This is a genomic window from Burkholderia sp. Bp8998, from assembly GCF_003854235.1.
Classification (GTDB): domain Bacteria; phylum Pseudomonadota; class Gammaproteobacteria; order Burkholderiales; family Burkholderiaceae; genus Burkholderia.
Map to the genome: position 1 here is coordinate 1 of NZ_QTQF01000009.1, position 56,629 is coordinate 56,629.

At 67.5% G+C, this 56,629-nt stretch carries 51 protein-coding genes, 2 pseudogenes and 1 riboswitch (1 of these 54 cut by a window edge); of the genes and pseudogenes, 14 read left to right on the forward strand and 39 right to left on the reverse strand.

The features are described 5' to 3' along the window. The 3 genes and pseudogenes from glyA to DIE06_RS11805 form a co-directional block, all read right to left on the reverse strand. A pseudogene (gene glyA, locus DIE06_RS11795) lies at positions 1 to 155 on the reverse strand (serine hydroxymethyltransferase); the annotation flags it as partial. Positions 156 to 474: 319 nt separating this feature from the next. After that, positions 475 to 1,254 carry an SDR family NAD(P)-dependent oxidoreductase gene (locus DIE06_RS11800; protein ID WP_124661572.1) on the reverse strand — a complete coding sequence of 260 codons (780 nt, stop codon included), beginning with the start codon at positions 1,252 to 1,254 and terminating at the stop codon, positions 475 to 477. 33 nt (positions 1,255 to 1,287) lie between these two features. After that, the gene (locus DIE06_RS11805; RefSeq protein WP_124661573.1) at positions 1,288 to 2,535 is read right to left on the reverse strand and encodes a D-arabinono-1,4-lactone oxidase; all 1,248 of its coding nucleotides are present in this window, start codon (positions 2,533 to 2,535) and stop codon (positions 1,288 to 1,290) included. A gap of 249 nt (positions 2,536 to 2,784) precedes the next feature. Between DIE06_RS11805 and DIE06_RS11810 the strand changes: the two genes are divergently transcribed. After that, positions 2,785 to 3,789, forward strand: coding sequence for a helix-turn-helix domain-containing protein (locus tag DIE06_RS11810; RefSeq protein ID WP_124661574.1), 1,005 nt, complete (start codon positions 2,785 to 2,787; stop codon positions 3,787 to 3,789). Between the two features lie 188 nt (positions 3,790 to 3,977). Here the strand turns inward: DIE06_RS11810 and DIE06_RS11815 are convergent, their stop codons facing one another. The 11 genes from DIE06_RS11815 to DIE06_RS11870 form a co-directional block, all read right to left on the reverse strand. Continuing rightward, the gene (locus tag DIE06_RS11815; RefSeq protein WP_124661575.1) at positions 3,978 to 4,406 is read right to left on the reverse strand and encodes a 2-oxoglutarate dehydrogenase; all 429 of its coding nucleotides are present in this window, start codon (positions 4,404 to 4,406) and stop codon (positions 3,978 to 3,980) included. Between the two features lie 44 nt (positions 4,407 to 4,450). Beyond that, the gene (locus tag DIE06_RS11820) at positions 4,451 to 6,301 is read right to left on the reverse strand and encodes a S10 family serine carboxypeptidase-like protein (protein WP_124661576.1); all 1,851 of its coding nucleotides are present in this window, start codon (positions 6,299 to 6,301) and stop codon (positions 4,451 to 4,453) included. Positions 6,302 to 7,119: 818 nt separating this feature from the next. Then, positions 7,120 to 8,931 (reverse strand): ExeM/NucH family extracellular endonuclease, encoded by a 1,812-nt coding sequence (locus DIE06_RS11830; RefSeq protein WP_124661577.1) that lies wholly within the window; start codon positions 8,929 to 8,931, stop codon positions 7,120 to 7,122. 212 nt (positions 8,932 to 9,143) lie between these two features. Further along, positions 9,144 to 10,085 carry a CopD family protein gene (locus DIE06_RS11835; protein WP_124661578.1) on the reverse strand — a complete coding sequence of 314 codons (942 nt, stop codon included), beginning with the start codon at positions 10,083 to 10,085 and terminating at the stop codon, positions 9,144 to 9,146. After that, positions 10,082 to 10,468, reverse strand: a complete 387-nt coding sequence (gene copC, locus DIE06_RS11840; protein WP_185733391.1) for a copper homeostasis periplasmic binding protein CopC — start codon at positions 10,466 to 10,468, stop codon at positions 10,082 to 10,084. The genes DIE06_RS11835 and copC overlap by 4 nt, the downstream gene beginning before the upstream one ends. Positions 10,469 to 10,482: 14 nt before the next feature. After that, complete coding sequence (locus DIE06_RS11845; protein ID WP_124661580.1) at positions 10,483 to 10,830, reverse strand: copper-binding protein; 348 nt, start codon at positions 10,828 to 10,830, stop codon at positions 10,483 to 10,485. Between the two features lie 76 nt (positions 10,831 to 10,906). Further along, the gene (locus DIE06_RS11850) at positions 10,907 to 12,202 is read right to left on the reverse strand and encodes a multicopper oxidase family protein (protein ID WP_124661581.1); all 1,296 of its coding nucleotides are present in this window, start codon (positions 12,200 to 12,202) and stop codon (positions 10,907 to 10,909) included. Between the two features lies 1 nt (position 12,203). Next, positions 12,204 to 13,871: a TolC family protein gene (locus DIE06_RS11855; RefSeq protein WP_124661582.1), complete on the reverse strand. Its 1,668-nt coding sequence runs from the start codon at positions 13,869 to 13,871 to the stop codon at positions 12,204 to 12,206. After that, positions 13,868 to 14,161 (reverse strand): hypothetical protein, encoded by a 294-nt coding sequence (locus tag DIE06_RS11860; RefSeq protein WP_124661583.1) that lies wholly within the window; start codon positions 14,159 to 14,161, stop codon positions 13,868 to 13,870. The genes DIE06_RS11855 and DIE06_RS11860 overlap by 4 nt, the downstream gene beginning before the upstream one ends. An 87-nt stretch (positions 14,162 to 14,248) precedes the next feature. After that, positions 14,249 to 14,635, reverse strand: coding sequence for a hypothetical protein (locus DIE06_RS11865; protein ID WP_124661584.1), 387 nt, complete (start codon positions 14,633 to 14,635; stop codon positions 14,249 to 14,251). Positions 14,636 to 14,785: 150 nt separating this feature from the next. After that, positions 14,786 to 15,838, reverse strand: coding sequence for an RNA-guided endonuclease TnpB family protein (locus DIE06_RS11870; protein WP_124661701.1), 1,053 nt, complete (start codon positions 15,836 to 15,838; stop codon positions 14,786 to 14,788). Positions 15,839 to 16,058: 220 nt separating this feature from the next. Here DIE06_RS11870 and DIE06_RS11875 point away from each other — a divergent pair, with 220 nt between their 5' ends. The 3 genes from DIE06_RS11875 (at position 16,059) to DIE06_RS11885 (ending at position 19,551) form a co-directional block, all read left to right on the forward strand. After that, positions 16,059 to 16,730 carry a heavy metal response regulator transcription factor gene (locus DIE06_RS11875; protein WP_124661585.1) on the forward strand — a complete coding sequence of 224 codons (672 nt, stop codon included), beginning with the start codon at positions 16,059 to 16,061 and terminating at the stop codon, positions 16,728 to 16,730. Beyond that, entirely contained in the window at positions 16,727 to 18,142 is a 1,416-nt protein-coding gene (locus DIE06_RS11880; RefSeq protein WP_124661586.1) for a heavy metal sensor histidine kinase, read from the forward strand. The genes DIE06_RS11875 and DIE06_RS11880 overlap by 4 nt, the downstream gene beginning before the upstream one ends. A gap of 149 nt (positions 18,143 to 18,291) precedes the next feature. Then, positions 18,292 to 18,467, forward strand: a riboswitch (yybP-ykoY riboswitch). Between the two features lie 73 nt (positions 18,468 to 18,540). After that, positions 18,541 to 19,551 carry a sodium:calcium antiporter gene (locus DIE06_RS11885; RefSeq protein WP_124661587.1) on the forward strand — a complete coding sequence of 337 codons (1,011 nt, stop codon included), beginning with the start codon at positions 18,541 to 18,543 and terminating at the stop codon, positions 19,549 to 19,551. 125 nt (positions 19,552 to 19,676) lie between these two features. On the opposite strand, the gene DIE06_RS11890 is transcribed toward DIE06_RS11885, so the two are convergent. The 6 genes from DIE06_RS11890 to gstA all read right to left on the reverse strand — a co-directional run bounded on the left by DIE06_RS11890 (position 19,677) and on the right by gstA (position 27,257). Then, the gene (locus DIE06_RS11890; protein ID WP_124661588.1) at positions 19,677 to 20,045 is read right to left on the reverse strand and encodes a copper-binding protein; all 369 of its coding nucleotides are present in this window, start codon (positions 20,043 to 20,045) and stop codon (positions 19,677 to 19,679) included. After that, entirely contained in the window at positions 20,042 to 23,248 is a 3,207-nt protein-coding gene (locus DIE06_RS11895; RefSeq protein WP_124661589.1) for an efflux RND transporter permease subunit, read from the reverse strand. The genes DIE06_RS11890 and DIE06_RS11895 overlap by 4 nt, the downstream gene beginning before the upstream one ends. Next, positions 23,245 to 24,765 (reverse strand): efflux RND transporter periplasmic adaptor subunit, encoded by a 1,521-nt coding sequence (locus DIE06_RS11900; RefSeq protein ID WP_124661590.1) that lies wholly within the window; start codon positions 24,763 to 24,765, stop codon positions 23,245 to 23,247. The genes DIE06_RS11895 and DIE06_RS11900 overlap by 4 nt, the downstream gene beginning before the upstream one ends. An 11-nt stretch (positions 24,766 to 24,776) precedes the next feature. Next, the gene (locus DIE06_RS11905; protein WP_124661591.1) at positions 24,777 to 26,069 is read right to left on the reverse strand and encodes a TolC family protein; all 1,293 of its coding nucleotides are present in this window, start codon (positions 26,067 to 26,069) and stop codon (positions 24,777 to 24,779) included. Positions 26,070 to 26,160: 91 nt separating this feature from the next. Continuing rightward, positions 26,161 to 26,541, reverse strand: coding sequence for a hypothetical protein (locus tag DIE06_RS11910; protein WP_124661592.1), 381 nt, complete (start codon positions 26,539 to 26,541; stop codon positions 26,161 to 26,163). 83 nt (positions 26,542 to 26,624) lie between these two features. Further along, the gene (gene gstA / locus DIE06_RS11915; protein WP_124661593.1) at positions 26,625 to 27,257 is read right to left on the reverse strand and encodes a glutathione transferase GstA; all 633 of its coding nucleotides are present in this window, start codon (positions 27,255 to 27,257) and stop codon (positions 26,625 to 26,627) included. A gap of 137 nt (positions 27,258 to 27,394) precedes the next feature. On the opposite strand from gstA, the gene DIE06_RS11920 reads away from it, so the two are divergent. Next, positions 27,395 to 27,751, forward strand: coding sequence for a helix-turn-helix domain-containing protein (locus tag DIE06_RS11920; protein ID WP_124661594.1), 357 nt, complete (start codon positions 27,395 to 27,397; stop codon positions 27,749 to 27,751). Positions 27,752 to 27,772: 21 nt separating this feature from the next. Next, the gene (locus tag DIE06_RS11925) at positions 27,773 to 28,141 is read left to right on the forward strand and encodes a hypothetical protein (RefSeq protein ID WP_124661595.1); all 369 of its coding nucleotides are present in this window, start codon (positions 27,773 to 27,775) and stop codon (positions 28,139 to 28,141) included. Positions 28,142 to 28,358: 217 nt separating this feature from the next. On the opposite strand, the gene DIE06_RS11930 is transcribed toward DIE06_RS11925, so the two are convergent. From DIE06_RS11930 to DIE06_RS11940, 3 genes are all read right to left on the reverse strand, one after another. Then, positions 28,359 to 29,279 (reverse strand): LysR family transcriptional regulator, encoded by a 921-nt coding sequence (locus tag DIE06_RS11930; RefSeq protein ID WP_124661596.1) that lies wholly within the window; start codon positions 29,277 to 29,279, stop codon positions 28,359 to 28,361. Between the two features lie 135 nt (positions 29,280 to 29,414). Further along, positions 29,415 to 30,875 carry an FAD-binding oxidoreductase gene (locus DIE06_RS11935; RefSeq protein ID WP_124661597.1) on the reverse strand — a complete coding sequence of 487 codons (1,461 nt, stop codon included), beginning with the start codon at positions 30,873 to 30,875 and terminating at the stop codon, positions 29,415 to 29,417. Between the two features lie 33 nt (positions 30,876 to 30,908). Continuing rightward, positions 30,909 to 31,253 carry a cupin domain-containing protein gene (locus DIE06_RS11940; RefSeq protein WP_124661598.1) on the reverse strand — a complete coding sequence of 115 codons (345 nt, stop codon included), beginning with the start codon at positions 31,251 to 31,253 and terminating at the stop codon, positions 30,909 to 30,911. A gap of 199 nt (positions 31,254 to 31,452) precedes the next feature. Between DIE06_RS11940 and DIE06_RS11945 the strand changes: the two genes are divergently transcribed. The 3 genes from DIE06_RS11945 to DIE06_RS11955 all read left to right on the forward strand — a co-directional run bounded on the left by DIE06_RS11945 (position 31,453) and on the right by DIE06_RS11955 (position 34,962). After that, positions 31,453 to 32,340 (forward strand): helix-turn-helix transcriptional regulator, encoded by an 888-nt coding sequence (locus tag DIE06_RS11945; RefSeq protein ID WP_124661599.1) that lies wholly within the window; start codon positions 31,453 to 31,455, stop codon positions 32,338 to 32,340. A gap of 167 nt (positions 32,341 to 32,507) precedes the next feature. Next, on the forward strand, positions 32,508 to 33,458 hold the full coding sequence (speB, locus tag DIE06_RS11950; protein WP_124661600.1) for an agmatinase: 951 nt from the start codon (positions 32,508 to 32,510) through the stop codon (positions 33,456 to 33,458). A 22-nt stretch (positions 33,459 to 33,480) separates the two neighbouring features. Continuing rightward, a complete protein-coding gene (locus DIE06_RS11955) occupies positions 33,481 to 34,962 on the forward strand; it encodes an aldehyde dehydrogenase family protein (protein ID WP_124661601.1) in 1,482 nt (493 codons plus the stop codon). A gap of 33 nt (positions 34,963 to 34,995) precedes the next feature. Here DIE06_RS11955 and DIE06_RS11960 read toward each other — a convergent pair whose 3' ends face one another. Beyond that, positions 34,996 to 35,400, reverse strand: coding sequence for a nuclear transport factor 2 family protein (locus DIE06_RS11960; protein ID WP_124661602.1), 405 nt, complete (start codon positions 35,398 to 35,400; stop codon positions 34,996 to 34,998). A gap of 427 nt (positions 35,401 to 35,827) precedes the next feature. On the opposite strand from DIE06_RS11960, the gene DIE06_RS11965 reads away from it, so the two are divergent. Then, positions 35,828 to 36,418 (forward strand): GNAT family N-acetyltransferase, encoded by a 591-nt coding sequence (locus DIE06_RS11965; protein ID WP_124661603.1) that lies wholly within the window; start codon positions 35,828 to 35,830, stop codon positions 36,416 to 36,418. A 45-nt stretch (positions 36,419 to 36,463) separates the two neighbouring features. On the opposite strand, the gene tam is transcribed toward DIE06_RS11965, so the two are convergent. The 4 genes and pseudogenes from tam to DIE06_RS11980 form a co-directional block, all read right to left on the reverse strand. Then, a complete protein-coding gene (gene tam, locus DIE06_RS11970) occupies positions 36,464 to 37,249 on the reverse strand; it encodes a trans-aconitate 2-methyltransferase (RefSeq protein WP_124661604.1) in 786 nt (261 codons plus the stop codon). Between the two features lie 145 nt (positions 37,250 to 37,394). Beyond that, positions 37,395 to 37,511 (reverse strand): annotated as a pseudogene (locus DIE06_RS39535) (putrescine ABC transporter permease PotI); the annotation flags it as partial. Beyond that, the gene (locus DIE06_RS11975; protein ID WP_124661605.1) at positions 37,512 to 37,712 is read right to left on the reverse strand and encodes a hypothetical protein; all 201 of its coding nucleotides are present in this window, start codon (positions 37,710 to 37,712) and stop codon (positions 37,512 to 37,514) included. A 35-nt stretch (positions 37,713 to 37,747) separates the two neighbouring features. Continuing rightward, positions 37,748 to 39,067 carry a DUF3422 family protein gene (locus DIE06_RS11980; protein WP_124661606.1) on the reverse strand — a complete coding sequence of 440 codons (1,320 nt, stop codon included), beginning with the start codon at positions 39,065 to 39,067 and terminating at the stop codon, positions 37,748 to 37,750. Positions 39,068 to 39,227: 160 nt separating this feature from the next. On the opposite strand from DIE06_RS11980, the gene DIE06_RS11985 reads away from it, so the two are divergent. Then, positions 39,228 to 40,103: a LysR family transcriptional regulator gene (locus DIE06_RS11985; protein ID WP_124661607.1), complete on the forward strand. Its 876-nt coding sequence runs from the start codon at positions 39,228 to 39,230 to the stop codon at positions 40,101 to 40,103. A 30-nt stretch (positions 40,104 to 40,133) separates the two neighbouring features. Here the strand turns inward: DIE06_RS11985 and DIE06_RS11990 are convergent, their stop codons facing one another. Continuing rightward, positions 40,134 to 40,700, reverse strand: coding sequence for a hypothetical protein (locus DIE06_RS11990; RefSeq protein ID WP_124661702.1), 567 nt, complete (start codon positions 40,698 to 40,700; stop codon positions 40,134 to 40,136). Between the two features lie 521 nt (positions 40,701 to 41,221). Here DIE06_RS11990 and DIE06_RS12000 point away from each other — a divergent pair. Further along, positions 41,222 to 42,598 (forward strand): acetate kinase, encoded by a 1,377-nt coding sequence (locus tag DIE06_RS12000; RefSeq protein WP_124661608.1) that lies wholly within the window; start codon positions 41,222 to 41,224, stop codon positions 42,596 to 42,598. A gap of 45 nt (positions 42,599 to 42,643) precedes the next feature. Here the strand turns inward: DIE06_RS12000 and DIE06_RS12005 are convergent, their stop codons facing one another. From DIE06_RS12005 to DIE06_RS12050, 10 genes are all read right to left on the reverse strand, one after another. Then, on the reverse strand, positions 42,644 to 43,243 hold the full coding sequence (locus tag DIE06_RS12005; RefSeq protein ID WP_260433599.1) for a hypothetical protein: 600 nt from the start codon (positions 43,241 to 43,243) through the stop codon (positions 42,644 to 42,646). Positions 43,244 to 43,251: 8 nt separating this feature from the next. Continuing rightward, positions 43,252 to 43,944: a C39 family peptidase gene (locus tag DIE06_RS12010; protein ID WP_260433600.1), complete on the reverse strand. Its 693-nt coding sequence runs from the start codon at positions 43,942 to 43,944 to the stop codon at positions 43,252 to 43,254. A 3-nt stretch (positions 43,945 to 43,947) separates the two neighbouring features. Beyond that, on the reverse strand, positions 43,948 to 44,394 hold the full coding sequence (locus tag DIE06_RS38970; protein ID WP_260433601.1) for a hypothetical protein: 447 nt from the start codon (positions 44,392 to 44,394) through the stop codon (positions 43,948 to 43,950). A gap of 153 nt (positions 44,395 to 44,547) precedes the next feature. After that, the gene (locus DIE06_RS12020; RefSeq protein WP_124661610.1) at positions 44,548 to 45,810 is read right to left on the reverse strand and encodes a hypothetical protein; all 1,263 of its coding nucleotides are present in this window, start codon (positions 45,808 to 45,810) and stop codon (positions 44,548 to 44,550) included. A 610-nt stretch (positions 45,811 to 46,420) separates the two neighbouring features. Beyond that, on the reverse strand, positions 46,421 to 47,158 hold the full coding sequence (locus DIE06_RS12025; protein WP_124661611.1) for a hypothetical protein: 738 nt from the start codon (positions 47,156 to 47,158) through the stop codon (positions 46,421 to 46,423). 33 nt (positions 47,159 to 47,191) lie between these two features. Further along, positions 47,192 to 48,583, reverse strand: coding sequence for an alkaline phosphatase (locus DIE06_RS12030; protein ID WP_124661612.1), 1,392 nt, complete (start codon positions 48,581 to 48,583; stop codon positions 47,192 to 47,194). Positions 48,584 to 48,615: 32 nt separating this feature from the next. Continuing rightward, positions 48,616 to 50,049, reverse strand: coding sequence for an alkaline phosphatase (locus DIE06_RS12035; protein ID WP_124661613.1), 1,434 nt, complete (start codon positions 50,047 to 50,049; stop codon positions 48,616 to 48,618). 156 nt (positions 50,050 to 50,205) lie between these two features. Further along, a complete protein-coding gene (locus tag DIE06_RS12040) occupies positions 50,206 to 50,796 on the reverse strand; it encodes a class I SAM-dependent methyltransferase (protein WP_124661614.1) in 591 nt (196 codons plus the stop codon). 216 nt (positions 50,797 to 51,012) lie between these two features. After that, entirely contained in the window at positions 51,013 to 52,734 is a 1,722-nt protein-coding gene (poxB, locus tag DIE06_RS12045) for a ubiquinone-dependent pyruvate dehydrogenase (protein WP_124661705.1), read from the reverse strand. Positions 52,735 to 52,989: 255 nt separating this feature from the next. Continuing rightward, entirely contained in the window at positions 52,990 to 53,517 is a 528-nt protein-coding gene (locus tag DIE06_RS12050; protein WP_050017644.1) for an Lrp/AsnC family transcriptional regulator, read from the reverse strand. Between the two features lie 164 nt (positions 53,518 to 53,681). Here DIE06_RS12050 and mdeB point away from each other — a divergent pair, with 164 nt between their 5' ends. Next, positions 53,682 to 56,417, forward strand: coding sequence for an alpha-ketoglutarate dehydrogenase (gene mdeB, locus DIE06_RS12055; protein WP_124661615.1), 2,736 nt, complete (start codon positions 53,682 to 53,684; stop codon positions 56,415 to 56,417). A 167-nt stretch (positions 56,418 to 56,584) separates the two neighbouring features. Beyond that, positions 56,585 to 56,629 carry the start of a hypothetical protein gene (locus tag DIE06_RS12060; protein ID WP_260433602.1) on the forward strand. 426 nt of this gene lie beyond the right edge of the window, so 45 of the gene's 471 nt are visible here — the first part of the coding sequence; its start codon is at positions 56,585 to 56,587; the stop codon falls past the right edge of the window.

Here is a 56,629-nt window from a genome sequence, read left to right on the forward strand (position 1 = left end):
AGCTGCGAACCCTGTGCGGCCATCACGGCCGGGCTCGTGTAGTTTTCCGACGCGATCAGCTCGATGTGATCTTCCTGCCGGCGGTTCTCGTCCTGAATGGCAGTCCAGAGTTCCGAATCGACGTCGGCGACGGTGCTGGTAGTGCGATTGAACATGATGATTGATCAAAAGAGAGTGATGGATTGACCCTGGTAGGCCGGACTTGCCCGGACCCGCGAAGTCGAGCGCCGGAGCGGCGCCCGATGACGTCGACAACCATGCCGCCCCGCGATGCCGGCTGAACGGTTATTCGGCATTGCCATTCCAGCAGACGCAAATTCGTTCAGATAGAAGGATTACGACAATCCGCTAGGACGCATCGCGCGGCGAACCGGCAAAAAAAATCGAAGGTCCGCATCGCTGCGGTACCTTCGACAGAACTTGCCGCTCCTGGAGAGGTCGTGCCTGGCCTATGGCTTCTTGAGAATATGGGGCCTAAACAGCGGAGAAACCGTTATCGACGAACAGATGGGTGCCGCTGACGAAGCTCGATTCGTCCGACGCCAGGAACAGCGCGGCCGCGGCCACTTCCGACGGCTCGCACAGCCGGCCTTGCTGCACCGCGATGGCCGCTTCGGTCGCGTCCACACCCATCGCCTGCAGGTCCTTCAGCTCGCGCATCCCGTGCGGCGTGCGGATGAACCCGGGCGCCAGCGCGTTGCAGCGGATGCCGCGATCGCGGTATTCGACGGCGATCGCCCGCGCGAACATGTGGCATGCGCCCTTGGTCGCGTCGTACAGCACCTCGCCCGGCGTCGCGCAGACGGCCGAGATCGACGACGTGCAGACGATGCTGCCGCGCCCCTTTTCCAGCATCTGCGGCAGCACCGCCTTCGTCATCAGGAACATGCTCTTCACGTTCACGCCCATCAGCCAGTCCCATTCCGACTCTTCGATGTCGAGGAACGGTTTGACGATCAGCGTGCCGGCATGATTGAACAGGATGTCCGCATTGCCGTACTGCTGGCGGGCCGCGTCGACCGCCTGCTGCACGTCCGCCTGCCTCGACACGTCGGCGCCGAGGCCGATCGCCTGCAAGCCCGCATCGCGCAGCCGCGCCGCGAGCGTTTCGGCCGCGTCGCCGTCGCGGTCGATGATCGCCACCTTCGCGCCCTGCGCGGCGAACAGTTCCGATGCGGCGGCGCCGCATCCGCCCGCGCCGCCGCTCACGATGGCGACCTTGCCGGCCAGGCGCCCGTCAATCTTGACATTCATGCGTCGTTCTCCAGTCTGGTTCGTTCGGACCACTCAGCTGAACAGCGTCCGAAGATGATCGTTGAGGAAATGGCCTTCTGGGTCCACGCTGCGGCGCAGTTCGCGGAATGCCTCGGCCTTCGGGAACCAGCGGTCCACGTCGTCGCGGTTCGTGAAGTGCAGCTTGCCCCAGTGCGGACGCGAGCCGTAGTCGCGCAGGATGTCGTCGACGTCCTTCAGGAACGGCCAGTAGTCGACGCCGTTCGGACCGCCCGAGCACGAGATCGTCACGCTGTCCTGATGGTTGAATGGGCTGATCCACGCCGGATCGCCCTTCGTGAAGCGGTACTCGACCGGGAAGAGGCAGTCCTGGTGCTTCGTGAGGATCAGCTCACGCACGCGGCGCAGCGCTTCCTTGCCGTGTTCGGCGGGCACCGCATATTCGAGTTCGTGGAAGTTCGCGACGTAGTGAATCGCATAGACCTCGGCGCTGTACGCGATCTTCTCGTGCTCGCCTTCGAAGAACGTGCGTTCGTCGGTGAAGTCCATCACCTTGATTTCGCACACGTCGTAGTCCTTCTTCGAGTTCGACACCTTCGTGGTGTCGGGCAGGCAGTACAGGTGACGGCTTTCGGACGTCGGGCACCAGAAGAACCCGAAATGGCGATGCTTCGCCGCGAGGTCGTCGTACTTTTCCATCAGCGCCTCGAAATCCTCGCGCCACACGCGGTCGTGCAGCCAGAACGCGTCGGTCACCTGCAGCGTCAGCTCCGACACCACGCCGAACATGCCGATGTTCACCTGCGTCGCGTGCAGCAGGTCGAGGTCACGCTTGTCGCTCACTTCCATGATCGAGCCGTCCGGGCGGACGATCCGCATTCCGACGACCTGCGACGACAGGTTGCCGAGCGTCGTTCCCGTGCCGTGCGTGCCGGTTGCGAGCGCACCGGCAATGGCCTGCGAATCGATGTCGCCCTGGTTGACGAGCGAGAAACCGATTTCCTTCAGATGCCGCGTCACCGCGTTGATCCGCGTGCCGGCCTTCACCGTCACGCGCTTCTGCTGCTCGTCGACCGCGACGATGCCCTGGTAGTCCTTCAACGACAGCAGCAGGCCGCTCGTCGCGACGACCGGTGTGAACGAATGTCCCGATCCCGAGCATCGGACGTTCTTGCCCTGGCGGGTCGCGGCCTGCACCAGCTCGGCAATCTCGGCCTCGCTGGTCGGCGACGCCATGTGCGCCGCGACGCACGACTGATTGCCTACCCAGTTCCGCCAGAATCCGCCACGTGGAAGCTCCATCGATATCTCTCCAGAAGTGCGCCGGCGGGTCCGCGCCGGCAGGCGTGTTCGGTTCGGCCGGCTGCGAAGGGATGCTTTCCGCGCCGGCGCGATGCATTGCGTTCATGCCAAAGGTAGTGCGCCGGCCGGCTTTTCACTATCGGATTTCGGCAAGCGCGGGTTTCCACCGGAAATCGGGCCGCCGGGCTTTTTGACCGGTGCGTCCAGCGGCTACAATGAATCGATCCGGCCCGCCCCCTCCCGACCCCGATGACGCCGTCCGCCGATCCGAGCGATTTTCCTGGCGCCCCGCCGTTCGCACGCGCGGTGGCGTTCTGCGCGTTCACCGACGTGGAGGAACAGGCACGGATCTTCGACGGTTGGGACCTCAACTACACGCAGATCTCGGGCGGCCTGTTTCATGGTTCGTCGTCCATCGTGTCGCTCGGCGGCATCCGGTTGCTGGTCGAAGACCTCGACAAGGTGATCCTGCAGCAGGGCGCGGTGCCGTCGGACCGCATCGCGGTGGCCGTGCCGCTGGAGCTCGAAGGCCATGCGCGCATGTGCGGCGAAAAGAGCAGCCGCGACAGCCTGCACGTGTTCTCGAGCCAGCGCTCGTTCGAGTTTTATTCACCCGACCGGCACGTGCTCGTGAACGTCGAGATCGAGCCCGACAAGCTGTCGACGCAGGCGCTGCGCACGCTCGCCGCGTCGCTGCGCGCGCGCACCTTCGCGCCGCTGATCCCGATGACGACCCAGGTCGCGGACCGCCTGCGCGACCTGCTGCGCCACACGATGGCCGCGGCCGCGAAAAGCGCGACGATCGAGGACGTGACGACGCAGGCGCGGATCGAACTGCTCGAGCGAACCGTGCTGTATGCGATTTCCGAAGCGATGACGGTGCCCGCGCCGGACGCGGATGCGCTCGCGGCGCGGCCGACGAAGTACTGGTCGCTCGTCAACGCCGCGCGGGAGCGGCTGCAGGATGCATCGACGTGCCCGCTGTCGATCGCCGAACTGTGCGTGCAGCTCGGCATCAGCCGCCGCACCGCGCAATACGCGTTCAACGACACGCTCAACCTGAATCCGATCGCGTACCTGCGCGCCGTCCGGCTGAATCACGTTCGCCGCGAGTTGCGGCTCGGGGGGGCCGTGACGTCGGCCGCGACGAAGTGGGGCTTCTGGCACCTGAGCAGCTTTGCGCAGGACTACCGCGCGATGTTCGGCGAATTGCCGTCGGCGACGGCGCGGCGTTACGCGCACCGGGAAGCCTGAGTGTCGATCGTGCGCGATGCGATGCGGGGCACGGCTTCGCGTCGGCTGTACGCGTACTGAGGAACTTCGATGAAGAAAGCCGCGGCCGAACGTGCGCCGCGGCATTTCGAAAGCAGGCCACCGCCACAGTCAGGCGGCCGACACCCACCGGCACCGGCCGTCCTCCCGCGCACGACCTCGCTACACCGTCACTCCTGCTGTTCCTGCTGCGCCTGCACCTGGCGCTGCTGGATGAACTGCCGCACATCGCTCATCGTCACGCGACCGGTGTGTTTCGCATCGATCTCGTCGAAGTGCTTCGCGACGAACCCGAGCCCGCTGCTTTGCGCCTGCGCTTTCGTCACGGCCGCGCCGTTGCTCAGCACCGTGTTGCCGCCGAGCCGGGCATCGACGCGCTTCTGCGCCTGCTGCTGCAGCGTCGCGCCGGTCGACGGTAAGACCGGCGCCACGCGGGTCGAGGGAAAGAACGGACCGTCGACGCCGTGCCCGCCGTGCGGCAGCTTCACCGGCGCCACCGCCTGCGGCGGCAGTGCATGGGCGCTGCTCATCACGGCACCGAGGACGATCAACGGAGACATACGCCGCATCAAGTTGATTAGGGACATGATCACTCGCATTCAATGGATGAATAGAGGGTTCCTTTTCGCAAGGAGTCCGTCGTTTACGGTGCCGCTGCCAGCGCGGTCGCGGCCGTCGCGCCCGGCACGCTGCCGGTCGGCGTGCCGGCCGGGTTCTCGTCCGGCCACGGCGGCGGCAGCGTGCGCAGCGTCAGCGCGGTCGGAATCCGCCTGCCCTGATAGAAGGTCTTCAGGTCGCGCTTCATCTGCGGACGGGCCACGTCGTCCAGATACGTCATGTGCCCGCCCTGGAAGAAGTTCACCTGCAGCTTCGGGTTCAGCCCCTTCACCGTCTGCAGCCGCGCGAGTTGCTTCTCGGTGTTGAAGAACGGTGTCGCCAGGTCGTGGAGGCCGTTCTCCGCGAGCACGTGGAGCTTCGGATTGAGCTGCAGCGCGCCGAGCAGATCGGGGATCGTGTCGGGCATCGGCTGGCCGTCATGCGAGAAGTCCCACACCTGGATGATGTTGTCGTTCAGCGGCAGGTAGGTCGCGTTCGGCGCGGAGTAGCCGAGGTAGTCGGGCATCTGCGTCGCGAGCGCGTTCGTGAACGGCTGCGAGATCAGGATGTCCGACGGGTCGCCGTCCGTTTGCAGCCGCGGATCGGCGTTCGGCAACGACACGCGTCCGTCGTAGCGGCCGATCGTCGTGCCCGGCAACAGGCTCGTGCCGAACGGATTCGCGTTGAAGTAACCGCGCAGCGCCTGCTGCGTCAGGCTCGACGGGATCGACCACAGCTGCAGCGTCGCATCGCTCGGGAACACCGGCGTGCCCAGTGCGTCCGGAATGCCGAGCTGGCTCAGCACCCACGACTGCGAGTACTGTTGCAGCTGGTTGTAGATCAGCGTCGTGAACAACTCCGTCTGCAGTGCGTACAGATAGGGGTTGACCGGCGCCGGCGACACCTGGTTGAAGTACTCCGCGACCGCCGCATAGCCGGGCAGGTAGCCTGCCACCGTATCGGTGTCGAGCAGCAGCCCTTCGGTCGACTGCGTGATCGCCACCGCTTCCACCGCATCGGCGAAGTAGTTCAGGATCGCCGATTGCAGCACGATCCCCGTCAGGTGCACGCCGGCCGATTCGAGCGCCAGCGCGAGCATGTCGGTGCGCGGCGTGCCGTACGATTCGCCGTACAGGTAGATCGGCGACGTGCCGCGGCTGTTGACGTTCAGGTAGCGCTGGATGAAGTCGCGCATGATGTTGACGTCCGCGTCCGACCCCCAGTACTTCTGGTTGGTGTTCGGCAACACGGCTTCCGACAGCCCGGTGCCCGGCGGGTCGATGAACACGAGGTCGGTCGTGTCGATCAGGCTTTCCGCGTTGTCGACGAGCGGATAGTTCGGCCAGTTGTTGCCGAACAGAGGATCGGGCGTGGCGACGCGCGTCGGCGCGAACGAGCCGAGCCGCAGCCAGATCGACGACGAGCCCGGGCCGCCGTTATAGACGAACGTGACGGGGCGCGGCTTGCCGTTCGTGCTCGGCGCGGTGTACGCGACGTACGACATCGACGCTTCCGCGTTGCCGTTCGCGTCCTGCGCGGTCAGGTGGCCGGTGGTCGTCGTGTAGCTGACCGTCGTGCCGCCGGATGTCCACGGGTAATGCATCACCGCCGCCTTCTCCGAGACCTGCGCGGCCGCGAGGCCGTCGGTCGCGTTCATCGAATAGGCGACGGGGTCGACGTAAGGCTGGTTCGCCGCCGGCGTCTGGCTGCCGGCCGCCTGTTGCGCGCTGGCCTGCTGGCTGGCGGTGGCCTGCGCGAGGCTCGACGCGCCGACCGACGACGAATCGTCGCCGCCGCAGCCCGCGAGCATCAGGGTCAAGACGGTCAATGCGCCTAGCCCGGCCCGCCGGCCGCGACGTTCGCGGCGGCTGCCGGTACTGCTCCTGTCTGGTTTCATGCGTCTATCCTTGTGTTGGGTCGGATACCGCTTCACACAGGCCGCCATCGCCGGCGAAAAACGCGCAGGCATACCCGCCACTCGCGTTGCACGATCGGCAGACGACGGTTGGGGATTGGACTTCTTCGAGAGACTGAACGTGATACAGACACAGCAAACTGCTGGCGGAGAATGATGCGAGAACGCCGCCCCCTTTGCAGTTTTGACGACTTTTGTATGACGAAAATTTACGACATCACAAAAATAGGCGGTGCTGCACCGCGTTGTCAAAGATCATTCCGATATTAAAAAATCTCTTATGATGCGAACGGAGATAAGTGTCTGGATTTTGAAAGAAAACACGATGGTTCGCGTTACCGGCGTTGCACGAGCCGTTTCGTATTGAATGGCGCCGCCTTCGCGCTTGTCGCCGGGTAATTTACGGGATCGGGTGCCGTACCGTGCATGCCTTCAGATCGACAGGATTTTTCTTTCATTTTAATTATCCTTGGTCGATTGGCTTGAATCGTTGAATAAAAGCCGGCGTCGCTCACAAAATACCGACTCCATTAATCTGCCGAGCGAGCAGTGGAATTATTTACATGGCATCGAAATAAATCGCCGACGCTCGAACGGCATTAATGCGTGATCCTCGGGTATTCGCAACGAAGAGGCGATCATTCGCGCTGCGCGTTCCGGATCGCGTTGCAGCGATCGCGAACCGGGAACGTGATGCATGGGGGGGAAGGGAGAAATCGCGTGCGCGAGCGGCAGCGCCACCGCTCACGCGACGACGTGCGGCAACGCCGCACGCCGTCGTTCGGACGTTCGACCGGCGATCAGCGCCCGCCGCCCGGCAGCGCGATATCGATCAGCACCGGATCGTGATCCGACGAACGATAGGCATCCGGCGCGTAGAAGGTCTTCTGCTGCTCGGTCGACTTGTACGCGAGCGTGTACTGCAGCGCGAGCGGCTCGTCCGCATTGATGTGCCATTCGTGCACGGCCTTCACGTGCGATGCGAGCGGCAGCGACGCGAGCGCGTGATCGAGGTAGCCGGCTTCGCCGCTGTACACGTAGCTGTACGCGTTCGCGCCGATCCAGCGCGACACGAGGTTGCGGTAGCCGCGCGATTCGAGCAGGCGGATCGGGTCTTCAAACGTGTAGCTGTTGAAGTCGCCGATCAGCAGCGTGCCCTGCCCCGCGACACCCGTCGGCGTGCCGGCGAGCCAGTCGGCCAACTTCGCGGCCGCGCGCGTGCGCGTCGGATTCCAGCAGCCCTGGCCGTCGCCCTGGTCGAGGTCGTCGTTCGCCGCGTCCGGGCAGTTCTTCGACTTCAGGTGGTTGACCGCGATCGTCAGCGCCTGCTTGCCGCCGATCCGGCGGAACGACTGCGCGAGCGGCTGGCGGTTCTTGTCGTCGATCGCGAGCGTCGACGCGCGGCCGACGGGTTCGACCGCGCGGCTGTCGTAGATCATCGCGACCGCGATCGCGTCGCCGCCGAGGCGCGACGTGCCCGGGTCGACGACGCGCCAGTTGCTGCCGAGCTTCGCCGCGAGCTGACGCACCGCGCTCAGTTCGCCGTAGCCGTTGTTCTGGATTTCCATCAGGCCGATCACGTCGGCGTCGAGCGCCTTCAGCGCGCTGACGATCTTCGCTTCCTGACGCTGGAATTCCGCGTAGTTCTTCGCGCCGCGGTTGGCCGGATCGTCGAAACCGCCGCCGAGACCGTTGCCGTTGAAGTAGTTGAGGACGTTGAACGACGCGACGCGCAGGTTCGATTTCGGATCGCGCGCCGGTGCGTGGGTACGCGGGTTCGAACGCGTGTCGAACGCCGGCGCGGCCGCGCCGGGCAGCGGCTGCACGCGCCATGCGCCGTAGCGCACTTCGAGCACGCCTTCGACGTTACGCACGGTGTAGCCGGAGCGCAGCGTATTCGCGGCCGACAGCTCCGGCGCCGGATACGGCACGGTTGCCGGGTTCTGCTTGTTCGAGCCGTCGTCGAGAATCAGCCGGTTGCGTGCGTTCGCATCGATCTGCGTCCGCGCCTGCGACGGCGGCACCACGCTCGTCGGCGTGCGCAGGCGGCCATTGCTCAGCATCACGCTGCCGTAGCGGCCGAGCTCGTAGTTGTCGGTGACGGTGAGCGTCTGCGGCAGGCGCACGAGCATCCCTTCATACGCGGCGAACGTGCCCGGGTTGTCGACCGGCAGCGTGAGCGTCGCCGGCGTGGCCGTCTGGCTGTTCGCGCACACCGCGATCGCGCCCGACAGCGTGAGCTGCGTCTGCCCGTATTTTTCCTCGACCTTGCCGGTCACGTGCACGAGATCGCCAGCCTTCGCGCGCGCTTTCGGCGCATAGACGAACAGGCCTTCGGACACGCCCGGCTGGTTCCGGCGCTGCGCGTCGGCCTGCTGGACGAAGAAGCCGCCGAAGCCGTCCGTGCCGCCGAAATCGGCGGTGACGACCGCTTCGATCGACACGTTCTGGCCGGCGAGCGGCGACGGCGCACCCGGCCCCTGGATGTCGGCGATCGGTGTCGTGCTGCCGCCGCAGTTCGGGCTGACGGGGGCGGCGGTGGCGGCCAGGACGGGTGCGGCAAGCGTGGGCAGCAGCAATAGCGGGGCAAACAGACGGATGGTCGAGCGCATGACGGGGAATCCCGGTTGTGAGGGTGGCGAAAGCTTAGCGGCGCTCGGTGACAGTTTTTAGTAACCGAAAGACAGATGACTGTAATTTTCGGCCTCGCTCCACGATGGCGACCGGCCTCCGCACGAGCGATCGAAAAGCGGGAAATCGTCTGACAAGAACCGCCCCTGTCCCGACGATTTCCCGGTGCCGGCTTCGCCCGCCGGCCGTGGTGCTAAATCGTCCCCGGCAACGCGCTCGACGCGAGCAGCGCCGCCACCATCAGCACGCCGGCGAGCACGACCGCCTCGATCCGCAGCACCGCGCCGAACCGGCGCAATGCGACGACCGGGACCGCCACCGCCGGATCCTTCAGCGCGGCCATCAGCTTCGGCATCCCGAAGAACCGGTTGTGTCCGCCGAGCGCCGCCGCGATCAGCACGAGGGCGAGCTTGAGCAGCAGGATCTGTCCGTACGTCGACGTGAAGAGGTTGTCCGCCGTATCGACACCACGCCACCCGTTGTACGCGCCGGTCGCAAACAGCACGGCCAGCGCAACGGTCGACGCATCGGAAAGCGCTTGCACGAACGACGCGCCGGTCGTGCGCTCGCTCGCGGGCATCCCGGCGAATCGCGACATCACGCCGAATGCCGTCACGAACACGAGCCCGACCCACGCGCTGATCGCCAGCAGATGCAGCCAGTCGACCCACACCGGCACGCTGAACAGCCCCGCATCAACCGGATGCCCGCCGTTGCTGCGCGCCAGCGCGACGCCCGCGAGCGCGGCCCACAACGCGAACGGAAAGCGCGCATCGGTCACGCGCCGCAGGAACGACAGCAGCACGACGACGGCCATGAACGCGGCGCCGGCCAGCCACGCATGACCGAACCCGGTGCCGGCCAGCATCGAGCGAACGGCCGGCCCCGCGTCGAGCAGCGGCACTTCGCTCATCAACGCGCAGTGCGCCCAGAACGCCGTGATGCTCGCGAGCAGCGACACGACGGACGCAGCGCGCAGCGTCGCGACGAGCCGCCGCGCGATGTCGCGCTGCCATGCCGACGCACCGCGTGCGAGCCAGTGGCTGCCGAGCAGCGTGCCGACGACGACGGCGAACCCAGCGTTCTGGATCGCCACCGCCGCCAGCCGCAGCATGCCGACGAAGCCTTCGTTCACCCTTTCACCTTGAACGTATAGGTGCCCTTGGTGCGATGCGCATCGGCCGTCATCGCCGCCCACTGCACGGTGTACGCGCCCGGCGCGAGCTTCGGCAGCGCGACGGTCATCACGCGCGGCGTCGCCGGATCGACTTTCGCCTTGTCGTGCGCGACGGGCTTGCCGTTCGCGTCCGACACCTTCACCGAGCTGAACGTCGGTTCGAGGTCTTCGTTGAACGCAAGCCGCAGCGTGTCGGGGGCTGCGTCGACCGTGCCGCCGGTCGCGGGCGTCGCGCTTTCCAGCTTGCCGTGCGCCGAGGCCGCCACCGGCGCGGCGGCGATCAGCGCGCCGGCCGCGACGAAGCGCACGAGCCGCGTGAGTGTCGTGATCGTCGTGTGCATGGTCGGGCCCGCCATCACGGCTTGCGCAGTTCGACGACGGTCAACGCACCGCCCACGTCCTCGGCGACGAAGTCGATCTTGTCGCCGGCCTTGACCTGCGACACCATCGCCGGATCCTTCACCTTGAACACCATCGTCATCGCGTCCATCCCGAGGTTCTCCAGCGGGCCGTGCTTGATCGTCAGCTTGCCCGCGGCCGTGTCGACCTTGCGGATCTCGCCGTGCGACATCGCGCGGGTCGCGGCGGCGCCCTGCTTCGCGTTGCCGCCCATGTCCATGCCGGCCATGTCGCCGGCCGCGTATGACGCGACCGAAAACACCAGCGCGCAACCCGTTGCAATCGAAACCAGTTCCTTCTTCATCGTGTGTGCTCCATCCAGAGTGAGTGAAATGAAACCGGCGGCCGCATCGTCACGGCCGCCGCGTGCTGCGTGCCGCTCAGCCGTCCGGCAATTCACCGGTGTATTCGTACGCGACCGTGCCCTTCGGATGCCGGTACCAGCCCGGATCGCGATAGTCGTTGCGGCCGAGCCCTTGCCGCACCTTGCAGACCGTGAACATGCCGCCCATCTCCAGCGGCCCGAACGGGCCGGTGCCCGTCATCATCGGCAGCGTGTTGTCGGGCAGCGGCATCTCCATGCCGCCCATCGCGCCGCCCGTGCTGCCCATCGCCATGTAGTCGGGCACGAGCTTGCCGATGCGCTGCGCGAGATCCTTCTGCGGCACGCCGATCAGGTTCGGCACCTGATGGCCCATCGCATTCATCGTGTGATGCGACTTGTGGCAATGGAACGCCCAGTCGCCGGGGCGATCGGCGGTGAACTCGATCGCGCGCATCTGGCCGACCGCGACGTCGGCCGTCACCTCCGGCCAGCGCGCCGCCGGCGGGATCCAGCCGCCGTCGGTGCCGGCGACCTCGAAGCTGTAGCCGTGCAGGTGGATCGGATGGTTCGTCATCGTCAGGTTGCCGAAACGAATCCGCACGCGGTCGCCTGCCCGCACCGGCAGCGGGTCGATGCCCGGGAACACGCGCGAGTTGAACGTCCACATGTTGAAGTCCGTCATCTCGTTCACACGCGGCGTGTAGCTGCCCGGATCGATGTCGTACGCGGCGAGCAGGAACACGAAGTCGCGATCGACCGGCATCGTCGCGCGATCCTTCGGGTGCACGATGAACATGCCCATCATCCCCATCGCCATCTGCACCATTTCGTCGGCGTGCGGGTGATACATGAACGTGCCGTGCGCCTCCAGCTGGAACTCGTAGACGAAGGTCTTGCCGGGCGGGATATGCGGCTGCGTGAGGCCGCCGACGCCGTCCATCCCGTTGGGCAGCCGCAGCCCGTGCCAGTGGATCGTCGTGTGCTCGGGCAGCCGGTTGGTCACGAAGATCCGGACCTTGTCGCCTTCGACGGCCTCGATCGTCGGGCCCGGCGACTGGCCGTTGTAGCCCCACAGGTTCGCATTCATCCCGGGCGCCATCTCGCGCACGACGGGTTCTGCCGTCAGGTGGAACTCCTTCCAGCCGTTCTTCATCCGCCACGGCAGCGTCCAGCCGTTCAGCGTCGCGACGGGCGTGTACGGGCGGCCGTTGGGCGGCACGAGCGGCGGCTGCGTGACGGCCTTCGCCATCGTGGGCGCCTCGGGCAGCGACGCCGCGCCGGCCTTGCTGACCATCGCCGCACCGAGCAGCGCGGCGCCCGAGCCGCTGAGAAATTGTCGACGGGACACCATGTCAATGACCTTCCGGATGCGTTGCGGGCGCCGGTTGCGCCACGGGTGAGGAAGCCGGCTGCGAAGCAGCGTCGGGCGTGGATGCGGCGGGAGCGTTGGCGTGCGGCGTTGGCGGCGTTGGCGGCGTTGGCTGCATTGGCTGCGTTGCCTGCATTGGCTGCATTGGCTGCGTTGCCTGCGTTGCCTGCGTTGCCTGCGTTGCCTGCGTTGCTTGCGTTGCTTGCGTTGCTTGCGTTGCTTGCGTTGCTTGCGTTGCTTGCGTTGCTTGCGTTGCTTGCGTCGACTGCGTCGACTGCGTTGCCTGCGTCGTCGGCAGCCGGCCGCCGACGGCCGCCTGCAGATCGGTTTCGGCGAGCCAGTAGTCCTTCAGCGCATCGATATAGCCGTTGACCGCGCCGACCTGTTCGCGCGAATCGGCCAGCAGCTCGAACACGCTCGCGAGCATCCCGTTGTAGCGCAGCAGCAACTCGTCCGAGATCGTCTTGCGCAGCGGCACGACTTCGTCGCGATAGTGCTTCGCGACGTCGTAGCTCGTCGCGTACGCCGCATACGATTCGCGCACTTCCGAGCGCGCGTCGATCGCCGTCTGCGCGAGCCGGTTCGCCGACTGCATGTAGACGGCCTCGGCGCGCGCGACCTTCGCGCCGCCCCAGTCGAACAGCGGAATCTCGACGCCGATCTCGAAGCCGTGCTCGTGACCCTTGCCGGTCTCGTAGTTGTTCACGTAGCCGAGATCGACCGCGCTGACGAAACGCGTCGCCTTGCTGAGCCCGAGCGACGACGCGACACCCTGCGTCTGCAGCTTCGCGGCCTGGATGTCCAGCCGGTTGCTCATCGCGTAGTGTTCGAGATCGGGCAGGTCGGGGCGCGCCTTCGGCAGGTCGGGCAGGCGCTCGGGCAACGAATACTGCATGCGCTCGCCCCACAGCCCCATCGCACGCGTGAGCTTCTCGCGCGCGGCCACGGCCTGTTGCCGCGCCTTCGCCTGCTGCGCGACCGCGTCCGCATGGAATGCCTGTTCGCGTGCGTAGTCGAGCCGGCTGAAGTTGCCGGCCTGCCGCATGCGCACCGCGAGTTCGGCGGCCGCGCTCGCCGCGTCGCGCACCTGTTGCGCATAATTCGCGGCCTGTTCGGCGGCGACGGCTTCGACATACGCACGGCGCGCAGTGGCCGCGACCTTCAGCATCGCGTCAGCCGTTTCGAGCTTGGTCTGCTCGAAGCGGCGGCGTTCGATGTTCGTCGCGAGCGGCAGCGTCAGCAGCGCGAACACGTTGGCCGAGAACGTGCGGCCGAGGCTCAGTTCGCCGTCGCCGGCCCGCGTGCGGCTGAACGAGAAGCGCGGGTTCGGCAGCCGGCCGGCCTGCACGAGGTCGGCCTCCGACAGCCCGAGTTCCGCGTACGACGCCTGCAGGCCACGGTTGTTCAGCAGCGCGAGCTGCACCGCGTCGTCCATCGACAGCGGTTTCGCGAGCAATTCCTTGGTCCGCTTGTCGACGGTTTCGCGGTCGGCGTCCGTCCTGACGATGACAGCGTCCTTCCCGATGCGCTCGGATGCGGCGGACGACACGGCGTCGAAGCCGCCGTCCTTCGAGAACGTCGTGCAGCCGGCGAGGAATGCCAGCACGAGCACGGTCGCGCCGAAGCGCGGTGAAATCGCGAGTCTCGTCATTGCGCGGCCCCTCCGTGCATCGAATGGGCAGCGCCGCCCGCCGGATTTCCGGGCTTCGCGTGTCCGGTCGTGGGCCCCTTCGCGGGTCGCTCCATCACGTCCCGGTTCAGTTGCTTCCAGCCCGGGCCCGCGTCGTCCTGATACGGCACGTAGCCGTCGAACGCGGACGTCACCGTGACGTCCGGCACCGACGCGGCCGCATCGGCCGGATCGGGAAAGGCGGTTTGCGCGGGCGCGAGCGACGGCACGAGGCTCGCCGCGCCAAGCAGCGCCGCAATGATCAATCGCATGAATGTTTCTCGTCGTGAGTCGTGCGGCGGACGTCGAATGCCCGTCGGCACGGTTTGCGGATCGCGGCCGGTGGCCGCGGGCAGGGACTAGACGGGAAGCCGGCGCGGCGGCCGGTCGATGCCGCCGGTCAGGAACGACACGACGACGGTTGACGGCGCGAAAGAGACGATCGCGACGCCGATGTCCGGCGCGACGGACACCGCGGGCACCTCCGCCATGCCCGTACCGAGACAGCAGGCGCCGCAGGCGGAGCAAGACGTCGCGTGCCGTGCGTGGTTGTCGTGCTCATGCTGTCCGCCGTGCGCGCGCTGCATCGCATGCGGCGCAGCCGGGCCATCGGCGCTCGCCCCATCCTCCGCATGCGGCACCGCAGCGACCGCGCCCGCGCACTGCATCGACACGGTCGCGAACGACTGGATCGGCAGGCTCAGCGCCAGCAGCACGACGAGGATGAATTTGCGCCAGTACGACATGGATGCGGAATCAGGCAGACAATGACCGGATGAACGGGAGCGGCGCCGCGACGGCGCGCTCCGGACACAAGACGGTCGCAGCTTATCGCCGCCGGCGTGACGACGACATGACCGAAACATGACCGGATTTTCTTGACGTCCCCCCACTGCCTAAAGGCAGGGGATTCCCACTACTGGCGATGCACGTCCGCATCGGAGAGTGTTCAACGCAGCATTGGTATCGCGATCATGCTCGACACCACAGTCACTGCAGGCCCACGCTCTTATTCGCAGTCCCGCGATACCTTTCGGCCGCGTCGTGCTGTCTTTCGACCCACACGCCGAACAGGACTGGGTAGAACCGCTTTCGTCCACTTCCTCGAACGTGGCCCCGTGCGCCATCGCCTTGTAACGGAGCTTGTCCCGGAAGGACGACCAGGATGCGTCGCAGACACTCTTCGCCAGCCTGGTTCTGGCGAGTTTCGAGGCCGACACGTTGCCGACCGCGATGTAATCGAAGCGCCGCACCAGATCGAGCGCGAGTTTGTGCTGGAAATCGGCGCGGGCGTTCGCCACCCGTGCGTGCAGCTTCGCGATATGCCGCTTGTGCTTTCGCGCCCGCTGCGCCTTCGCCAGCCTGTCGGCCGCGCGGCGGCCGAACTGGTCATTGGGCAGCTTCTCGCCGGTCGAAAGTGTGGCGAAGTCTTTCAGACCGAGGTCGATGCCGACGCCGGAACGGATCGGGCGCGCCTGAACATCGGGCATTTCGATCACGATGTTGAGGAACCAGTTGCCGCGCGCATCCTGCGCAAAATTGGTTCCGTCCTTGATCTTGCCGTCGGGAAGCGGGCGGCTGCTGAACACACGGATCGTATTGCCGGCAAAGCGGAACGCGTCACCCTCGCGTTTCAGGTCGCGGCCCTTCAGCGGCACCCAGCCCAGCGATTTTCTGCCGCGATAGCGCAAGTAGGGGCGACGGTGCTGGCTGCGCGACTTCGCGTATTGCTCGCATGTTGCGTTGACCGTGCCGGAATGGATGCCGAGTTCCTTGCTGCTGCCGGTCGTCAGCACGTTCAGGTCGAAACCCGTCGGCCACTTCTTGCTCCACTTGAGCGCGTGCTTCTGCGTGTCATTGCAGAAGTTCCACACGTAGTTCACCGCACGGCTCTGCTTGTTAAGGAGTCCGTGGAGCGACTTCACCCGGTAGCGGTAGACAAGGATCATGCCGGTCATTGTAGCGTTGGAATGCCGTCTGTCGACGGCGCTCCTTTCCTCCCCGCCATGAATGGCGAGGTTTCTCGGAGCAACTGATGAAGCGCGGCACGGCACCGCCAACCCGCTTCATGACAATCCCGTCATCCACCGGTCATCTTTCGCGCACGCGCGGCGCCGTAAGCTCACGCGTTACACTGACCGGCTGGAATCACGAACGGCCTGCTCCACCATGCGGATACTGATAGTCGAAGACGAACCCAAGATGGCGTCGTACCTCCGCAAGGGGCTGACGGAGGCGAGCTACACGGTCGACGTGGCCGAGAACGGCCAGGACGGGCTGTTCCTCGCGCTGCACGAGGATTTCGATCTCGTCGTGCTCGACGTGATGCTGCCGGAGCTGGACGGCTTCGAGGTGCTGCGGCGGCTGCGCGCGCAGAAGCAGACGCCGGTGCTGCTGCTGACGGCCCGGGAGGCGGTCGAGGACAAGGTCGCGGGGCTCGAACTGGGTGCCGACGACTACCTGCTCAAGCCGTTCGCGTATGCGGAGTTCCTTGCCCGCATCCGTTCGCTGCTGCGGCGCGCGCCGCGCAATGCGCGCGAGATCCTGCAGGTCGCCGATCTCGAAGTCGACCTGATCAAGCGCCGCGTGCGGCGCGCCGACACCCGCATCGACCTGACCGCGCAGGAGTTCGCGCTGCTGCAGCTGCTCGCGGAACGCGAGGGCGAGGTGCTGACGCGCACCTTCATCACGTCGCAGATCTGGGACATGAATTTCGACAGCGACACGAACGTCGTCGATGCGGCGATCAAGCGCCTGCGCGCGAAGATCGACAACGCGTACGAGAAGAAGCTGATCCACACGATCCGCGGGATGGGCTACGTGCTCGAGGATCGCGCGTGAGCGGCGGCCCCGCGCCCTATTCGCTGCTCCGGCGCCTGACGCTCGCGTTCGCCGTCGTGGCCGCGCTCGTGTTCGCGCTGACCGGCGCGTACCTGTATCGCTCGCTGTCCGCCGAATTGACCCGGCGCGACGACATCGAGATCGCGGGCAAGCTCAACCAGTTCCTGCAGCTCGCGCACGCAAGCGGCTCGACGGCCGCCCTGCGCGCCGATCCGGCCGTCTTCCATGAGGTGCTGCTGTCGCATCCGGGCGTCTATCTCGGCATCTACGACGGCGCGAACCACCCGCTCGTCGAACACACCGACGAAGCCGGCCACACGCTCGCATCGGTGATCGCACGACCGCAGCCGGCCGGTGCATCGGCCGCGGCCGCCGGCCCGTTCACCTGCTCGCCGCCCGGCATCGGCACGTCGCGCTGCATCCGTGCGCGCGCCACGCTGCCGTCGGGCGAAACCATCCAGGTCGCGCTGGCGCGCACGGCGACCGATCGCCAGTCGCTGCTCGAAAGCTATCGCGTCGACATCTGGCTCGCGGCCGCGCTCGGCGCGCTGCTGGTCGGCGCGCTCGGCTATGCGGTCGCGTCCCGCGGCCTGCGTCCGGTCGAGAGCCTCGGCCGGCAGACGTCGCGCATCGAGGCGCACAACCTCAACGCGCGTCTCGACGCGCGCGGCGGCCCGGTCGAGCTGCACGAGCTCGCCACGTCGGTCAACCGGATGCTCGACCGGCTCGAGCGCGCGTTCGTGCGGCTGTCGCAGTTCTCGTCCGATCTCGCGCACGACATGCGCACGCCGCTCGCGAACGTGATCAGCTCGTCGCAGGTCACGCTGTCGCGTGCCCGCACCACCGAGGAATACGAAGCGCTGATCGATTCGAACATCGAGGAGTGCGAACGGCTGCAGCGGATGATCGAGAACATGCTGTTTCTCGCGCGCACGGACAACGCGCGGCAGCACCTGAAGACCGCCGAACTCGACGCGGGCAACGAACTGCGCCGGCTCGCATCGTATTTCCAGGCGCTGGCCGACGAGGCCGGCGTGCGCCTCGACGTACACGGTGAAGCGCCGGTCGTCGCGGACGCGACGCTGTTCCGCCGCGCCGTCAGCAACCTCGCGTCGAACGCGCTCGAACATGCGGAAGCCGGGTCGACGATCGAGCTGGCCGTATCGACCCGGCCCGGTTACGCGGTCGTCGAAGTCACGAACCGCGGCGTGGCGATTCCGCCCGAACAGATCGAGCGGATCTTCGAGCGCTTCTACCGGATCGATTCGTCGCGGCACGGCGCGGCGCGCAACGCGGGGCTCGGGCTCGCGATCGTCAAGTCGATCGTCGAACTGCACCGCGGCAAGGTCGAGGTCGCGAGCCGCGACGGACGCACGACGTTCGCGCTGTATTTCCCGGCCCGTGCTTCGTGACGCTGCGTGACGCGTGGATGATGCCGCCGCGCGAGCATGCCGATTGCTTCCCGGTATTGCATATGCATCCGTCGTAACGCGGCTTACCGCCCAGAATGAACGGGTACGACCGCACGAACTTGCCGAAAGCAGCCGGCTCGGCTAGACTGCTTTTCGTCTTTGGGGAGTAGCCTGCTTTCCATCCCCGGAAAGCGAACGCGTCAACACACTCGGCTTGCGGCCGTGGCGCGTTCGGCCGAATCGGTCTGGCGAGACCATGGACGCATTGCGTCGTTCCTGGTCGGACGTCGGCAGATGCGTCATGGTTCGTCCACGTCCGACCACGGAGTCTCCATGTTCCTCCCGATCTTCCCCTCACGTATCGCCACAGCCCGCACGCATGCCTGCGGAGGTGCCGCATGACGCTGATGCTCGTCGAACTGGCGTTCATGCTGATCGTCATCCTGGTCGCGGCCGAACTCTTCACCAATGCGCTCGAACATCTCGGCGAACGGCTGAAGATATCCGAAGGCGTGACCGGTTCGCTGTTCGCGGCCGTCGGCACCGCGCTGCCCGAAACGATGGTGCCGCTGCTCGCGCTCGCGGGCGGCACGTCGAACGCGACCGTGAACGAGGAGATCGGCGTCGGCGCGATTCTCGGCGCGCCGCTGATGCTCGCGACGCTGACGACCTTCCTGATGACGCTCGCCGTAATCCGCACACGCGGCCTGACCGGCACGATCGCGCCCGAGCGGACCGGCTTCGTGCGCGACCTGAACTACTTCATCGCCGCGTTCGCGCTCGCCACCGTCGCGATGTTCGTCCCGCATCACGTATGGGCCGTCCGCGCGCTGCTCGCCGTGATGCTGGTCGGGATCTACGTGACGTATGTCGTGATGACGTTCCGCGCGTCGACGCAGCTCGTCGATGCCGGGCACGGCACCGAAGCGCCGCACGCGATGTTCCTGTCGCGCGTCGGGCTGCCGACCAACCTGGCGACCATCGCGCTGCAGCTCGCGCTCGGCGTCGCGCTGCTCGTCGGCGGGGCGAAGGGCTTCATTCATGGCGTCGAAGGCGTGTCGCACCTGCTCGGCATCTCCGCGCTGCTGCTGTCGCTGATCATCGTGCCGATCGCGACGGAGTTGCCGGAGAAGGTCAACAGCGTGCTGTGGATCCGCCGCAAGAAGGACACGCTCGCGTTCGGCAACATCACCGGTGCAATGGTGTTCCAGGGCACGCTGCTGCCGGCGATCGGCATCATGCTGACGCCGTGGGAGCCGCGCCCCGAAGTGCTGACCGGCGTGGTCATCACGCTCGCGGCCGCCGTCTGGCTGCGCATCAATGCCCGCGCGCGCGGGCTCGCGATCTGGGCGCTGCTGGCGAACGGGGCCGGTTACGTCGGCTACCTGTTCGTGACGCTGACACGCTGAAACGCCGGATCGGGCGCAATCGGGTGCGTCGTCCGGCGGATGCGCGCACCCGACCGCCGCTCACGCAGCTGCATCGCGCTTCGCTGCGCTCGATGCAGGCGGCCACGCCGCCCGCATCCCCGCGCTTACGACGCCTTCACGAGCCTGACGATCGTCAGCGTGCCGTTGACGTTCTCGACGCGCACCTTCACCTTGTCGCCCACGTGAACCTCGGCGAGCATGGCCGCGTCCTTCGCCTTGAACGCCATCGTCATCGGCGGCATCCCGACGTTCTCGAGCGCGCCGTGCTTCAGCGTGATCTTGCCGCTCGCGGCATCGACCTTCTTCACTTCGGCGTCGGTGAGGGCCGTGTTCGACTCGGCCGCGTCGCCCGACGACATCTTCATGCCGGACATGTCCATGCCCGACATGTCGCCCGCGGCAAGCGCGGGGACGGTGAACGCGCCGGTCGCGAGAATAGCAGCGGCGGTGGTAATCAATTGATTCATCTTCATCGGGATTCTCCGGTTGGGGTGGACGGCACGTTCATGCCATGAGGAACTGCATCGGAATGCCGCTGACGGCTCGTGCTTCGCGCGCGACGGCGCTGCAGCAGTAACCATGCGGCGGGAATGACGAACATCGACAGCAGCGGCGCGGTGACCATCCCGCCGACCATCGGCGCGGCGATCCGCTGCATCACTTCGGAACCGGCGCCGTGTCCGACCATGATCGGCACGAGGCCGGCCAGCACGACGGCAACCGTCATCGCCTTCGGCCGCACGCGCAGCACCGCGCCTTCGCGAATCGCATCGAGCAGCACCGCATCGGTCAATGGCTCGCCGGCGTCGAGGCGGCGCTGCAGCGCGCCCTTCAGGTACAGCAGCATCACGACGCCGAACTCGGCGGCCACGCCCGCCAGCGCGATGAAGCCCACCGACGTCGCGACCGACACCGCGTGGCCCAATGCCCAGACGAGCCAGAAGCCGCCAACCAGCGCGAACGGCACCGTCGACATCAGCAGCAGCGCATCGACCGCCGAGCCGAACGTGACGAACAGCAGCAAGAAGATCACGACGAGCGTCACCGGCACCACGGTGCGCAGCGTCGCCGCCGCGCGTTCGAGATACTCGAACTGCCCCGACCACGCGATCGAATAGCCGGGCGGCAACGCGACCTGTTGCGCGACCGCCTGCTGCATCGCGCGAACCGCGGTGCGCAAATCGGTGCCGCGCAGGTCGACGTACACGTAGCCGGACAGCCGCGCGTTCTCGCTGCGGATCATCGGCGGCCCGTCGGCGATCGCGACGCGCGCGACGTCGCCGAGGCGGATCTGCGCGCCGCGCGCGGTGACGACCGGCAGTTGCCGCAGGTTCTCGAGCGAATCGCGGATCTCGCGCGGATAGCGGATGTTGATCGGGAAGCGCTCGCGCCCCGCGATCACTTCGCCGACATCCTCGCCGCCGACCGCCGACGCCACCACCGACTGGATGTCGGCCACCGACAGCCCGTAGCGCGCGGCCGCGAGCCGGTCGATATCGACGTCGATGTAGCGGCCGCCGTTCAGCCGTTCCGCGAGCGCGGACGTGACGCCCGGCACGCGTTTCACCGCCGCCTCGACCTGCGTCGCGATCGCGTCGATCCCCGTCAGGTCCGGCCCGGAAATCTTCACGCCGACCGGCGTCTTGATGCCGGTGGACAACATGTCGAGCCGGTTGCGGATCGGCGGCACCCACACGTTCGACAGGCCCGGCACCTTCACGGTGCGATCCAGCTCGTCGACGAGTTTCTCCGGCGTCATCCCGGGCCGCCACGCGCTGCGCGGCTTGAAGCGGATCGTCGTTTCGAACATCTCGAGCGGCGCGGGATCGGTCGCCGTATCCGCGCGCCCCGACTTGCCGAACACCGTGTCGACCTCGGGCACGGTCTTGATCAGCCGGTCGGTCTGCTGCAGCAGTTCGCTCGCCTTGTCGGCCGAGATGCCCGGCAGCGCGGTCGGCATGTACAGCAGGTCGCCTTCGTCGAGCGGCGGCATGAACTCGCCGCCGAGCCGCGACAACGGCACGGCCGTCAGCAACAGCGCGACGAGCGCGACGCCGATCGCGAACCACGGGCGCCGCAGCGTCGCTTCGAGCAGCGGCCGGTACACGCGGATCAGCACGCGGTTGATCGGGTTCGCATGCTCGGGCGGAATGCGGCCGCGCACGAGATACCCCATCAGCACCGGCACCAGCGTCACCGACAGCCCGGCCGCGGCCGCGATCGTATAGGTCTTCGTGAACGCGAGCGGCGCGAACAGCTTGCCCTCCTGCCCTTCCAGCGAAAACACCGGAATGAACGACAGCGTGATGATCAGCAGCGAGAAGAACAGTGCCGGCCCGACCTCCGCGGCCGACGTCGCGACGAGCTCCCAGCGGCGCGCGGCCGTGATCGGCTCGCCGGGATGCGCGTGGCCGTATGCCTCGAGATGCTTGTGCGCGTTCTCGATCATCACGATCGCCGCGTCGATCATCGCGCCGATCGCGATCGCGATGCCGCCCAGCGACATCAGGTTCGCGTTCACGCCCTGGTAGCGCATCACGATGAACGCAGCCAGCACGCCGAGCGGCAGCGACAGGATCGCGACGAACGCGCTGCGCAGGTGGAACAGGAACACCGCGCAGACGATCCCGACGATCACGAACTCCTCGATCAGCTTGTCCCTGAGGTTGTCCACCGCGCGCTCGATCAGCTGCGAGCGATCGTAGGTCGTGACGATCTCGACGCCGGGCGGCAGCGAACGCTTCAGGTCGGCGAGCTTCGCCTTCACCGCGTCGATCGTCGTCAGCGCGTTCTTGCCCGAACGCATCACGACGACACCGCCCGTCACCTCGCCCTGCCCGTTCAGCTCCGCGATCCCGCGCCGCATCGCCGGGCCGACCTGGATGCGCGCGACGTCGCCGAGCAGCACCGGCGTGCCCGCGTCGTCGGTGCGCAGCACCACGTGCCGGAAATCGTCGAGCGTGCGCAGGTAGCCGGTCGAACGCACCATGTACTCCGACTCGGCCAGCTCGACGACCGAACCGCCCGACGCCTGGTTGGCCTTGCCGAGCGCGTCCGCGACCGCCGCCTGCGTGATGCCGTACGCGCGCAGCTTGTCCGGATCGAGCACGACCTGGTACTGGCGCACCATCCCGCCGATGCTCGCCACTTCCGACACGTCCGGCACGGCCTTCAGCTCGAACTTCAGGAACCAGTCGTTCAGCGCGCGCAGTTGCCCGAGGTCGTGGCGGCCGGTGCGGTCGACGAGCGCGTACTCGTACACCCAGCCGACCCCGGTCGCGTCCGGCCCGAGCGACACGGTCGCGCCAGCCGGCAGCCGGCTCTGCACCTGGCTCAGGTATTCGAGCACGCGCGAACGCGCCCAGTACGGGTCGGTGTGGTCGTCGAACAGCACGTAGACGAACGCGTCGCCGAACGACGAGTACGCGCGCACGGTTTTCGCGCCCGGCACGCCGAGCAGCGTCGTCGTCAGCGGATAGGTCACCTGGTCCTCGACGACCTGCGGCGCCTTGCCCGGATACGACGCCTTGACGATCACCTGCGTGTCCGACAGGTCGGGCAGCGCATCGAGCGGCGTCTGCCGCAGCGAATGGACGCCCCACGCCGCGATCAGCACGGTGGCGAGCAGCACCAGGAAACGGTTGCGGACGGACCAGCGAATCACGTGCGCGATCATGGCTGGCCTCCCAGCGGCTCGACCTTCGTCAACCGATAACCTTCGTCACCCTGCACGAACGCGAAGCGCACCGTCTGGCCCGGCTTCACGTCCGGGAACGCGGTAGCGGACGGCTTGCCGAAGGCCATCGTCATCGCGCCCCAGCCGAGTGCGGGCACGGGCCGATGCGAGAATGTGATGTCGTCGGCCGTGACGCTCTCGACCTTGCCGGTGGTCTCGTAGGTCGGCGCCGCCGCCTTCGGTGCCGACACGGGCACCGCCCCGCTCGCGCCGGCGCTGCTTGCCAGTCGCGGCAGCACGGACTTGAGGCTCGCTTCGGAATCGATCAGGAACTGCCCCGATGCGACGACCGTATCGCCTTCGCTCAACCCGTCGAGCACTTCCGTATCGCCGCCGACGTCGTTGCCCACCGTCACCGTCGCCGGCTGAAGACCGCCGTCGCCGCGCTTCACGATGACGATCGTGCGCTTGCCGGTTGCAATCACCGCCTCCGACGGCACGAGCAGGCGCGGCACCGCCTTCGGCCCGGCGACGCGCACGCGCATCAGCATGCCGGGCGTCAGCTTCAGCGACGCATTGTCGATCTCCAGCCGCGCCTGCAGCGTGCGGCTGCTCGTGCTGATGCCCGGCAGGATCTCGCGGATGCGCCCCGTGACGTGCCGCGACGGATCGCCCGCGAACGTCGCGTCGACCGGCATCCCCGGCTGCACGGTCAACGCCAGCGTCTCGGGAATCTCGACGATCAGCCACAGCGTCGACAGCCCCGAGATCCTGGCCAGCGTCTGCCCCGGCGCGACCATCGCGCCGTCACGCACGTTCAGCTCGCTGACGACGCCGGTTTCCGGCGCGGACAGCACGACGTGCGTCTGCACGCGGCCGGTGCGATCGAGGCTCGCGATCATGCCGTCCGGAATCGACAGCGCGCGCATGCGCGCACGCGACGCCTCGAGCAGATTGCCGTCCATCCCGCCGCGCTTCAGCGCGAGATATTCCTCCTGCGGCGCGAGCCAGTCGGGCACGTACAGCGACGCGATCGGCGCGCCCTTGTCGATGCGCTGCATCGGCGCCCGCGCGTACAGGCGATCGATGTAGCCCGTCACGCGCGACTGCACGACATCCGTGCGCGCCTCATCGAATTGCGTGGTGCCGACCGCGTCGAATCCGCCGGCCGTTTCCTGGCGCCGGACGGTCGCGTAGCGGATGCCGAGGTTCTGCTGCAGGCCGGGCTCGATCCGGATGCCTGACGTGCCGCCGCCTTCGTCCGCATAGACCGGTTGCAACTGCATGTCCATGAAGGGCGACTTGCCCGGCTTGTCGAAGTGCTGGTTCGGCACCATCGGATCGTGCCAGTACAGCACCTTGCGTCCGGTCGTCGGGTCGGGCTTGCCGGGCGATGCCGCGGCGGCTTCCGGCGCGACGCTTGCCGCATGGCGTGCGCCCGCGACATAGCCCGCGCCGAGCAGCGCCGCGGCGGCGAACGCCAGCAGCGCGGCACGGGCCAATGTTTGCTTCGTCATGTCGTTCTCCTTCATTGCGCGGCCGCCAGCGTCGACGGCACGACCTGGTATTCGAGCTGGGCCCAGGTCTGCGAGACCTCGCGCCGGAGATCGAGCACCTGCAGCTGCGCATCGAGTTGCGCGCGGCGCGCGGCGAACGTGTCGGCGAGCGAACCCGTGCCGGCCCGGTACGCGGCGTTGGCCAGTTGCACGCGCTGCTCCGCGGCCGGCAGCAGCGCGTCGCCCAGGTTCGCGATGCGTGCGCGGCCGCTCGCGAGCGTCGCGGACTGCATGCGGATATCGGCCTGCACCTGGCGCAGCGTGTCCTCGTACATCAGGCGCGCTTTCGTCGCGAGCGCGGCCTTCTCGGCGACGTCGCGGTTCTGCCGGTTCTTGCGGTTGAGCGGCAGCGGGATCGTGACGCCGACGGACACCATGTTCGAGTACGCGCCGCCCCGCTGCTGGTACGCGACTTCCCACGTCCAGTTCGGGCTGCGCTCGCTGTTCGCCACCGCGGTATCGGCTTCGGCGACCGCGATGTCGTCCGCCGCGGTGATGAGCGCCGGTTGCGCCAGCCGCAATTCGTCCGGCGGCAACGACGACACGAACGATTCCGCCGCCGGCGGCGTTCCCGTGACGTCCTCGACAGGCGCGGCGGTCCAGCGCGACAACGCGATGAGCGCGGTCTGGTAGACCTGTTGCGCCTTCAGCAACTGGTCCTGCGTCTGAGCAAGCATGGCCCGCGCCTGGACGACGTCGCCCGCGCTTGCCTTCGCGCCGCGATACGACGCCTTCGTCGCGTCGAGTTCATGGTTCATGTGATCGAGCAGCGCCTGCTGGAGCGCAAGCGCCTGCTTCGCGTAGATGGCGTTCAGCCACGCCGCGGCGGTCTGCTGACGCACGCCGGCGAGCTGCGCGAGATAGCCGGCGCGTTCGCGCCCGACCTGTTCGTTGGCGAGCGCCGAGCGCAAGCGCCGCTTGTCGCCCGATACCCATTCCTGCTCGATGCCGATGCGGCGCATCGTCATGAAGTCCTGGCCGACGGTGAAGCGCTGCCCCCCGTTGACCGGCAGGTTGTCGATGCCGGCCTTGAGCATCGGGTCAGGCAACTGGCCCGCCTTGACGGCCGCCTCCGAACTGGCGCGCACCGACGCCTGCGCGGCCTGCATCGATGCGGAACGATCGGTGGCGGAGTGCAGCGCGGCGTCCAGCGTGACGGGCGCCAGCTGCGCGTGAGCGGCGCCCGCAACCAGTAGCGCCGCCCCGAGCATGGGCGCGCGCCGACACGCACGCCGCCTGCGCGGCGTGCAGAAATCGAATGACATGGTGTAACCCCAAGTCGGAACCCAAATGGATTCCACGTCCTGAGCACAGGACGAACCTCACCGCCTGGGCGGTGAACCGGTCAGATCGGGATCAGCTGATGCGGGGTGGGCGCCACAACCCGTTCGGGTCGCGGATCGGAACGGACTGCGTGTAGTGGAAGAAGATCGTGCTGGCGAATGCAGCGGGGCGGCTGACGTCGGTGCGTGCGGCCGGGTGATAGAGACTGCCGAACTGACACTGTGCCGTCGCCTTGCAGGCCATGCCTTTCGCCTTGGCCTTCGCGTGACCGGTGGGCGATGCCTTCATCGAATCGCAGCCGCTCATGTCGGCGGACAGGGTCATGCCCGCGTCCGCCTCCATCGACATCGTTTGCTGCATCGGACATTCACCGGTCAGGCCGCTGGCTGCCAGCCCACTGAGGGGCAGCACCGCGCACAGCAGCAGCAGGATGAAGGTCCGAAACAGTTTCATGGCGGCGATTATAGCGCGGCGGTTTGTGGCGTGGCGGGGTGAAATGTACGGTTTCGTACCGTCTCCGGAGCCGCCCGCACGCGCTAACGGATCAGGCCGTCCGCCGCCAGCACCTGCTGCACGGCCGGCCGCGCCCGAACCCGCTCGTACCACGCACGCAGGTTCGCATGCCGGCTCAGGTCGATCTCCGCGTTGTACACCGAGCGCATCCATTCGGCCTTGCCCCAGCCCGTAAGCGCGAACAAGTACGCATCGGCGATCGTGAACCTGTCGCCCGTCAAGTACGTATTGCCGTCGAGCTGCCGGTCGATCCACGCGAAGCGGCTGTCGAGCTTCTGCCGCACCGGGTCGACGTATTTGCCCGCCTGCACCGCGTACAGCAGCGGAATGAAACCCTTGTGGATTTCGGTGCCGAGGAAACTCAGCCATTCCATCAGCCGGTAGCGGGCGAGCGTGCCGTACGCGGGCGCGAGCCCCGCTTCCGGGCGCCGGTCCGCGAGATACTGCGCGATCACCGGTCCTTCGCGCAGCGTCGTGCCGTCGTCGAGTTCGAGCAGCGGCACGTAGCCGAGTTCGTTGACGTCGTAGTAGTCGCGGCCATCGTCGATTCGATGCTTGCGCGCATCGACCGTGACGATCTGCGCATCGATGTCCGCTTCGCGCAGCACGATGCGGATTGCCTGCGAACAGCTGCCGGGAGCGTGATAGAGCTTCATGCGTGTCCTTGGTTGGTGGGTTCGACTCTCGATTCGCCGCGACGCGGGCGCTAATATCTCGCATCGACGCGACGATGAGAAGACGGCAGTCGTTTGTGCCATAGCCACAAAAAAGTTACCGACCAGGGTCAGCAGTCATGAAAACGAGTGCAACAGGATGTTCCGTGGAAGAAGCGATGCGCATGCTCGGCGGTCGCTGGCGGCTGCTGCTCGTGTCGTACCTGCTCGACGGGCCGAAGCGCTTCAGCGACCTGCGCCGCGACATGCCGGGCATCTCGCAGCGGATGCTGACGCTCGATCTGCGCGCGCTCGAGGATGCCGGCTTCGTGCGGCGCACCGTGTATCCGGAAGTGCCGGTGCGCGTCGAGTACGATCTGACCGCGGACGGCGACCGGCTGCGGCCCGTCGTCGAGGTCATGCGCGAATTCGGGCTGTGGCTGAAGGCGCGCGATACGCACTGCGAGGTCGAAGCGGACACCGCGCTGGCCCGATAACCCCACATCGAGAGAAACATCATGGAACTACACGCTACCGTCGGCGCCGCCACGTCCGATATCGACGACGACGAAAGCTGCGCGAACATCTATTGCCACGACGCGGAGCAGAACTATTGCTTCTCGCTGCTGCGCTTTCCGGAGGAAACGACGATCGAGGTGATGGTGCTCGACCAGCTCACCGCGCACGTGAAGGACCTGACGGTGCGCCTCACGGGCGACACACTCGACGTCGAACTGGATGAACGCACCGCCGCGAGGCTCGACGGCAATAGGCACTACGTGATCCATCTCGCGCCCGGCGAACACGATCCCGTCGCGCTGCGCGCCGCGCTGAAGGAAATCTTCGACGGCAAGGACGGGTATCGCGACGAGAGTGCGAGCGCATAGGCCGGCCGCATCCACTGTCGCTCAACCGACATGCGTTTCCTGCCCCGCTCCAGTGACTGAACGTGGCGTATTGCAATCCGCGCGTCGGTAGCGCGCCGGGTTGGGTCAGTGCGAAGGAAGCGACCGGCAGCCGAACCGCAACGCGGCGATCCGGCTCACCACGCGCTCACCGCGCTTTTCCACATACTGACGACCCAACATCCCGTCAGTCGACGCGCTACGCGGCCAATGCGATCGCGTTGACGTTGAACGCACGCAGCAGATCCTCGCGGAACGCGGCGACGATCGGCTTCTCGCTCGCGCTGCGCTTCATCGCGAGATGCAGCGGCACGTCGAAGCTGAACGTCGCGCGGCCGACGGCCTTCACGAGCCCGCGTTGCTCGAACGGCTCCGCGTAATGCGCGGGCAGGTAGCCGAGATGGCCGCCCGACAGGATCAGGATCGTCGCGGCCTCGATGCTGTCCGCGCTCGCGGTCACGCGGCGCTCCGGCAGCGGATACTGCTCCTCCGGCACCGGATAGGTGCGCCACACCCAGTCGTGCGCTTCCAGGTCGTCGGCCGACACCGGTCGCGACGCATGAAACAGCGGATGCCCGCGCCCGCAGTAGATCACCTGCTCCTCGGTAAACAACGGCGTGTAGTCCAGCCCCGGCACACGATGCCAGAAATAGCCGATCGCGAGATCGAGCTGGTTGTTGACGAGGCGTTCCTCGAGTTCCTGCGGCGATGCGACCTTCATCGAGAACGTGACGGCCTGGTCGCGCTTGCGGAATGCGCCGATCGCGTCGGCGACGCGCGCATTCTCGACGAGCGGCGCCTGCCCGATCAGGCCGATCGACAGCGTGCCGACCAGCTTGCGGTCGATGTCGCGCACGCGCGCGACGAACTCGGAGGTCGCCGCGACCAGCGTGCGCGCGGTGGCCGCGAAGCGTTCGCCCTTCGACGTCAGCCGAAAGCCGCCGCGGCCGCGATCGCACAGCTTGAAGCCGACGCGCGCTTCCAGCGCCGAGAGCTGCGTGCTGATCGTCGACTGCCGCACGCCGAGCGACGCCTCGGCGGCCGTGATGCCGCGCGCGTCGACGACGGCCAGAAAGACCCGGATGAGCCGGAGATCGAGATCGGTGGTATTCGAAAACATGCTTCAAGCCGCTGCGCGTGAGCGCGTTGTCGGGCCGGCGCGACGCCAGCCATCTGTGCCGATGAATTGCCGGACGCGCACCGTCATCGGCAACGGCGCACGCCCTGCTCGTCGCTCGCAAACGCCGCGCGACGCCTACATCGGGAAGCCCATCGCCTTGATCCCGTTGATCCACGCACGCTTCCAGCCGCCTTCGGCATCCGCGCCGTCGAACGCATGGAACGTGATCTTCGCGGCGAGCCAGCGCATCGGCTCGGGCGGGATGTAGCTCGGGCTCTGGTTCGCGATGTCGAGCTTGCGCTCCGGGCTGTCGCGATCGAACAGGATGTTCAGCCCCATGAACGCGCCGAACCGGCTCGCCGCGACGCCGAAGCCGGTGTAGCCGGCGACGAACACGGCCTTGTCGCCGAGGTAGCGCTTCGCGAACACCGAGCCGCGCGAACAGTAGTCGATCGGCCCGCCCCACGCGTGCGAGAAGCGCACGTCGCTCAGCTGCGGAAACGTGCGGTAGAACGCCTCCGCGAGCCGGGTGTAGGTTTCGCGCTGGCCGTCCTGATGCGGTTCCGGGTCGCCGTCGAAGTGATAGCTGACCAGCCCGCCGAAGATGATGGTGTTGTGCTTCGTCAGCCGGAAATAGTTGAGCTGCGTACGTGTGTCGTACACGCCCTGGCGATTCTTCCAGCCGATCCGCGCGAGTTGTTCGTCGGTGAGCGGCTCGGTCGCGAGCACGTGGTCGCGCACCTGCATCACGCGGCGGTTGATGTCGGGAATGCCGACCTTCGCCGTGCCGCTACCGAACACGACACGCGGCGCACGCACGCTGCCCTTCGGCGTCTTCACGTACACGGTGCTGCCTTCGTCGGCCACGGTCGTGAGCGGCGTATGCTCGTACAGCTTCACGCCGAGTTGCAGCGCCGCGCGCTTGAGCCCCCACGCGAGCTTCGCCGGATGCACGATGCCGCTGCGGTTGCGCGACCACAGCGCGCCCGCGAACAGCGGCGAGTTCAGCTGCTCGAGCGTTTCCTCGCGGTTCAGCAGCACGACGTCGTGCCCGTATTCGCGATGCAGGTCGTAGTCACCCTTCAGGTGTGCGATGTGCTCGGGGTCGACCGCCACCGTCATCTCGCCGTTCCACTCGATGTCGGCGTCGATGTCGTAGCGCTTCAGCGTAGCCTCGAAGCCGTCGAGGTTGTGGTGGCCGAATGCCTCGAGCTGCGCGATGTCGTTCGGAAATACGCGCACCGCATTCGGCAGCCCGTGCATCACCGACGTCGAGATGATCCCGCCCGCGCGGCCCGATGCGCCGTGCGCGACCTTGCCGGCCTCGATCAGCACCACGTTCAGGTGCGGCATCTGTTCCTTCGCCTGCACGGCCGCCCACAGCCCGGTGAAGCCGCCGCCGACGATCAGCAGGTCGGCCGTCACGTCGCCGACGAGTTCCGGCTCGGCGGTCGGCGCGGCCGGGTTGTCGAGCCAGTACGGGAACAGCTTCGTGTTCGCGAGCGCCTCGGCGGCGCTCAGTGCGACCGGCGCGTGACGCGCGGCGTGCGCGTGAGCCGGTGCGGCTTGTGTTGCTTTGTTGACTTCCATTTCCATGATCCCGGCCATCCCGCGTGATCGCGGCTTGCATCACGACTTTTCGAGGAGCACGTAGAACTTCTTCGCGTCCTCGAGCGTCTCCCAGCGGCCCGCGAAGCCGGCCGGCAACAGGTAGCCCTGGCCCGGCGTGAACTCCTTGCGGTTGCCTTCGACGTCGGTCAGTGCGATCCGGCCCTCGACGAGCCATACCGCCTCGTCCGCCGCCGTTTCCGGGAACTCGACCGAGCCGACCTTGCCTTCCCACCAGCCGACGAGGTAGCTGCCGCTCTTGCCTTCGGCCGCCCGCCAGTCGCTTTCGTCCATCCCGAAGTCGAGCTTCGTGAATTCGCCAATGCCCGCGCCCAGCGGCAGGATGTCCTTGATCAGTTTGGTCATTTGAATCTTTCGTCTCTCGATTGAAAAAAGCAGAGACAAAGTTACTCATTTACACTGCCCCGGTATGCCCCCCTTCGGGGGGGACAAGCTGCGTTTTCCGGGGCAAACAGGTCGACAGGACACCTGCCGGTATTTCCCCCTAAAGACGTTTTGGGCCGCAACCGCTAGAATCGCGCCCGCTTTTCACCCGGGGAACCGCATGCTGCTCAACGTGAACCCCTTCCACCGCGACACCGACCGCTTCAACGTGTCGTTCAAGGCGCTGGGCGAGCTGATCGAGACGGTCGGCACGCCGCACTTCGTGCCGCGCCTCACGCAACTGCTGAACGACGTGGTGCCGCTCGACGTCGCGCACGTCGAACGCTCGCGCGTCGACGGCTCGATGCCCACCGGCTACCGATGCGAATGGATCGGCAGCAGCGGCATCGGCACCGAGACCGCCGAAATCTCCGACGTGATGACGCTCTACTACGAGCGCTTTCTCGACAGCGACCCGCTGTTCGCGGGGCTGCGCGGCAAGACGGGCACGATGCTGGTCGTGCGCGACATCGCGGCGATCCCGCCCGGCGAATTCCGCCAGCGGTTGTTCGACGACGTGCATATCGGCCACGAATGCGTGCTCGCGCGCGGCACCCGCTACGCGCAGCATTCGATCGCGCTGGAACGCGGCCGCGACCGCCCGCCGTTCACGCTCGCCGAGATGAACCGCTTTCGCAGCATCAGCGACGTGCTGTTCCCGCTGCTCGAGCTGCACGCGTCGACCACCGCCGCGCGGCGCGTCGCGCACCCGACGCCCGACGTGCATCCGCTCGCGCAGTTCGATGCGCGGCTCGCGGCCGACGGCGTGAAGCTGTCGAAGCGCGAATACGAAACCTGCAAGCACCTGATCTCCGGCAAGACCGTGCCGGAAACCGCCGACATCCTCGGCGTGCGCGTCGCGTCGGCCGAGTCGTACGTGAAGCGCGCGTTCGCGAAGCTCGGCGTGCGCACGAAGCGCGAGCTCGCCGCATGGGGTTCGGCCATACCGGCGTTTCCTTCCGCCACGGTGCATGAAGACGACGATGCGCCGCCCGCGATCGCCAGCTGACCTGATCGGTCGCTGACCGCCCCCGCTGGCGGTTGCGCCGCGTCGATGCGGCGGCGCCACTCGCATCGAGACCCGTCGATGTAAACGTTGCGACTTCAAGATCTTCCCGCCCGCGTTCTCCTCTACCATCGGCCGATCGTTTTTCACCGGAAAGAGGAGACGGCCCCATGCACCGCGAACTGAACCAACCGATGGGCGGCAACGAGATGCCGCGCTTTGGCGGCATCGCCACGATGATGCGCCTGCCGCAGGCCGACACGACCGACGGCCTCGACGTGTGCTTCGTCGGCGTGCCGCTCGACCTCGGCACGTCGAACCGCTCGGGTTCGCGCTTCGGCCCGCGCCAGATCCGGACCGAATCCGTGCTGCTGCGCCCGTACAACATGGCGACGCGCGCCGCGCCGTTCGATTCGCTGCAGGTCGCCGACATCGGCGACGTCGCGACCAACCCTTACGACCTGAAGGATTCGGTGCGCCGCATCGAGGAAGCGTATGACGAGATCGTCGCGAACGGCTGCCGGCCGATCACGCTCGGCGGCGACCACACGATCGCGTGGCCGATCCTGCGCGCGCTGCACAAGAAATACGGCAAGGTCGCCGTGGTGCACGTCGACGCGCACGCGGACGTGAACGACACGATGTTCGGCGAGAAGATTGCGCACGGCACGCCGTTCCGCCGCGCGGTGGAAGACGGCCTGCTGCAATGCGACAAGGTCACGCAGATCGGCCTGCGCGGCACCGGCTACCACGCGGACGATTTCGACTGGTGCCGCCAGCAGGGCTTCACGGTCGTGCAGGCGGAGGAATGCTGGAACACGTCGCTCGCGCCGCTGATGGCGCAGGTGCGCGAACGCATCGGCGACACGCCGGTGTATCTCAGCTTCGACATCGACGGTCTCGATCCGTCGTTCGCGCCCGGCACCGGCACGCCGGAAATCGGCGGCCTGTCGGTGCAGCAGGGTCTCGAGATCATTCGCGGGATGAAGGGGCTGAACATCGTCGGCGCGGATCTCGTCGAAGTGTCGCCGCCGTACGATCCGACCGGCACCACCGCGCTCGTCGGCGCGAACCTCGCGTTCGAGATGCTCTGCGTGATGCCGGGCGTCGCCTACCGCTAATTCGATCGACAGGAAAACGTTCATGTCCACCGCTGAGCTTTCCCCTTCCGCCGCGACCATCGTGCTGCCCGCCGCGCGCATCGCCGGCCAGCCCGTGCGCACGCATTCCGATGAAGCCGGCGCGCCGATCTTCAACGCGTCGACCGGCGAGACGATCGGCTGGCAGGAACTCGCGAGCGCCGCGCACGTCGACACCGCGGTCCGCGCCGCGCGCGATGCGTTCGCCGGCTGGCGCGACACGCCGCCCGCCGGGCGCGGCCGCCTGCTCGCGAAGATCGCCGAGCGCGTCGAAGCCAACCGCGCGCGCCTCGCCGCGCTGCAGATGCAGGTGAGCGGCAAGCCGCCGTTCGAGGCCGACGCCGACGTCGGCGACGTCGCCGCGACGTTCGCGTATTACGCGCAGCTGTGCGAGAACCCGGCGCTGTTCGCGGCCGAGCCGGTCGCGCTGCCGAGCGACGCCGTCGCTGCCGAACGCTTCCACGACGCGGTCGGCGTCGCCGCGCTGATCATGCCGTGGAACTTCCCGATGGTCACGACCGCGTGGAAGCTCGCGCCCGCACTCGCGGCCGGTTGCACGGTCGTGATGAAGCCGTCTGAACTGACGTCGCCGACGGAGCACGCGCTGTTCGACCTGATCGCCGAAGCCGGCGTGCCGGATGGGGTCGTCAACGTCGTGAACGGCGGTGCCGAAGTCGGCGCGGCGCTGACCGCGCATCCGCAGATCGACAAGATCTCGTTTACCGGCAGCACGGCCGCCGGGCGCAAGGTCATGCAGGCCGCGGCCGAGGACATGAAGCGCGTGACGCTCGAACTCGGCGGCAAGTCGTCGCTGATCGTGCGCGACGACGCCGATCTCGACGTCGCGGTGTCGCTGGCCGTGGCCGGCGCGTTCACGAACGCGGGCCAGATGTGCTCGGCCACCGCGCGCATCCTCGTGCACGACAACCTCTATCGCCGCTTCATGGCCGCGTTCGAGACGGCCGTGCGCGCGCTCGTCGTCGCGCCGCCCGCCACCGAACAGGTCGCGATGGGGCCGATGATCTCGGCCGCGCAGCGCACGCGCGTCGAGGCGATGCTCGCGCAAGGCATCGCGGCCGGCGCGCGCGTCGCGTTCAGCGGGCGCATCGCCAAGGCCGGCGGCAACGGCTTCTTCATGGCGCCCGTCGTGGTCGCGGAACCGGCCGTGGACAACCTGCTGTGGACCGACGAGGTGTTCGGCCCGGTCGCGTGCGTGAAGTCGTTCCGCACCGACGACGAGGCGATCGCGCTCGCGAACGACACGCGCTACGGGCTCGTGGCGACCGTCGTGACGCGCGACGCGGAAGTCGCGAAGCAGTTCCAGGCGCGCGTGCGCGCCGGGCTCGTGTGGATCAATGCGCCGCAGCTCATCTACCCGCATGTGTGCTGGGGCGGCTTCGGGCTCAGCGGGATCGGCCGCGAACTGGGCGTGACAGGCCTGCGCAGCTACCAGGAACTGCGCCACGCGATGCGCGCGATCGAATGACCAGGGCGGCCGGTCAGGCCGTTGGCGGCACCGTCACCGTCGATGTGCAGCCGCTTCGGCCTCGGTATCGTGATACTCGACAAACGTCGCGATCTTCCCGCCTTCGATCGTCATCAGGTGCACCCAATCGTCCTCGTAAGTGCGCCCGGTCGAGTGGACATGCCAGCGCTGCGTGCCGAGCACGACGACCCGGTTGCCGCTGGCAATGAAATCGAGCGGCTCGAACCGTTCCGCGGTCTGCGCCGATGCAAGCGCCGCGAAGAATGCCGCGACCTCCTGCGGCCCATGTCGTCTGCCGACGAACGGGACGACGTCGGCCGGCCCCGGGATGAACCAGTCGACACTGTCGGACAGCGTCTGCAGCACGCCGTCGATATCGGCCCTGCCGAACGCCGCATATGCCTGCTGCACCAGTTGAACGTTGCTTTGCTCGCTCATCGCGCCCTCCCGTCATCGCCGGTTCGCCGAGTCGCGGCGCGGAGTTGCGGCCGCAGTCAATTCAGCATAGTCGAACCGCGAAGCGGCACACCTGGGGTTCGCGAGCAATCGGGCGGCGGCGCGATGTGGCGCCTCGCATCAGGACGGCACGATGTTCCCGATGACCTTCCTGATGCTCTTGTGCCCGGCCGGATGCCGGCGGCGAGCACCGCAGGGATCGGCGATCTCGCAGCGCCAGCCCAAGCGCCCCAGCGGCCGCGCCGATATCCCGCATAATCGTGCGTTGAACGGCGCCGCGGGGGGGAAGGCATTGTGCGAGCGCAGCAATTCAAGAACAGGAACGGGCGCGATCCGGCTCGCCGCAAGGCGGCGGTGCTCGCCCCGGGGGGAAGACCAGGCTATCCCGCTGAAGACAGGACACCGACACATGGACCGAGCCGAGCACATCAGCATCGAACAGGCGGTCGATCTGCCCGCCGACGAACTGAACGGATGCGACTTTTCGTTCGAGATCGCGTGGGAGCTGAATGCGCCGTACCAGGATCTGCTCGACTTGCGCGCGCTGCCCGTGCGGCGCAAGGACTACGGCTTCGACCCGGCCGGCTGGGCGCGCGAGGCATCCGGCGGCACCGCGCTGTTCCGCGCGAGCGCGGGCGGGCGCCTCGCGGGATTCGTCGCGATCACCGAAAGCTGGAACGGGATGGCCGAGATCGCGGAACTCGCGGTCGACCGCAGTTGCCGGCGGCAAGGGATCGGCCAGTTCCTGCTGGCGGCCGCGGAAGCGTGGGCGCGCAGCCGCGGGTTCGGCTTCATGCGGCTGGAAACGCAGGCGAACAATGTCGCGGCCTGCTGCACGTACGCGCGGTCGGGCTTCGTCGTGGGCGGCCACGACCGCTTCCTGTACGCCGACGGCGCGAACGACGGGGAAGTCGCCCTCTTCTGGTACAAGGATCTGCGCGACGGGCAGACCGCGAAGAGCCGGACGGTCGATCCCGAATCGATGCGGCCGCTGCCCTGATCGGCGACTGCCCGCCGCCTCGGCTGCTCCTACCTTGCCTTTGCGTTACTTCCGCGTCGCGACGATGAACAGGCGCGGGAACGGCAGCAGCACGGTGCCGTCGTCGAGCAGCGGATAGCCGCTCGGACCCGCAAGCGCATCGCGATAGCGCGCGACGAATACGTCGCGTTCGCTGTCGTCCAGCGCCGCGAGGAACGGCCGCAGCGCGCTGCCCTTGAACCATTCGACGACCGCATCGGCGCCGCCGCTCAGCGGATGGTAGTAAGTCGTGCGCCATACATCCACCCGCGAACACGACGGTGACAGCAGCGCGTAGTAGTACCGTGCGTCGAACCGCTCGGTGCGCGCCGCATTCTTCAGCTTGTCCGCCCACGGCCCGGCCGCGGCGACTTCGCGCATCAACCGATGGGCGGGCTCGTCGAGGTTGTCGGGCATCTGCACCGCGAGATGGCCGCCCGGCGCGAGCCGGCCGACGAGTGCCGGAAACAGCGTGTCGTGCGCGGGCACCCATTGCAGCACCGCGTTCGACAGGATCAGGTCATAGCCACCCGGATCGTCCCACGTGGAAACATCCGCGAGATCGAAGCGCAACGCGGGCAGGCGCTTGCGCGCGGCCGCGATCATGTCCGGCGACGCGTCGATGCCACGCACCGTCGCGTCCGGTGCGCGCGCGATCAGCGCCTCGGTGGAATTGCCGGGCCCGCAGCCGATGTCGATCGCGGTACGGATCGGCGTGTCGGGCACCGCGGCCAATAGGTCGCGGACGGGCCGCGTGCGTTCGTCTTCGAATCGCACGTACTGTCTGGCGTATTGATCGAGCGGGGTCGTCACGGTATGCCTCCGGATTCGCGTGGACGGCGTCGGGGCGGCGATGTCAGGCGGGCGCGCTCAAAGCGGCGGGCTGTTCGGAGTCGGTCAGCTGAGGGAAAACGGCGGACGCATTGCGCACCCGCCGTTTCGTCACACATGGCCCCGCTCAGGCCGCCGCGAACGCCACCGTCATGTCGGCCACTCGACGCCGCACGCGCGCGATCATCATCAGGTTGATGACGATCACGCCGATCGCCACCGCCGTGATGAACGGCGTGGCCAGTCAGTTGTACCCGAGAATCGCCACCGCCGCGACATCCGGCCGATCGATCGTGCTGCCGACGAGCGACGTCATCGGCTCCTGCAGCACGGCCTGATACGACGTCACGTGCGCCTCTTCCGGCGCGCCGGCCTGATCCCACACCGGTTCGTCGAATGCGTCGAGGCCAGTGAAAAACTCGGGTTGCGTTTGCGTAAAAGTCATCTCCACTCCTTGTGATATGTCGTTGATGTTCTAATTCAATGTGCCTGTTTCAACGCCGCCACCTGCACGGGCGCACCGTCATGCGCGGCCTCCGAGCGCGCGAGCTGCGCGCGCGTGCGCCGCGTGATGTGAATCACCGCGAACACCACCGGCGCGATCAGCAGGCCTTCCGCCAGTTCGGGATCGACCGGCAGGTTCATCACGTGCAGCGCCTTGAACGCCGCGGTCGCCAGCGACAGCACGTAGTACGAAATGGCCGCCACCGACAGCCCCTCGACCGCGTGCTGCAGATGCAGTTGATTGCGCGCGGTGCGCTCCATGCCGGCCAGCAAACGGGTGACGTCCTTTTCCTGCGCGAGATTCACGCGCGTGCGCAGCAGGTCGACCGCGCGCGCGATCCGCGCGGCGATCTGCTCGTGACGCGCCCACACGCTGCGGCAGGTTTCCATCGCCGGCGCGAAGCGCCGCTCCATGAATTCCGCGATCGTCGGCATCCCTTCGATGCGCTCCTCGCGCAGTTCCTGGATGCGTGCCAGCACGAGCTTTTCGTATGCACGCGACGCGCTGAAGCGGCCGCCGGACCCCGACAGCGCTTCGACCCGCACCGCGAGATGCGTGAGCTTCACGAGCAGGGCCGCGTCGTCGCCTTCGGCGCCGCTCGCGTCCATCCGCTGCATCAGCGCATGCAGCGCCGCGTGGATCTCGTCGAGTTCGCGGCTCATCCGCCGCGCGACCGGCAACGCGAGCAGCGCCATCATCCGGTAGGTCTCGATTTCATACAGGCGCTGCAGCAGGCGGCCGCCCTGCTCCTCGCGGAAATCCTCGTCGACGACGAGAAAGCGCATGAAGCCGTCGTCGCGCACGTGCCAGTCGCAGAACACCTTGCCGCCGCCGAGCACGCTGCTGCCGACGAGCGCGGGCCCGTCGATCCAGCGGCGCAGGTCGCCGCATACAAGCCGCGCGGCGTCGCCCGACAGCAATTCCATGCGCACCGCGACGAAGCGGATGCCCGCGAGCCGCGCGAACCATGCGGCCGGGATCCCTTCGATCGCGAGATCGTCGAAATAGCCGGTGTCGCGACGCGGCGCGACGAACGTGAAGGTCGAGAATTCGGTGTGGCGTTCCCACTTCAGGTGCCAGCCGCACGGCGACTGCACCGCGTAGTGGGTCGCGCCGTCCTGCGGCGCGTCAATGCCGGTGTCGCGGCACAGCGCATGCAGCAGCGTTTCGTGGATGTCGGGCTGGCCGTCCGCGTAGATCGCGTAGTGCGTGAGCGACACGGCTTCGGCGAGCCGCAGGAACGGCCGGGCATGCAATTCCGCGGCCAGTGCGGCGCGCAACGGATGATCCATCATCGGTACACCACTCTTCCCTGTTCAACGCTGCGTGCCGGCGCGCCGGCGTGATGGCCGCGCCGCATCGAACGCTACGGCAGGCTCGATGCCACTATGGCAGACACACAGCGACAATAAAAACGCATAATGCTGATCGTTACGTTCAGTTTTCCTGATACCGATGAAGATGCTCGACCACGACGTGCTGGCCACCGTCGTCGCCGTCGCGGAAACCGGCAACATGACCCGCGCCGCCGAAGCGGTAAACCGCTCGCAATCGGCCGTGAGCATGCAGATCAAGAGCCTCGAGGACGCGATCGGGCGGCCGCTGTTCGTGCGCAAGCCGCGCAGCATCGTGCTGACGCGCGAAGGCGAGGTGCTGCTGGGATTCGCCAGACGAATGCTGGCGCTGCGCGACGAGGCGTGGGCGGCCGTGGTGCGGCCGGAAGTGACCGGCAAGGTCGTGATCGGCGTGCCGGACGACTATGCGTCGTCGCTGCTGCCGTCGGTCCTGAAGAAGTTTTCGGCGACCTACCCGAAGGTCGAGATCCAGGTGATGGGGCTGCCGAGCAGCGCGCTCGCGCCGCTCTTGAAGGAGGGCACCGTCGATCTCGTGTGCGGCACGCGCATCAAGGGACTGTCGGGCGACTTCATCCGCCACGAGCCGATGGCGTGGGCCGCGATGACGAACGGGCCGCGCGTGTGGGAAGAACGGCCGCTGCCGATCGCGGTGTTCATGCCGGGCAGCGTCGCGCGCGAGAACGCGATCCGCAGCCTCGAACGCGCGAAGCTGCCGTTCCGCACTTCCTACGAAAGCCCGAGCCTGCTCGGGCTGCTCAGCATGGTCGAGGCCGGCCTCGCGGTCGCGCCGCTCGCGCGCTGCGCGATTCCCGCGCAACTGTCGATGCTCGGCCGCTCGCACGGGCTGCCCGATTTGCCGCCGCTCGAGCTGATCCTCGCGCGCAGCACGAAATCGAAGCGCCCGCCGTGCGACTTCATGGCGGAGCAGCTGATGGAAGACCTGCAGCGGCAAACCGGCCAGACCGGCGACGCTTGAACCACGGTCGGGCGCGCGCCGCCTGCGTCGTCACGAACCGCGCGGGTGCGGATGGCCAGCCGCGAGCAACGCCGCGTTGACGATACCCGCCACCGTATCGACGAGCGCTTCCAGCGTGCCGCCGTGCACGTGCCGACCGGTCGGCGGAATGCATTCGTTGCGCCGGCCGCCCCACTGCGATCCGGCCGTCACCGACAGCGTCGCGCCGAACCGGTTGCCGTGCCGCCGGCCGAAGATGCCGACATGCTGCTCGCCCAGATACGCCTGTTCCGGAAGCAACAGCCGGATGTCGACCGCGACCTGATCGGAATCGCCGGCGCGCGCGCTCGCATCGACCGACGGCGCGAACGCCTTCGCGATGCGCAGCGTCACGTGCGAATCCCAGACGGCCAGCGGGCCGCCCGCCGCGTCGACGCGGTCGAGGTCGACCGACCACTGATGGCGATCCGGCAACCGGATCGCCTGGCGCAGCAGCACGTCTGCCGTGCGCACCGTCACCCGCAACTGCCGGGCAAGCTGCGTGCCCGACGGCAGCGTCGCCACGTGCGCGCGGCCGTTTGCCGGACGTACGGTGGGCACTACTTCCGTAAGGTACATGGATCCTCCCTGTCGAGTGCCGGCGCCGCGTACGGCCGACGGACAGCACGGCGCCCGGCGCAACGACGTTGAATCTGATACGTGATGCGACGAGCAATCAGCGTTCCCGGACCGGGCGACCCGGTGCGCCGACGTGCAGCCGGCGAGATCGAAGACGGGAACGGGGTGGAGCAAGGTCATGGAGCAGATGGAAGCCGTCTCGGTTGTTCGACATACCCCCAGCTTGGACGAGACCGGATAAACGTCGTGCAAAAAAACGGCGCGGCGGTGCAAAAAACGGCATGCGGAAGCGCGCCCCCTCCCGCCGCTCTCGCCCCGCCACGCGATCGCCTCGAGCGACGCCCTGCGCCACTCGTCCACCATCGATTCGATCAGCGAGACCCGATCGTCGGTCAGCGGATCGAACGAACCCGGGAATACCGCGATCGGCACAGGCGCGAAACATGCATTCGGTTTTCCGCAAAGCCCCCGCGAATCAGCGCGGTCCGTATGACGGGCGATTTCGCACTCGGAGACGCACCGTGAAGCGCATGCCATTCCGCTACGTCCGTGCCATCACCTATGCCAGCCTGCTGCTGTTTCAAGCCGAGGTACTGGCGCAGTCGCTGGACGCCCAGTCGACGCAGGAAAACATCTCCGCGCTGCGCCAGGAAGTCGACCACCACCTGAAAGAGCTGGATGCGCTCAAGCGCAGGCTCGCCGAGGAAGAAACGAATCTCACCCGCCTGAGCCGCGCGCTGGACACCCGCGAGCTCGCGAACAAGCGCGGCGCCGGCACCGGCGACACGGGCGGCACGGCGCAGCAGGCCGATACCGGCGGCGCAACCGACACCACCGGCGCGGCAGGCGGCACGGTCGGCGATGCCCAATCGGCCACCGCGGCCACCGCGGCCGCCGCGCCTCCGTCGCAACCGGTCGGCCAGGCCCCCGTGCCGGAAACCACGCCACCACCGGTTGCGCCGATCTTCGATCAGCCCGGCGTGCTGACGCCGAAGCACAAGCTCGTGATCGAGCCGTCGTTCCAGTTCAGCTATTCGTCGTCTGACCGCGTCGCCCTCGTCGGCTACACGATCATCCCGGCCTTGCTGATCGGCCTGATCGACGTGCGGGAAGTCAAGACGACCGTGCTGACCGCCGCGGTCGCGGCGCGCTACGGGATCACCAACCGGGTGGAATTCGAAATCCGCGTTCCGTACGTGTACTCGACGACCGATACCGTCAGCCGCGAGATCTTCACCGGTTCCGCGCAGGACAACGCGTTCAACAGCCACGGCCACAACATCGGCGACGTCGAAATGACGCTGCGCTACCAGTTCAACACCGGCGGCCCCGACAAGTTCTATTACATCGGCTGGCTCCGCTTCAAGACCGCCACCGGCAAGAGCCCCTTCGACGTCGTCACCGACTGCGTCACGCGCTGCGTCGGCAATGCCACCGGCACCGGCCTGCCGCTCGAACAGCCGACCGGCTCCGGTTTCTACGCGATCCAGCCGGGCCTCACGTGGCTCTTTCCGTCCGACCCGGTCGTGTTCTTCGGCAACGTCAGCTACCTGCACAGTTTCGGCCGCGACAACCTGAGCCTGACGATCCGCAACGGACAGAAGGATTTCCTCGGCAGCGTGCAGCCCGGCGACATCTGGGGGTTCAACATCGGCATGGGCCTCGCGCTGAACGAGAAGGCGTCGGTGAGTCTCGGCTACGACCAGAGCATCGTGCTGCCGACGAAACAGAACGGCCAGACGGTGCCGAGTTCGGTGCGCGTGATTCTCGGCACGCTGCTCATCGGCTACTCGTACCGGCTGTCGCCGAAAACCACGCTGAACCTGTCGATCGGCGCAGGCCTCACGCGCGACACGCCGGACGTGGCGATGACGCTGCGCATGCCGATCGCGTTCTGAGCTGAGCGCGCCGCTCGCCGGGCGTTGCTCTCGGGCCTCGCCCGCTCACCTGCCCGGCAGCGCACCGGTCAGCGCGTTGCTGATCGTCGACATGACGTTCAGGTTCTTGAACGACGACAGCGTGTTGACGGTCGTGTTGATCGTCGTCAGCGTCTGGAGGTGCTGATTGTTCAGCGTGTTCTGGATCACGGCGCCGGTCAGCGCCGGCAGCGCGCCGGGCTGTGCGGCGTTGCCGGGGCCGACCTGAAGCAACGCGCCCGCGTTCGCGGCCGCCAGCGCCTGCGCCTGTTGCGCGGTGATCCGGCTGACGTCCGGGATGTTGAAGCTGGTCGACGCGACCAGATTGCCGTTCACGAACGCAACGCGCGACACGCCGAACGACACCTTCAGGCCATCCGGCATGTCGAAGCCGCCGCGCATCGCGTCGAGACGCGCGTCGCTGAGCGCGAGCGCACCGCCTGCCGGCCAGTTGCGCTCGTCCTGCGCGCCATCGGACGTCAGCGCCGGCGCATCGCCATTCGCCTGCGCCGCACACGCGCCGGTCGCGGCCGGCGGTCCGTCCTGCATCGCCATCGCGCCCGTGGAAGCCAGCGCGCCGCACGCCATCGCGGCGATGCCGGCCAACCTTGCGTTTGCTGATCTCATGGCATTCCTCAGAAGTCGCTCGGGCCATGCTTGGGCACCACGACATAGAAAAGGCCGTCGCGATTGATCCCGGTGTAGAGCGGCGCACTCGGTGCGACGCGCCAGTCGCGCGGGTCGTTGAACGCCGCGCGCTCCGGCTTGTTGTGGATCACGAAGATCACGTGGTCCTCCCATTTCTTCTCGAAACTCGCCTGCGACATCGGCCGCGTGCCGGTCGCCGGATCGCCGACCAGCACCCGCCCGTCGCGCAGCCCTTTCACGACGACGAAATGGTGATAGCCCTGCTCGGTAATCAGCACGATCGCCGGCGTGTGCGTCTTCGCGAGCGTCTGAAGCGGCAGTTCATAGCCATCCGCGATGAAGCCGTGCGCTTCGAGAAAGCGCCGGATGTCGAGCAGCGAGAAACCCTGGTGGCGAATCTTGTTCTGATCGCCGTTCTCCCACATCTGCGCGAAGGCCGTCTGTTCGGTCATCGGATAGTCGTATTGATAGGTCAGCAGCGTCGCGACGGCGGCGGACCCGCAACTGAAGTCGTACTGCTGCTTCACGGTTCGCTTGAAACGCGCTTCCTTGAGACTCGTGACGTGCATCGCGTAGCCGGCCCCCGTCGGGTCGACCACGGTCATCTCGTCCGCCCGCGCCGCCGGGACGGATGACAGGCACGCGAGCGCCACCATCCACGCCGTCGCGGAGCGTTTCATGGCTCAGTTCCCGAAATGCACGTTGAGAACCGTGGCGTTCTGGATCAGCACGTTCGCGCCGGTATTCTGGATGACCGTCGGCAAGCCGCTCGAATTCGCGAACGACCCGTCGGCGATCGCATTCGAGCCTGTCGAAACCCGGTTCGCGACGTTGTCGGAAACGGTGCCGGTCAGGGTGTTCTGGCCGATCAGCGCATCGCCGCCCCGGTGTGCGTCGAGCTGGTCGGCACTCATCGCGACCCCGAAGCCGGCTTCGCGCGCGGCTGCCGTGTCGCCGGCAGGCCGTGCATCGCCGGCCCCGGTCGCGGACGCAACCGCAGCCGGGCCGACCAGCGCGGCAGGCAGGGCACCCGACGCAACCGCGCCGGCTGCATCGACGGCCGCGTCGCGCGGCGCGTCGGTCGCCGCCCGGGCGATCACGCCCGACAGCAGCACAGGCAATATCACCATCGAAACTGCGTTGCGGATTCGCATGGCTGTCTCCTTGGGCCCCGCGCGGGTCCGCCCGGACCACACGCGCTGTGAGCGTCGTCGGCGTGATCGCCGCGGGACATGCTTCGCCCCGCGGCGATTCGCACGACTCACCTGGACCGACCTGCCGTTTCAACGTCCGACAGTCAGGTTCGCCTGTACGGTCACGGCCTGCTGCACGAACGACGCCATGCCGCTGTTCTGGTTGGCGACCATGATGCCCGCCGCGGTCTGTCCGACGCTCGTCATCGTGTTGGACATGTTGAATGTCCCCGCGTCGACGACGTTGGCTCCGCCCGCGCCGCCCGTGCCGCCGGCGGCGCCGACGCCGGCGCCGCCGTTGCCGGTACCACCTGTGCCACCTGCACCGCCCATGCCGCCTGTCGCACCGACCGCGCCGTTGCCCGCGGTCGAGCTGCCGTTGCTAGCCATCGTCGACGAGCTGCCATTCGCCGCGCTGCCGCCCGTTCCCGCGCCACCCGCACCGCCATTGCCGGCGCTGGCTGTCGCTGCACCGCCGCTGCCGCCTGCCGCGCCGGCCGCGCCGCCCGTTCCCGACCCCAAGCCGCCGGATGCCGTCGCCGCGCCCGCCGTGCCGGCGCCGCCTGAACCGCTGCCCGAGCCGGTCCCGGCGCCGGTGCCGGTGCCGGTACCGCTACCGCTCGATGCGCTCGAGGTGCCACCGTGGTGCGTCGCGGCGCTAGCCCAACCTGCCCATCCCGAGCCTGTGCCGGAGCCATGGCCCGAGCCGCTGCCGCTGCCGCTGCCGCCTACACCGACCGACGCGGCAACCGCGCCGCCGCCCGAACCGGTCCCGGAACCGCCGCTCGCCGTGCCGCGGCCGCCGTTCCCGGCGCTGGCTGTCGTCGAGCCGCCGCCGCCGCCTCCGCCAGCATTGCCGTTGCCGGCTGTCGCGCCGCCATTGGTGGCGTTACCGGCCGTCGCGCTGCCGTTGACCGCGCTGCCGCCGCTGCCGCCCGCACCGCCCGCGCCGCCGCTGCCGCCATTGCCGCCAGTGCCGCCGTGGCCGCCAAAACCGAAACCACTGCCGCCCTTGCCGCCGCTCCCTCCGCTGGCGCTGCCGCTGTTGGTCGCCTGGTTGCCGATGCCATTGACCTGAACATTGGTCACGTAGCCGTCGAGCTTGCTGAGCGCGACGACCTTGGTGGTGTTGTAGGAATCCTGATAGACGCTTGCACCGGGCGAGACTTCATTCGCGTTGGACCCGGTACTGCTGGTCTGCGACGAGCTGACCGTGTTGGTGAGGGTGTTCGATCCGTCGTCAGACCTCTGGCTGCAAGTTGCACCCGAATCGCTACTGCATGGGTTGGCCATTGCGTAACCGCTGCATCCTAGGGCAAGGAGCGCAGCGGACGCCAATAATGTTTTGCGCATGAAATCCTCCTGAGTCAACGAGGGGCGGTTTGGCTGACTGCGCCAATCCGTGCAAGCTGACGCATTGGCAATGCCAGGCCTCCAAGCGACCGAATGCAGAAAGGGGGATTGAATTTCCGGGCAATACGAGCCGGCCGGCGGGGTCCGGCGCGCGCGATTTGTGTTTCAGCCTTGCAACGCTCCGCTCGACACGACGCCGGGGTTTTCTCGTGAGGCGGGTGAAATCCCTTTTGCATTCAAGCACCTGCCCGACCTTTCGAAGGCCGGCCTGGCAAACGCCCCATGTTTCACTTTTGACACCGATAATCCCGGCACGCAGGCCAGCCGGCCCGGCCCGATATTCGATCGCGATCGCCGACGCCTGTCGCACAAGGAGATCCGGCCGAATCATTTCCCTGAAGGAGACAAAGGCTGCGTATGCGGGCCGTTCATAAACGCGACAACCATGATCACGCGACGTGCGCTTGCCGGATGTCCGTTCGGGTCGGCGTTCGCGAGCGCGGGTCGCTTCAATGAAACCCGGCCGCCTCCGCTGGCGCCGGCCCGCCCAACGCGCGGATCGATCCGCTTGTGGCCAGCATGACCGCAAGCCCCACTGACGAATCGCCGCTCAATCCAGATAGTCGGCGTATTCCTTGTGCGAATAGATCGCGAGCATCTGCCACGGCAACGCCTCCCGCCGCGCGGACGGCGTCAGTGTCAGCTTGCGCACGACGCGGCCGTCGGCACTCCGGTATTCGACCGACAGCGGCGCCTGCAGCCGCTCGCTCCACAGGATCCGGTTCACACCCCGCGCACCGGGCGTATCCACGGCCTGCTCGTACCAGACTGTGCCGGGCGCGTCGCCGCGCTTCGCGATCGCGAGCCGCTTCAGCTGCGAAGGCGGCGTCACGTAGTACGCGTTGTCCCACGAGCCGTCGAAGCCCGTGGTTTCGTACTCGGCCGGCGGCACGCTGACGACGGTCCGGTTCGCCGCGTCCACGTATTCGATGCGTGCCGTCTTGCCGTCCCAGGTAACGTGCCGCGCGGCCGCCTGGAAATTGAAGTGCTTGTGGCCCGCGTGCGCGGCAGCCGGTTGCATGCCGGCGCGCCGGCCCGCGTCGTGATCGTGATCATGGTCGTGCGCGTCGCCCTGCCCGCCGCCCGCCGCCGCGACGGGCAGCACGCGTTCGACCCACACATGCCCGTCGCGCCGCACCATCCGTTCGCGATACAGCGTGGTGCGCGTCACGCCGTCGGCCGTCACCGTGCGGCTCTCGTGCTGCAGCACGGCGTCGAGGTCCGCCGCTGCAAAGGCGGGCAGCGTCACCCACCCGCAGGCGAGCGCACAGAGAAGCTGGCGTTTCATCGAAGATTCCCGTCCATCGTCCAGTCGCCGGGCTCAGAAACCGAACGCCGAGCGCACGAGACCGAACACCTTCGTGTTGTCGATCGTGCCCTTGAACGCCTTCGCGTCCGCGCCGTCGGCAAACAGCATCACGTCGCCGCCGCCGTGCGTTTCCGAGCCCGCGCTGCCCATCCGCACGCCGACTTCCTGCAGATACGCTTCGTTCATCGCGGTGGCCGAATCGACCGACGCGCGCACGTTCGGCCGGTTCGCGCCGTTGCCGAACACCAGCGTCGTATAGGTATTGCCGTCGGCGTCCTTGCCCGGCTGGCCGTCGCGATAGTTGCGGCTGATGTCGAGAATCGGATTGCCGCGCTTCGAATAGCCGTTGATCGTCATCGTGTGGTCGTGGTCGGCCGTCACGACGATCAGCGTATTCGACAGGTCGACCTTCGACAGCGCGACGCGGATCGCCTCGTCGAACGCCGCCGTGTCCTCGAGCGCGCGCTTCGCGTTGGTGCCGTGCAGCGCGTGATCGATGCGGCCGCCTTCGACCATCAGGAAATAGCCGTTCCCGTTCTTCGACAGCACGTCGATCGCTTTCGATGTCATGTCGGCGAGGCTCGGCTGCGTCGGGCCTTCACCCTTGCCCGCCACGCGGTCGAGTTCGTACTCGAGATGGCTCGTCGAACTGAACAGGCCGACCAGCTTGCCGTTGCCGGCCTGCGCGAGCTGATCCTTGTTCGCGACGACCGTGTAGCCCTTCGCCTTCATCTCGTCGAGCAGGTTGCGCCCGTCCGCGCGCCCGCGCTTGTTGGCCACCGGATCGAACGGCGTCCAGTGGTTGCGGCCGCCGCCCATCAGCACGTCGACGCCGTCGCCGAGCGCAGCGTTGTAGCCGGCGCCGCCCGGTGCGGCCTGCGCGGCGATGGCGTACTGCGCATCGCGATGACAGATGTGCGAATAGGTCGCGGCCGGCGTCGCGTGCGTGAGCTCGGTCGTCGTGATCGCGCCGACTGCCTTGCCGCGCGCCTTCGCCAGCTCCAGCAGCGTCGCGACCGGCTGGCCGTTGCCCGACGCGCAGTTGTTGACGGTCTTGTTGCCGTTGACGTCGCTGCCCGGCGCGACCGCGCGCGTGTCGGACGACATCGACAGCACTTCGTTGTTCATCTTCACGCCGGTCATGTACGCGGCCATCGACGGCGCGCTGTCGGTCGTCTGCGCGTCGTTCGAGAACGTCTTGACGCGCGCGGTGCGGGCCAGCTTCTCCATCGTCAGTTGTCCCGATTCACCGGCCTTGTAGATCCGGCTCGCCGTGACGGTCGTCGGCCCCATGCCGTCGCCGAGAAAGAAGATCACGTTCTTCGCCTGGCCGGCGGCCTGCGCCGCGCCGCATGCGAAACCCACGACGGCCAGCGCCGCCGCGATGCATTTGATGGTCGACATCCTGTATTCCCCTGTACCCGTGTGGTCGGCGCTCAAAGCTGCACCGCGTTGCGCACCAGCTCGAAGACCTTGTTGTTCTCGATCACGCCATGGAACGCATCCGCGCCGCGACCGATCGCCCCGAGGAACACATCGGTGCCGCCGTGCGTCTCGCTGCCCTTGTCCATCCGCACGACCGCCTCCTGGCGATAATCGTCGGCGCCCGTCACCGCGTCGGTGAGCGCGGTGCCCGCGCGGCTGCCCTGCACGCGGTTCTCGCCGTTGCCGAAGCCGATGATCGTGTACGGCGCGCCGTCCGCATCCTTCGCGATCGCGCCCGTCTGGTAGCTGCGCAACACGCCCAGCACGCCGGGCTTGCCCGCTTCGGTCTTGCCGGTGCGCGCCGAATAGCCGTTCAGCACCAGCGTGTGATCGTGATCGGCCGTGACGACGATCAGCGTGTTCTTCAGGTCGGGATCGGTCTTGCGCACCTTGTCGAGCGTCGCCTTGATCGCGTTGTCGAACGCGACCGTGTCCTGCAGCGCGCGCTTCGCATTGGTGTCGTGCAGCGCGTGATCGATCCGGCCGCCCTCGACCATCAGGAAATAGCCGTTCGGGTTGTTCTGCAGCACGTCGAGCGCGCGCGTCGCCATGTCGGTGAGGCTCGGTTCCCGGGTCGCGCCGCGATCGAGGTCGTAGCTCATGTGGCTCGACGAGAACAGGCCGACCAGCTTGCCGCTCTTCGTCGCATCCGCGGCCAGCAGGTCGTCGCGGTTCTGCGCGAACGCATAGCCCTTCGCCTTCAGTTCGTTGACGAGATTGCGCCCGTCGGTGCGCTTGCCGCCACCGTCCTTCGGCACGAAGAATTGCGTGCCGCCGCCGAGCACGACGTCGACGCCATCGCCCAGCGCGCCGTTGTAGCCCGCGCCGCCCGGCACGAGCTGGGCCGCGATGTCGTTTTCGGCATCGCGATGGCACACGTGCGCGTATGTCGCGGCGGGCGTCGCATGCGTGACGCGCGTGGTCGTCACGACACCGGTGGCCATCCCCTTCGCCTTCGCGATCTCGAGCAGCGTCGATACCGACTTGCCGTTGTTCGCGCCGCAGTTGCCGGTGAGACCGGTACTCGGTTCGATCGCCTTCGTGTCGGGCGACATCGAGATCACCTCGTTGTTGGTCTTGACGCCGGTCATGTACGCCGACATCGACGGCGCGCTGTCGGTCACCTGCGCGTCGTTCGAATAGGTCTTCACGAATGCGGATTCGGGCAGCGTGTCGATCGTGAGCGCGCCGTCTTCACCGACCGCATAGATGCGCGCGGCCGTCAGCGTCGTCATTCCCATGCCGTCGCCGAGGAAGAAGATCACGTTGCGCGCCGCCGCCCGCACGGGCGCGGGCGTCGAGCCGGTCGGGCCGTCGTCGCTGTTGCAGCCGGCCAGTACGAAGGCGCCGATACAGAGCAGCGCCGCCATTTTGATTCGATTCATGTTGCCGATCCCCCCCGCCATTGATGCTTTCGAAATGAAAGGCGATGGTAGGAACCCGATGTGACGGCAATATGAATGGAAACTGGAAGGATCGGTATGGCTTATGAAAGCATGTGACGCGGCACCCCATGCCCGGGTGCCCCGCGCGCGACGGCGTCAACCCGCGTATTCGACGGCGGCGCTGCGCACCGTCACGATGCGCGCAGGCGGAATATTTGCCCAGACGATACGGCTACCGCAGGCAACAAATGCCGAATCGCCCAACGGATGCCGGCCGGGCGGGCGCAAGTCGTAGGTGAACTGAATCATCACGCCGTCGGCCGACAGCACGCGCTGGCACTGATCGACGATCGCCGCCACATCCTGGCGCGGCAACGTGCGCAGCGGCAGGCAGGACACGATCGCATCGACCGGCGCATCGGGCGGCAGCAGCCGCTCGAGCTGCCGCGCGTCGCCCGACACGATCGAGATCCCGGGAAAGCGGCGTCGCAGGTGCTGCACGAACGCCGGCGACCGCTCGACCACGACGAGGCGGCCTGGCGCGACGCCGCGTTCGAGCAACGCGGCGGTGATCGCACCGGTACCGCCGCCGAGCTCGACGACGAGCCCGTCACCGTCCGGCACCGCAGCGGCCATCTCGCGCGCCAGATGCCGCGAACTCGGGCACAACGCGCCCACCGCGGCCGGGCGGCCGACCCACTCGCGCACGAACAGTGCCGAGACACGCAACGCATTCGGCCAGATCATCGGCCGGCCTTGCGCGGTTGCGCGTTCAGCTTCGACGTGCCGATGACTGCAGGCAACAGGGTTACGACGACACGGGGCTCTTTCACGTGCATCCTCCTGAACAAATCGGTCTGCCGCGCAAGCGCGGCGGTCAATCGATTCTATGAAATGCTGACTTAAGGCGACGTGAAGATTGTCCCTGATTGCGTCGCGATGCGAGCCGTGCCGCCCGCAACGTCACCGCAGGTTGGTCCGCGCCAGCTCGACGATCTCGTCGCCGCGCCCGCTCAGGATCGCGCGCAGCATGAACAGGCTGAAGCCCTTTGCATGCGCGATCTCGATCTTCGGCGGCATCGCGAGTTCGTACTTCGACGTGACGACGTCGACGACCGCCGGCCCGTCGTGCGCGAACGCGGTGCGCAGCGCGTGCTCGACGTTCTCCGAATGCTCGACGCGCACGCTGAAGATGCCCGCGCCCTTCGCGATCGCCGCGAAGTCGGTCGGGCTCAGGTCGACGTTCGTGTCGAGATAGCCGGCCGCCTTCAGCTCCATCGACACGAAGCCGAGCAGGCTGTTGTTGTAGACGACGATCTTGATCGGCAGGTTGAGCTGGCGCGCGGTCAGCAGGTCGCCGAGCAGCATCGACAGCCCGCCGTCGCCCGACAGCGACACGACCTGCCGCCCCGGATGCGCGCCCTGCGCGCCGAGCGCCTGCGGCATCGCGTTCGCCATCGAGCCGTGATTGAACGAGCCGTGCAGCTGGCGCTTGCCGTTCATCGTCAGGTAGCGCGCGGCCCACAGCGTCGGCGTGCCGACGTCGGCCGTAAAGATCGCGTCGTCGGCCGCGACTTCGTCGACGATCTTCGTCAGGTATTGCGGGTGGATCGCGCGGCCCGGCGGCTCGGCCACCGCCAGATCGTCGAGCCCCTTGCGCGCTGCCGCGTAGTGCTTCAGCGCATTCTCGAGGAAGCGCCGCTGCGTCTTGCGCGCGACGCGCGGCAGCAGCGCCGCGATCGTTTCCTTCACGGTGCCGACGAGCCCGAGCGCGAGCGGCGCGCGATGACCGAGCTGCGAGCCCTTCCAGTCGATCTGCGCGATCTTCGCATTCGTCGGATAGAACGGCCGGTACGGGAAGTCCGTGCCGAGCATCAGCAGCGTGTCGCACGACTCCATCGCGTGATAGCCCGAGCTGAAGCCGATCAGCCCCGTCATCCCGACGTCGAACGGGTTGTCCCATTCCACGAACTGCTTGCCGCGCAGCGCATGCACGACCGGCGCGCCGAGCAGGTCGGCCAGCGCGACCACTTCGTCGTGCGCGCCCTGCGTGCCGCTGCCGCACAGCAGCGTGACCGCGTCCGACGCATTGAGCAGCGCCGCGAGCCGGTCGAGATCGGCGTCCGCCGGCAGGATCGACGGCGGCGCCGATTCGCTCCACGCAGGCAGCTCGTCCGGGCCGTCGCCGAGCGCGATGTCGCCCGGCAGCACGATCACCGCGACGCCGCGCGCCTCGATCGCGGTGCGCATCGCGCGCGCGAGCACGCGCGGGAACTGCGACGCGTTGGTCACGAGTTCGGCGAAATGGCTGCACTCGCGGAACAGCTCCTGCGGATGGGTTTCCTGGAAGTAGCCGAGGCCGATCTCGGTCGACGGAATGTGCGCGGCGATCGCGAGCACCGGCTGGTGATTGCGGTGGCAGTCGTAGAGGCCGTTGATCAGGTGCAGGTTGCCCGGGCCGCAGCTGCCCGCGCAGACCGCGAGCCGCCCGGTCGACGCGGCATCCGCGCCCGCGGCGAACGCGGCGCTTTCCTCGTGCCGCGTATGCATCCAGCGGATCGAGCCGATCTGGCTCAGGCTGAACGACAAGCCGTTCAGGCTGTCTCCCGTCACGCCCCAGATGCGCTCGATGCCCGCTGCCGCCAGCGTCTTCGCCAGGTATTCCGCCATCGTCTGTCTAGCCATCATGCCCTCGCTCGTTGATCGGTCGTCACACGATTGATCCGGCAACGGCAGCCGCCGTCGCCGCTGACGGGACGAGCATACGCGATCGTGCCGAGCGGCGTCGTGACGACGCAGGCGCCCTACGCGGCAACGCGGCAGCGATCGGACGGACGGCAGTCCGCCCCTTTCGACAGCGTCGGGCAATCGCCGGCGCTTTGTCGTCGTTGCGCCTGAAGCCTGAAGCCTGAAGCCGGACGGGCACCGGCGGCCCCGCGCTCAGCTCCAGTCCGACGCCGACTCGTCAGGATCGACGAGCGTGAGCCCCGCCGCCGGCAGCGGCAGCGCGGTCTTGTAGCGCACCTGCTTCAGCGCGAAGCTCGACCGGATGTTCGACACACCGGGAATCGTGGTCAACCGCTCGATGATGAAGCGCTCGAGCGTGCGCATGTCCGGCATCACGACGCGCAGCAGATAGTCGGCGTCGCCCGACATCAGGTAGCACTCCATCACCTCGGGCCGCTGCGAGATCGCTTCCTCGAAACGCTGCAGCGCGTCCTCGACCTGCTTCTCGAGGCTGACCTGGATGAACACGTTGATCCGCAGCCCGAGCGGTTCTGGATCGAGCAGCGTGACCTGTTGCCGGAACAGCCCGAGCTTCTCCAGCGCGCGCACGCGGTTGAAGCACGGCGTGGCCGACAGGTTCACCGCGCGCGCGAGTTCCGCGTTCGTGATGCGTGCGTTCTGCTGCAACTGGTTCAGGATGCCGATGTCGATGCGGTCGAGCCGCCGCGGGTTTGCGCTCATGGTCGAAATATTCCGGAAGAGTGGCCACAACCGGAATATTTACACTATCGGCGCGCGAATTCCCAATGAAATCAGACGCATATTTTGCGGATCGGCGGGTAGCATGATCCAACCGATTGCCACTGATTGCACGCCGCTCCGAACCGGCGTGCGGGAGACCTGCGATGACGGACCTGTCGAACGGAATCGACGCCACGCGGCGCGCGGGCGCGGCACATGCCGACGCCGACCCGGAAGAAACCGCCGAATGGCTGGAGGCGCTCGACGCCGTCGTCGCGCACGTCGGCAAGGAGCGCGCGCAGTACCTGCTCGGCCGGCTCGCCGCGCATGCGCACACGCGCGGGCTCGCGGCGCCGCGTGGCCCCGTCACGCCGTACCTGAACACGATCGCCGCGCACGAACAGCCGCCCTACCCGGGCGACGCCGATCTCGAGGAACGGCTGTCCGCCGCGCTGCGCTGGAACGCGCTCGCGATGGTCGTGCGCGCGAACCGGGCCTACGGCGAACTCGGCGGCCACATCGCGAGCTACGCGTCGGCGTCCGACCTGTTCGAGGTCGGCTTCAACCATTTCTTCCGCGCGGCGCCGGCCGACGCGGGCGCAGGTCACGACAGCGGCCCGGGCGGCGATCTCGTGTACTTCCAGCCGCATTCGTCGCCGGGCGTCTATGCGCGCGCGTATCTCGAAGGCTTTCTCGGCGAAGACCATCTCACGCACTACCGCCGCGAAATCGCCGGGCCCGGGCTGTGTTCGTATCCGCATCCGTGGCTGATGCCGGACTTCTGGCAATTCCCGACCGGCTCGATGGGCATCGGCCCGATCAACGCGATCTACCAGGCGCGCTTCATGCGCTACCTGCAGCATCGCGGGCTCGCGAACACCGCCGGCCGCACCGTGTGGGGCTTCTTCGGCGACGGCGAGATGGACGAACCCGAATCGCTCGGCGCGCTGTCGCTCGCCGCGCGCGAAGGGCTCGACAACCTCGTGTTCGTGATCAACTGCAACCTGCAGCGGCTCGACGGCCCGGTGCGCGGCAACGGCCGCGTGATCGACGAACTCGAGGCGCTGTTCGCCGGCGCCGGCTGGAACACGATCAAGGTGCTGTGGGGTTCCGACTGGGATCCGCTGTTCGCACGCGATCACGCGGGCGCCCTCGCGCGCGCGTTCGCCGACACCGTCGACGGCCAGTTCCAGACCTTCTCCGCGAACGACGGCGCGTACAACCGCGCGCGCTTCTTCAGCCGCGACCCGGCGCTCGAGGCGCTCGCCGCGCAGCTCACCGACGCCGACATCGACCGCCTGCGCCGCGGCGGCCACGATGCGCGCAAGCTGCACGCCGCTTATGCACGCGCGCTCGCCCATCGCGGCCAGCCGACCGTGATCCTCGCGAAGACGATGAAGGGGTACGGGATGGGCACGGCCGGCCAGGGGCGGATGACGACCCATCAGCAGAAGAAACTCGACGTCGACGACCTGCAGGCGTTCCGCGACCGTTTCCGGCTGCCGCTGTCGGACCACGACGTCGAGCAGCTCACGTTCTACAAACCGGCCGAAGACAGCCCCGAGATGCGCTACCTGCATGCTCGCCGGGCTGCCCTGGGCGGCTATCTGCCCAGAAGGCGGATGGCGGCGTCGCGGGGATTGACCGTCCCGCCGACGCCGGCCTGGGGGGCGTTCGCGCTGGATGCGGCGGGGCGCGAGATGTCGACGACGATGGCGCTCGTGCGGATGCTCGCCGCGCTGCTGAAGGATCCCGAACTCGGCCCGCGCGTGGTGCCGATCGTCGCCGACGAGGCGCGCACGTTCGGGATGGCGAGCCTGTTCCGGCAGGTCGGCATCTATTCGCCGCTCGGACAGCGCTACGAACCCGAGGATCTCGGCTCGATGCTCTACTACCGCGAGGACACGCGCGGCCAGATTCTCGAGGAAGGGATTTCGGAAGCCGGCGCGGTGTCGTCGTGGATCGCCGCCGCGACCGCGTACAGCGTGCACGACCTGCCGATGCTGCCGTTCTACATCTACTACTCGATGTTCGGCTTCCAGCGGATCGGCGACCTGATCTGGGCCGCCGCCGACCAGCGCTCGCGCGGCTTCCTCGTCGGCGCGACGTCGGGCCGCACGACGCTCGGCGGCGAGGGCCTGCAGCACCAGGACGGCAGCAGCCATCTCGCCGCGTCGGCGATTCCGAACTGCCGCGCGTACGATCCGGCGTTCGCATACGAAGTCGCGACGATCGTCGATGCGGGCATGCGCGAGATGGTCGAGCAGCAGCGCGACGTGTTCTATTACGTGACCGTCATGAACGAAAACTACGCGCAACCGTCGATGCCCGACGACGATCGGGCCGCACGTCGCGCAGGCATCCTGAAGGGCATGCACCGGCCGCCGTCCGCGTCGAACGCGACCGCGCGCGTGCAGTTGCTCGGCGCGGGGGCGATCCTCGGCGAAGTGCTGGCCGCGCAGCGGATGCTGAAGGACGACTGGGGTATCGATGCGGCCGTCTGGAGCGTCACGAGCTTCAGCGAACTGCAGCGCGACGGGATGGAGGCCGAGCGGCTGTCGCGGCTCGGCGACGGATCGGCTTCGCCGTATGTCACGCGGATGCTCGAAGGAACGCAGGGCCCGGCGGTCGCCGCGACCGACTATGTGCGCGCAGTGCCCGAGCTGATCCGCGCCTACGTGCCGCGCCGCTACGTGACGCTCGGCACCGACGGGTTCGGGCGCAGCGACACGCGCGACGCACTGCGCGCGTTCTTCGAGGTCGATCGCGCGAGCATCGTGCTCGCCGCGCTGAAGGCGCTTGCCGATGACGGTGAACTCGATGCGGCGATGCTGCACACGGCGCGCGAACGGCTCGGCAAGACGGTGCGGCAGCCTGGCGGCGCGCCTTGGCAACGCTGAGCGCACACGCAATGTTGTCGAGCGCCTTTTCGGCCGTATCGAGCATTCTCGTCGAGTCTCCACTCGACACATTTCCCGCGAGATAGTCGCGGAACACGAGCACGCAATTTGAGATGGTGGGCGAAGACGAATAGGTAGAATAAGTCGATTCGTCAGGAGAATTGCCCGTGGCAACACCGAGATGTTTGAGCTTTTCGGAAGTGTTTCAAGCC

Bases quoted from the DNA above. Each gene is read 5' to 3' on its own strand.
- DIE06_RS11800 (WP_124661572.1), bottom strand. From the start codon at position 1,254: ATGAATGTCAAGATTGACGGGCGCCTGGCCGGCAAGGTCGCCATCGTG.
- DIE06_RS11805 (WP_124661573.1), bottom strand. From the start codon at position 2,535: ATGGAGCTTCCACGTGGCGGATTCTGGCGGAACTGGGTAGGCAATCAG.
- DIE06_RS11810 (WP_124661574.1), top strand. From the start codon at position 2,785: ATGACGCCGTCCGCCGATCCGAGCGATTTTCCTGGCGCCCCGCCGTTC.
- DIE06_RS11815 (WP_124661575.1), bottom strand. From the start codon at position 4,406: ATGCGAGTGATCATGTCCCTAATCAACTTGATGCGGCGTATGTCTCCG.
- DIE06_RS11820 (WP_124661576.1), bottom strand. From the start codon at position 6,301: ATGAAACCAGACAGGAGCAGTACCGGCAGCCGCCGCGAACGTCGCGGC.
- DIE06_RS11830 (WP_124661577.1), bottom strand. From the start codon at position 8,931: ATGCGCTCGACCATCCGTCTGTTTGCCCCGCTATTGCTGCTGCCCACG.
- copC (WP_185733391.1), bottom strand. From the start codon at position 10,468: ATGCACACGACGATCACGACACTCACGCGGCTCGTGCGCTTCGTCGCG.
- DIE06_RS11845 (WP_124661580.1), bottom strand. From the start codon at position 10,830: ATGAAGAAGGAACTGGTTTCGATTGCAACGGGTTGCGCGCTGGTGTTT.
- DIE06_RS11850 (WP_124661581.1), bottom strand. From the start codon at position 12,202: ATGGTGTCCCGTCGACAATTTCTCAGCGGCTCGGGCGCCGCGCTGCTC.
- DIE06_RS11855 (WP_124661582.1), bottom strand. From the start codon at position 13,871: ATGACGAGACTCGCGATTTCACCGCGCTTCGGCGCGACCGTGCTCGTG.
- DIE06_RS11860 (WP_124661583.1), bottom strand. From the start codon at position 14,161: ATGCGATTGATCATTGCGGCGCTGCTTGGCGCGGCGAGCCTCGTGCCG.
- DIE06_RS11865 (WP_124661584.1), bottom strand. From the start codon at position 14,635: ATGTCGTACTGGCGCAAATTCATCCTCGTCGTGCTGCTGGCGCTGAGC.
- DIE06_RS11870 (WP_124661701.1), bottom strand. From the start codon at position 15,838: ATGATCCTTGTCTACCGCTACCGGGTGAAGTCGCTCCACGGACTCCTT.
- DIE06_RS11875 (WP_124661585.1), top strand. From the start codon at position 16,059: ATGCGGATACTGATAGTCGAAGACGAACCCAAGATGGCGTCGTACCTC.
- DIE06_RS11885 (WP_124661587.1), top strand. From the start codon at position 18,541: ATGACGCTGATGCTCGTCGAACTGGCGTTCATGCTGATCGTCATCCTG.
- DIE06_RS11890 (WP_124661588.1), bottom strand. From the start codon at position 20,045: ATGAAGATGAATCAATTGATTACCACCGCCGCTGCTATTCTCGCGACC.
- DIE06_RS11895 (WP_124661589.1), bottom strand. From the start codon at position 23,248: ATGATCGCGCACGTGATTCGCTGGTCCGTCCGCAACCGTTTCCTGGTG.
- DIE06_RS11900 (WP_124661590.1), bottom strand. From the start codon at position 24,765: ATGACGAAGCAAACATTGGCCCGTGCCGCGCTGCTGGCGTTCGCCGCC.
- DIE06_RS11905 (WP_124661591.1), bottom strand. From the start codon at position 26,069: ATGTCATTCGATTTCTGCACGCCGCGCAGGCGGCGTGCGTGTCGGCGC.
- DIE06_RS11910 (WP_124661592.1), bottom strand. From the start codon at position 26,541: ATGAAACTGTTTCGGACCTTCATCCTGCTGCTGCTGTGCGCGGTGCTG.
- gstA (WP_124661593.1), bottom strand. From the start codon at position 27,257: ATGAAGCTCTATCACGCTCCCGGCAGCTGTTCGCAGGCAATCCGCATC.
- DIE06_RS11920 (WP_124661594.1), top strand. From the start codon at position 27,395: ATGAAAACGAGTGCAACAGGATGTTCCGTGGAAGAAGCGATGCGCATG.
- DIE06_RS11925 (WP_124661595.1), top strand. From the start codon at position 27,773: ATGGAACTACACGCTACCGTCGGCGCCGCCACGTCCGATATCGACGAC.
- DIE06_RS11930 (WP_124661596.1), bottom strand. From the start codon at position 29,279: ATGTTTTCGAATACCACCGATCTCGATCTCCGGCTCATCCGGGTCTTT.
- DIE06_RS11935 (WP_124661597.1), bottom strand. From the start codon at position 30,875: ATGGAAATGGAAGTCAACAAAGCAACACAAGCCGCACCGGCTCACGCG.
- DIE06_RS11940 (WP_124661598.1), bottom strand. From the start codon at position 31,253: ATGACCAAACTGATCAAGGACATCCTGCCGCTGGGCGCGGGCATTGGC.
- DIE06_RS11945 (WP_124661599.1), top strand. From the start codon at position 31,453: ATGCTGCTCAACGTGAACCCCTTCCACCGCGACACCGACCGCTTCAAC.
- speB (WP_124661600.1), top strand. From the start codon at position 32,508: ATGCACCGCGAACTGAACCAACCGATGGGCGGCAACGAGATGCCGCGC.
- DIE06_RS11955 (WP_124661601.1), top strand. From the start codon at position 33,481: ATGTCCACCGCTGAGCTTTCCCCTTCCGCCGCGACCATCGTGCTGCCC.
- DIE06_RS11960 (WP_124661602.1), bottom strand. From the start codon at position 35,400: ATGAGCGAGCAAAGCAACGTTCAACTGGTGCAGCAGGCATATGCGGCG.
- DIE06_RS11965 (WP_124661603.1), top strand. From the start codon at position 35,828: ATGGACCGAGCCGAGCACATCAGCATCGAACAGGCGGTCGATCTGCCC.
- DIE06_RS11975 (WP_124661605.1), bottom strand. From the start codon at position 37,712: ATGACTTTTACGCAAACGCAACCCGAGTTTTTCACTGGCCTCGACGCA.
- DIE06_RS11980 (WP_124661606.1), bottom strand. From the start codon at position 39,067: ATGATGGATCATCCGTTGCGCGCCGCACTGGCCGCGGAATTGCATGCC.
- DIE06_RS11985 (WP_124661607.1), top strand. From the start codon at position 39,228: ATGAAGATGCTCGACCACGACGTGCTGGCCACCGTCGTCGCCGTCGCG.
- DIE06_RS11990 (WP_124661702.1), bottom strand. From the start codon at position 40,700: ATGTACCTTACGGAAGTAGTGCCCACCGTACGTCCGGCAAACGGCCGC.
- DIE06_RS12005 (WP_260433599.1), bottom strand. From the start codon at position 43,243: ATGAGATCAGCAAACGCAAGGTTGGCCGGCATCGCCGCGATGGCGTGC.
- DIE06_RS12010 (WP_260433600.1), bottom strand. From the start codon at position 43,944: ATGAAACGCTCCGCGACGGCGTGGATGGTGGCGCTCGCGTGCCTGTCA.
- DIE06_RS38970 (WP_260433601.1), bottom strand. From the start codon at position 44,394: ATGGTGATATTGCCTGTGCTGCTGTCGGGCGTGATCGCCCGGGCGGCG.
- DIE06_RS12020 (WP_124661610.1), bottom strand. From the start codon at position 45,810: ATGCGCAAAACATTATTGGCGTCCGCTGCGCTCCTTGCCCTAGGATGC.
- DIE06_RS12025 (WP_124661611.1), bottom strand. From the start codon at position 47,158: ATGAAACGCCAGCTTCTCTGTGCGCTCGCCTGCGGGTGGGTGACGCTG.
- DIE06_RS12030 (WP_124661612.1), bottom strand. From the start codon at position 48,583: ATGTCGACCATCAAATGCATCGCGGCGGCGCTGGCCGTCGTGGGTTTC.
- DIE06_RS12035 (WP_124661613.1), bottom strand. From the start codon at position 50,049: ATGAATCGAATCAAAATGGCGGCGCTGCTCTGTATCGGCGCCTTCGTA.
- DIE06_RS12040 (WP_124661614.1), bottom strand. From the start codon at position 50,796: ATGATCTGGCCGAATGCGTTGCGTGTCTCGGCACTGTTCGTGCGCGAG.
- poxB (WP_124661705.1), bottom strand. From the start codon at position 52,734: ATGGCTAGACAGACGATGGCGGAATACCTGGCGAAGACGCTGGCGGCA.
- DIE06_RS12050 (WP_050017644.1), bottom strand. From the start codon at position 53,517: ATGAGCGCAAACCCGCGGCGGCTCGACCGCATCGACATCGGCATCCTG.
- mdeB (WP_124661615.1), top strand. From the start codon at position 53,682: ATGACGGACCTGTCGAACGGAATCGACGCCACGCGGCGCGCGGGCGCG.